Genomic DNA, 57,191 nt, shown 5'->3' with positions numbered 1-57,191 from the left:
AGGCCTATCAGGTCGACTGCGCTATTCTGCTTTGCCTGGCTGGTGGGTGGCCCGCGTCAGCAGAGTGCGCACATGCTCGTTCCGTGTTCATCCGCCGAATTACGCCTTGGCCAATTGAGCCGCCATTGCAGATATGGCGGTGTCCTATGGGCGCTTCAATGAGTGGTCTATTGCAAAGCACGGCCCCAAGAGTCTGGGAAGCCAGCAACCAATCAAGCCAGACGCTTGGCCAAGTCATTCTGGCTCAGATGGTCGAAGGTGGTGCCTACATCGACATCAGTGGCTTGGAATTCGATTTCGTGCGCTCAATCCGTGTCTGGGATGTTCGCCATTACAGTCATCGCGAACGTGGCAGCGACGATGATTGTTCAGAAAACTACAATATGCGCCTTGGGACCTACGGCACGCAGGGCAAATTTAGCTGGAAACGCACGACACCCGCAGCAGCCCCGAAATGGGTGTTGCCGTCACGGCGCTGTTTGCCATCGAATTGGCGGCGCGGTGTCGGTGTTGAATGGGAAGATTATGAAGGCAACCACGGATATGAGTGGGTGGCTTATTGAAGACAAAGAATTTGAATAGGGAAAATTACAGGTGCTAATCAGTCTATACTAGTCGATTGCGTATAGATCTCGGGTGAATACCTTGTCCTTCACGTCGCGCACCTCGCCGGTGAGGCGGTTTGCGACTATAACATCTGCCTCGGCTTTGAACGCGTCTAGATCAGCGATGACACGCGAGCCGAAGAAGGTGTCCGCCTCCATCACCGGCTCGTAGACGATGACCTCGATGCCCTTGGCCTTGACGCGTTTCATGATGCCTTGGATCGACGACTGTCGGAAATTGTCGGAGCCCGCTTTCATCACCAAACGGTAGACACCAACAGTCTTGGGTTTGCGTGCAATGATTTGATCTGCAAGGAAATCTTTGCGGGTGCGGTTGGCGTCGACGATGGCGCGGATAAGGTTTTGCGGCACCTCAGAATAATTCGCGAGAAGCTGTTTGGTGTCTTTGGGCAGGCAGTAGCCGCCATAGCCAAAGGACGGATTGTTGTAGTGGCCGCCGATGCGCGGATCGAGGGAAACCCCGTCGATAATCTGGCGCGTGTCCATGCCGCCGGCCATGGCATAGCTGTCGAGTTCGTTGAAAAACGCGACGCGCATGGCGAGGTAGGTGTTGGCGAAGAGCTTGATCGCCTCGGCCTCATTGGCGTCAGTGAACAAAACCTCGACGTCGGTTTTAATCGCGCCTTGCAACAGCAGATCGGCAAAGGTGCGGGCGCGCTCAGATTGTTCGCCAACGATGATCCGAGAGGGGTACAGGTTGTCGTAAAGCGCGCGGCCCTCGCGCAAAAACTCTGGGCTAAAGATCACTTGATCGGTGTTCATCTGCGCGTTCAAATTGGCGGTATAGCCTACGGGAATGGTCGATTTGACCACGATCGTTGCGCGCGCATTGACCGCCAAAACATCGCGGATCACGGCCTCGACGCTAGACGTGTCGAAGTAGTTGGACTGCGCGTCATAGTTTGTGGGCGTGGCAACAATTACGATGTCGGCGTGAGTAAATGCGGCGGCGGAATCTGTGGTCGCGGTTAGATTGAGCGGCTTGTTGGTCAGGAAATCTTGTAGCTCATCATCAACGATCGGAGCGCGTCTGGCGTTTAGCATGCCGACGCGCTCCCCAGAGATATCAACGGCGACAACCTCATTGTGTTGCGCCAAAAGGACTGCATTGGACAGTCCCACATACCCGATACCTGCAACCACAATTTTCATACTCGCCCAACTTCTAATTCTCAAACTGACACTCATGTGCGATCTATATTTGTGTGATCGTTTTGTCAAAGAAGTGCTAAATAGGGTCGTGAGGTAGTTTGGGGTTGCCGTGCTATGGAGCGTGACATGTGATCGCTTCTAACCGTCAGGGCGATCTAAGTCGCGTCCACGCGAAAGCTGACGGAAGTCCAAGACGTGTTCCGCCGAACAATTGTGGTGGAAGCAAAACAGCGGGGCATTCGAGCGCGCGGCTAGCTGGCGTCCGATAGCTACAAGGTCTAGTACTGAAAACCAGCAGAGTTCTTCTGCTTCGATATGACTAGCCAAGTCCACACATCTGATGAGTGGCTGACCGCCTCGTTGAAGCAGAGCGAAACGCTGGGGAATGCTCGGACTGAATATCGTAGCGGCTATTTCTAGGGAGTCGTCAAAGCTGGCTCGCAATTTTTCAACTTCATTTCGGGACCCTCGAAACTCGCAGGCCCCGTCGCATGAAGTTGCGGCGAAGAATAACAACTCGGAAATCAAGTCCACTGCCATACCGAAAGAGTCCTTGGGCGCGACGCCCAATGTCGACATGCCGTAAAGCAAGCTTATCAGTCCCAACTCTTCGGCGTCATGGCGACTCCATTTCCCAGCATCACTCTTGGGCAGGTAGTCTCGGCTCCGCCAGAGACGCAACAAAGCTTGCGGTATGCCCGTGATCTGACTGACTTCGGCTGCGCCGAACGTTCGGTAGGTAAGATGCCAGCCGGGACCGCAAAACGCGCTAACATCTCGCTCCATTGACCGCCCCTCCAGAAACAAATCGTTGACACCATAAAGCGTATCACTGATACGCTACTTGTGCAAGAAGAGCTCTTGTCATTTGAATGGAGGGGTAAGCGTGAACAGGCTGGGGCGCGAAACTAGGGTGCAAATTTTGCAGTCTCTGACCGAAGGAATGTCACAGCGCTCAACCGAGCGCATTTTCAAGGTTAGTAACAAGACTGTAGCGAAGTTGGCGCGTGATGCGGGCGACATGGCGATCAGACATATCCACAACCTCGGCGGGCTGAGCGTGCGGTAAGTGCAAGCCGACGAGATATGGTCGTTCGTGAAGGCCAAACAAAAAAATGTGCCCAAACTCAAGAAGCCGCAGGTCGGTGCGGGTACGATTTGGGCTTACCTTGCGCTGTGTTCTGACAGCAAGTTCATCATGACCTATGAGCTGGGCGATCGTCGGTTCCCCAATGCCAGGTCGTTCATGCAGTCGGTGAAATCCAAACTGGCAGTTGATGAAAATGGCCGGTTGCTGCAGCGACCGCAAATCATCACCGACGGCTTCAAGGCGTACGACGAGGCGGGCGAAATCGCCTTCGGGGAAGACGCGGACCGAGCAATGCTCATCAAGCAGTACAGCAACAACGATGATGGCGGTGATCCCACACCAGCTAGCAGATATGTCGGGTCGGAAAGAAAAGTCCTCGCTGGTGAAGCTTCCCTCGCCGAGATCAACACCAGCTACGTCGAGCGCGCCAACTTGACGCTCCGAATGGGGAACAAAAGGTACACACGTAAAACGAACGCCTTCTCCAAGACGTTGGGGAACCACGAGCGGCAACTCGCACTTTGGATCATGTACTACAATTTCTGCCTGATGCCATCGCCACAGCGGTGCACCGATCCCAATACAGGCGAAACCAAATGGACGAAGCGCCTAACACCCGCCATGGAAATTGGAGTTGCTGACCGCGTCTGGGATGTCTCAGATCTGGTCGACATGACAGATGCCCACCTTGCCGAAGTCGCCGCGCAACAACTGTCGACTGCTCGTGATCTCGTTCCGCGCGATGAAAGCCCAGACCAATATGTCTACTGGGTATATGCTAGCGAGCAACACCACGTCGCCAAGGTTCACAAGGCAACCTGCTACAACTGCAATCATGGGGAGGGCCGGAAAGGAGGAAAGGCCAAGTATGGAGGCTGGACCGGCTTCATAACACTGGAAGATGCACTTAGCTTCGCTGCCAGCGCCCATCCCGACAATCACGCCATATGCAAGATGTGCCTCGGGTCTTATCGGAAGGGTGGCTACAGAGGCCCACAAACGATGTCGATGCGAAGCGCTTCTCGCAAACTTCTGAACTAGGGGCGCTTCGAGGTTCCCGATATCTGACGCCCGACGGAAGGTGCTAAACTCTTCAATGCCCCCTACAGATTGCAGAGCATGTCTGTTCAGACACTACAAATTGCCTCGTGCAACTCCAAAGGGTAGGATCAGCGAAACTTTGCACATTGGAGGTTCGAGTGAGTGATTCGGTGCAGCAGGTTGCCAAGATCAAGTTGAAAGTTGGCTCGATGGAGCTGGAGTACGAGGGCGACCCCGAATTCCTGACAGGTGGCATTGAAGCGCTGTTGGAAACGATGGGAGGCTTGGCTGCTAAGGTGCCCGCCGAAGAACTGCCTCCCGCACCAGTTATTGTAGCCGCGCCCACAAGTGGAGACAGCAATCAACAATTCACCGGGGCATATGCTTTCTCTACTAACACCATAGCAGCGCACTTAAACGCTAAAACTGGTCCGGAATTAGTGATCTGTGCGATGGCTCAGCTTGAACTGGTTCAGGGGAAGCCCTCTTCTTCCAGAGCGGAAATTCTGGCTGAGATGAAAAACGCGACCACTTACTTCACCGAGAACATGCGTAAAAACTTGTCCAATTCGTTGATCGGCCTGAGCAGGAAGAAGCGGATAAATCAAAATGCGAAAGACGCCTATGCGTTGAGCGGACCTGAGAAGAAGGTTGAGGCCAAGGTTGCTGAAATCGAATGAGCTAAAAAGCTGGCTGCACAAAGACCTCGGAAGGCTCGATAAGGTCTTGCTCGTCTTGGCAACTCAGGACCAGCCTGTCGCGGTCGCCAAGATTAATGAACTGGCAGATGCCGCTGGTTTTCGCGCCATGCGAAAGTGGAACCTTTCCGCCGTCCTGAGCGCATCCAAGGGTAAGGCGATCCGCACGACTGGATGGGAATTGACCGAAGCTGGCAAGATATACCTGCGCGACTTGGGCGTTTCGACGATTAGTCCCGCAGCAAAGCAGGTTGCAGTCGATCTTCGAAACCATCTTGCCAAGGTCAGCGACCCTCAAACCCGCGACTTCGTCGAAGAGGCCATCAAATGCCATGAAGCAGAGCTGTATCGTGCAACAATTGTTATGTCATGGCTGGGGGCCGTAGACGTATTGCAGAAACACGTTCACCAACACCATCTCGTCGCGTTCAATGCTGAAGCCAAGCGGGTCAACGGTAAGTGGAAACCGGCCAAGTCACAAGACGACATAGGCAAGATGGGCGAGGGTGACTTTCTCGACCGGGTTGAAGCCCTTTCGATTATCGGCAAGAACGTCAAGGCTCAACTCAAGGCCTGCCTTGACCTCCGCAATGGCTGCGGTCACCCGAACAGCTTGAAGGTGTCGGTGAACAAGTCGGCAGCTCACATAGAAACGCTTTTACAAAACGTGTTCGAGAAGTTTTGAGGCTGATTGTCACGATGTCGGACACCGATGTCCGCTAGTATGGAAAGCACTCCGTCATCGAGATGCTTTTAGCCATCGCCCCTGACACTCCAGATTCCATAGCACGGCAACCCCAAACTACCTCACGACCCTAAATAGACTGAAGCTCTACTCGCTGATTGCCTTAATTTTGTAGATCTGAGTGTCAGAACTTCAAGTCTGGTTTTATCTTCAACAATGGGCAGAAATTTGATCGCCAGTTGAGAGATCATTCTCACGATCGAAAGTAAAACTAGCCGTGGCCACAGTAAAAGTATTTTGCAACTACTATTTACAAGCGCTTATGGATACAGTCTATGCAAACCAATTCAGTACGGTCAATGAGTGGAATTTGATGAAGATAGTAATAACAGGTGCATCAGGTTTCTTAGCGAGTGAGTTGATACCATTTTTTCGCAACAATGGTCATGATCTCGTCCTCGTAAGTGGGAGAAAAAAGTTACTGTCCGAAAGTTACCCTGATTTGACTTGCGTGGATTACACGGATTTGGACAACAATCTCGTGGATGCAACATGCGTGTTGCATTTGGCCGCGCGAAATAATGATCGTCAGGGCGATCTTTCTGCTTTTCGAGAGATCAATGTCGAGCAGACGCTTGCGGTCTTGATGGCGGCTAAGTCTGCTGAAGTAGGAAAATTCATTTTCGCATCTAGCCTACATACACTTGGTCTAAACGGACCGGCGAGCGATTATGCCCGCTCAAAGTTGGAGGCAGAAACGCTTGTGTTGAAGGAGACTGGCATAGATGTTTCAGTACTACACATGGCGGCGATCTACGGCAGCACATTTCGCGGAAAACTAGCTGTCTTAAATAAACTCCCGACAATCCTTCGGAAGCCTGCACTAGTGTGCCTCGGTGCGCTTCGACCAACGGTGCATGTTGCTAAGGTCGCGCAGCGTATTGAAGAGATTATAAATGACGGCCGTGATGGTCCTCACTACTTACATGATAATGCGCAAGATAACCAAGTATTCGCATGGTCCAAGAGAGCAATAGATTTATCGTTTGCTCTCTTTGTATTTGTATTTCTAGGCTGGCTGATGGCGCTCGTATGGGTCGCCATTAAGTTGGACAGTCGAGGTCCGGGTCTCTTTGTCCAGGAACGCGTTGGCCGCAACGGGAGGACATTCAATTGTTACAAGTTCCGAACTATGGCTCAGGGCACAACTCAGGCTGGAACGCATGAGGTTTCGGCTGCTTCTATCACGAAAATTGGAAAGCTTTTGCGCGGAACCAAAATCGATGAGTTGCCTCAAATTGTTAATATTGTGCGCAATGAAATCAGTCTGATCGGTCCACGACCTTGCCTACCTTCGCAGAGCGTTTTGGTGGAGAAGCGTCGACAGCTAGGCGTTCTTGATATTAAGCCCGGTATTAGTGGGCTGGCACAAATTCAAGACATTGATATGAGCACGCCTGAACGTTTGGCAAAAGAGGACGCTCTTTACATCGCACTCCAATGCATACCTTTGGATATTGAGATAGCGATTGCGACGGCAACGGGGTCGGGGCAGGGCGATAAAGTGGTGAAGGGCTGACGTAGCTTGTCTGATTTCGCTTATTGCCGTGCCCGCCTGATCTGGTTGTCATAGATATCGAGGTGAGCGCACTGCACTTGGCGGATATCAAAATGCTGTTCAGCATGCGCACGCGCCGCCTCTCCCATTTTAGCCAGTCGTTCTCTATCACGAATTAATTCTTGAATAGATTTTTGTAAGCTTTCGGTTGAACGGGCCTTACACAAAATACCGGTTGTCCCATCAGCAATGGCATCACGGCACCCTGGAACGTCTGTTGTGACCGATGCACGCCCTGCAGCGGCTGCGTCAATGAGTGTCTTAGGGAAGCCTTCTCGATAAGAGGGCAGAACGACTAAGTGGCATTGTGCAAGAGCGCTGTCTATGTCCGATGTGTGAGGCAACCATTCAATGAAGCCTTCGTTGGCGAGCTGTTCAAGCTCATCTTTGGTGAGGCTAGTTGGGTTGTTTGCATCCGGATCTCCGAGGAGACGAAATATCGCATCGCATCCATTGGCCTTGAGGCACCGCGCTGCTTCTACAAACTCCAATACCCCCTTATCGCGCAACATACGGCAAGGCATCAGGATAACTGACGGGCCATCTGGAAGGGGTTTGGGCGAGATCTTCGAAAGATCTGTGCCGCTTCCGCCAATGAGGCTAGTCGTGGCTCGAGACACGAACCCATTATCGCTAGCAATTTTCAAATCATCACGGTTTTGGAAAACGACGTGGTTCAATGGTGAATTGAGCGCGGTCCGATATAGGATCGTGAGACACTTTCTAAGAAGATTGGCCTTAAGTGTCGTGTGCGTGAAAGCGTAGCCCATCCCTGTAAGCGCAGCTAAAGTGGGGATTTTTAAGATACGCGCTGCAATTCCACCGTAAAAGATAGGTTTCGCGGTTACCAAATGGACGATATCCGGGCGCCTTGTGCGTAACAGGACGTAGATGCTCCACAGGCTCCGTAATTCTAGCCATGGATTTTTGCTTGCGCGGTTTAGATTGATTTTGGCTACCTCAAAATTGTAGGCCTCTAATTGGCTAAAATCTGATCCTGATGGCGCCGCGATAACCACGTGGTAACCCGCCTCAAGCGCTGCGAGTCCCAGCGCAAGTCGGTGCGAGAGGAAAAACGGGATATCAGAAATCACATACATCAAAAGTGGTTTTTGATACCCAAGCGGTCTGTCAATCATTATCTATTTTCCATCTGTGATAGAGGTGGTTCTTTGTTTTCAACCAATTTGCATCCCATTTTAGGTGGATCAGGATTTCATTCAGGCTGTGACCTGCTCCCCGCTGGACCTTCATTCTCCCCGCTGGTCCTCCGTTTTTACAGAGATTCTGTAGGTCACCTATTTAACTCGATCCCGGTGTTTTATGGAGTTCTCTTTAAACTGCATTTCCAACCTGTCCGAGGTCTTTGTTCGACCTACTGCGTAAAGGAATGCAATTGGTAACAGCAGCTTGTTTCGATGTCTGGCCGATGTCCCCGAGTTTGCGGAAACGAAGGCAAAGATGACCGTGAGAAACAGTATTCCGAAGTATAAACGCCTAAATCTAGCTTCTGGTGGAGTTCGAAATATCAAATGATAAAAAAGATAAGCAAATATGAGCCCGTCAATGACCAGAATAATATGTGAAGTCTTTGAAATTTCGAATAAAAATGGGGAAAATAGAAAGTAGATCAACTTAATAGGAAGTAGAAGAACTGCCTGAAAACCGCTGCCAACCAGCCAACTTGGATAATTCAGCGAGGACGGTGAATCGCTTGCAACGCGGTAAATAATTTCTCCCATTTGCGTCGCGACCAGCACTTTCTCCGGAAATGCTGCAAGGATTATGAGCAAGAAAGCAAAGTTTAAAAGGAACGCAGTCCTGAGGTTGTTCATGACGATATAGGTCATCGAGAAATACAAAAAGCACATATAGGCCGAAAAAAAACTACCTACTCTGTGTAGAAGGCCCGATAGAATAGTCAGGACAAGAAATGCTGGTATCGTGAATATCCAGTTCTTCTTGCTAATTTGAATAGTGACCAGAAAAAGCAAGAAAAACAAAGTAGAAAACAAACTTTCTCTTAAAGGAATTGATCCATACAAAAGTGACAATGGTGACAAAACGATAATTAACAATGCACCCCGGTGGGAATTGCATTGCGATCGTTTGAGAAACCAAAGGTTAAAAAGAGTGAGGCCCGTGAGAGAAATCAAATAATTTAATAGACTTGTAGTAAAGGTTGTTATGCCAAATGGTGCTAGTGTTAAGTAGAAGAATGCTGAAATTATTCGAGAACTGAAAATTGTAGTTGTGCAGAAAAAGCAAACTTCTCCTTTGGCAATGTCTTGTCCTATTTCGACATAGTAGATCGCATCTCCATCGGCCTCAGGCAGCGTAAACACGAACGAATTGATACATATGATCGAGAGTCCAAGAACGATGTCTAAAAGTATGATGTCTCTGTTCTTGGTATTCAAAATTAATAATATGGCAATGCCGCCAACGGCTAGCGTGAAAAATAGCCACTGTCCAACTAACGATTCATGCATTTAAGAACTTCACGAAATCATTTTGAATATTGTCATAGTTAAGGTGCATTTCAGCAAAACGGTACGAGAGCTCTTTCATTTCCTGAAGTTGATCTTCTCTATCCAGAAAGAACTGAATTCCGTTGCTGATCGAGTTCACTTTGAAATCAACAAGGTGTCCAGATTGGCTTTGTTCAACAATTTCTTTTTGGAACTCAACCCCATCTGATGCAAGCACGGCAACACCTGCAGACATGTACTCTGCAAGTTTGGTCGGAGACATCTCATAATTAATTTCTGTAGCGGGTACCAAGCTTAAGCCAATATCAGAGCGGCTTATGGCATCAAAAACATCTTTTCTGTCCAAACACCCACCAAAAGAAATTTCCATTGGCAGTTCACTGAGCTCTAGGCCGCTCAATTGAACGATTGTTTGCCATTGTTCATTATCCCCACCGTACAGGGTTAGCTTCAGCCTGTTAGGGCAGGCTTTTGCTGCCTCAGCGAAACCCCGGAGCACTATGTCAAGCCGACGTTCCGCCGCAAAAGTGCCTACGTAAATGAAGTTCAAAACTTTGGGATTTTTTCTAACAGTCGGACTTTTGAATTCATCAGCCAGCAATGGAATGACAAGTGAATTTGGGGTCTTAAAGTAAGTGGCTGTTCGCTCTAATCCTGCACGACTCACTGCAGTTATTCCATCCACCTTCGAGTCAGAAAGCCGGAATAGACATCTTGCAATTATCCCTTTGACTTTAGGGGGCATTTTTTCGTGCGGAAAACTACTTTGAAATATCAGTTTGCTCTTAGATATTCTCTTTCGCATCGCGCAACCCAGTAAGGTTGAGGGATCATTTCTAACGAATACAACAAACCTGCATTGCGGGTATCTTTTTTCGAAGCACGCTAAAATGAAAAAAGTAATAAGTATATTGTAGAACCTTGAAAAGCCAGTACGTCTTAGCAGAACGTTCAATACGATCGAGCGATGAAAACGCTTCGCAAATCTTTCACTGCCGCGAGCCTGGCTAGTAATTAGGAAGACGCGATCAAATGATGAATTTCTTTTAGCAAGAAGCCCTTCCACAAAAAGGTGATTAGGAAAATCTTCTTTGTCAAGAAAGCACAAGAGAACTTTATTCTGTTTCAAAAATCTAACCTTTCGGAGAACTTCTGAAAGCCACTCAGGGTCATATGATCAGTATCACTCCAATAGATCTCGTCGCAATTTCCAAAGTCGACTGATAGATCAAGTTGAAGCATATCATTAAGCGAAACGAATTTGGAGCCAAGTAGGTCATCCAGTTTTGTATCAAGAGATATATACGCCCGCTCGGTATGTGCAGAGTATTCGTATTGTCGTTGACAACCATTTCCTATAGCGATCCTGCGCGAAATAAACGGATCCATCCATGGACCCACCCATGTCACGTTGTCAAAGGAACCTGCTACCGCTTCCAGATTTTTAGCAGTCGTTTCAATAGTACCGATGTCTAATTCTATCCCTGACATAATTTTCTCATTGTCGACAGTGAACAGCGTTCGGCCTCCATTGTAAATTCCTGATTTCATTAAGTAAAATCCAGCTTGATGGTAGTATACCTGATCAATATTGGCCGCATTTTGACCAATGAACTTAGCCAAGTCGCTGAAAAAGCAACTTTCAAATACATTTAAGCGACAACCACCTGAAAAGATCCCCATCACAAATGGGTTTTCTTCCCGAAATTTATTGTTTTCATACATCAAGAAGAATAGACCTTCGGAATGGCTATCGCCGAAGACAATCTTGGGCGGTCCGTAAACGTTCAAGCATGTAGAGAAGTCGTCTTGAAATTTGTCAGAGACCTTCCTGTGTGCTGACCAGCAATCCGTATCAAGTTTTGTAAACTCATCTACAATGTTCGATCTTTTTTCTACTTCGGACGCATAAAGATCATTCATTCTGATTTTCGCCACCTGAGCGTTCGCTCTAAAAAGTTGATCATTTAAAACTTTGATATTGTCGGAAGCGAGAAACAGCATTGAACTTGCAATAACGGAGGACGCAAAAACGAAAACACGCTGTTTTAAAGTTGAAGAGTAAAGAAATTTCCTCGCGGGTTGATCAAATTTAAGGAATGCAAACGCTGTCAATATCGCGAATGAGAACATTCCAAAATACTTAAGTACCTCGTTGGAAACACTACTTTCTTTAACAAACAGGAACACAGGGTAATGGGTAAGATACAACGGATAGGTAAGAGCCCCCAAAAAGCTAACAAAGCGATGCCAAACCCGTTCTTGTTCAATTAACACATGACGGGTGAATAATATCAAAACCGCCGTCGCCGTAACCACCATGATATTTAGATGCACGCCGGGTAGAGAGCCTTTTAAGGCGATTGAAACACCAAAGAAATAAACAAAATAACATCCAGTGGTTAGGTTGCGGACTTTTTTCGGGTTTGGCGATCTTATTGCCTCCTCCGTTCCCCTCTGGTGGAAAATAAGTAACGCAACAATGCAGCCTACTGCAAACTCCCATGCTCTTGTCGGTAGAAGATAGAAAACCGCACTAGGATGGTCACCTATCATTGTTGCGTACAGATATGTTGAGAAACAAATAACTGCTAAAACCAACAAAATTTGGAGCTTAGCGGGTAATTTAACGACTACCACAAAAATCAATGCGAATATGATGTAGAATTGAAACTCAATGCTAAGAGACCATGTATGCAAAAGTGGATCGAGTTTTTGCTCCAAGTTGAAATAACCACTTCCTTTCCAAAATGCGATATTGGAAAGAAAAAACGGCGCGGCCTTTGCGGCTTCTAAATAATCATCAAAATAAAAAGGTGGGGCCGTAAACAGCACGAAGATAAATGATATTGCAACCGTCAGAAGTAACAGCGGAAACAAGCGGGCCCATCGACGCCACAAAAACTCCAAGACACTGAACTTTTTCCTTTGACTGAGGGAAATACTCATCATCAGATATCCTGAGATGACAAAAAAGACATCAACACCCAGGTAGCCGTTAGGGAGCCAATATGGATTTGCGTGAAACACTAGTACAGCAACAACCGCAAATATCCTAAGGAGTTCTAAAGATAAGACCATATTTCTATCCAACTAGGAGCTTAAGGTAGCTCTTTTTGACACTAGGCATACTGTATCGATTTGAGTGTTCTTGGTCTGGGATAGGCGAATTTAAAGCACAACAGTCTATCATAGCTTGTGTGAACGCATCTTCGTCTTCAGCCTCAATGAGGGTACCATAACTGTAGTCACTTAGAATCTCTGATGGACCTACGGGACAGTCCACTGCCACAATTCGTTTGGAGCAACAAACTGCTTCTATCAACGCGTTTGCCCCGCCTTCCCATCTCGAAGTCATGCAAAACACGTCGCAAAGTTGAAGATAGTCATCAACATTTTCCACAAATCCGGGCAGACTTACGCTATTGGAAAGCCCCAATTTTTCAATTTCTTCCTCAAGAGCTACCCTCTCCGGACCTTCTCCCAATATTATGAGGCGGCAATTCTTCCGTAATTCGATATCGATCATTGAGAAGCATCTAATTAAGAAAGAAAAATTCTTTTGAAAACTTAGCCGTCCAATAGCCAGAAATACTCTCGTTTCAGATGCTTCTGCAGCGAGAGATTCATATTTTTTCGAAGTTTCAAAATTTCTAACTGGGTTAGGGATGAAGACAACTTCGTTCTTCCCATTATACCTTTGGTGCCAGTAGTCACGTACTCGATCGGTTTCTGTGATGATCACATCGTAATAGCGGTAGGCAAAGTTGCAGAGGTCTTGCTGTATATAGTTTTTAAAAAAACTCTTTTTTTTAACCTTACTGCCAAAGGGGTTGAGACCCGTTCGAACCACATATCTATTCCGACGATCAAATGTCATCAGCCGAAGAGCAATTAGGTAAAGGCTTTGTTTGGTGCCAAAGGCAAAAAATGTGTTTTTACGCGTTCGGTCTGCCCTTGAAAATTTGATCAAGAGTTTGACTAGTTGTAGGAAGCCGAATACCGAGTGTACGTTGTGTCTTTCAGAAGCATCAACCGCATTTTTCCCATATATTATTAAATGGGCTTCGCACTCTTGCTCAAGAGCACCAAAAAGCCGTCTACATACTTTGGATGGACCACCCATGTATTCGTCATTTGTTAAAAATATTGCGCGATCAATCATTTAAGTAGCTCAAGATATTTTTGCACCACGGTCTCTGCTTCAAATTGTGCCAAGTGTGAATGAGGAATTGTGGGTTTCGTTTCTTTTGTTAGCGCTTCTGTAATGGCGTCATGCATTTTTGTTGCATCTCTGACAGGTACGATAGTTCCGAAGCGTCCGCCTTCCAAAATTTCGTGTGGGCCCGTTGGACAGTCCGTAGCAACAATATTCACACCACAGATCAACGCCTCGATCAAGATACCGGGCAGGCCTTCGAAATCAGAGGAAAGAACAAAACAGTTACATTCCTTTATGATTGAAAGAGGGTTTTCAACATAGCCAGGCAATTTGATCCGATCTTCCAATCCCAAAGATTTTATTTTTTCTTCGAGAGCTGATCTTTCATCGCCTTCACCTAAAATTATGAGCTTACAATCCTTATTGCTCGCTGAAGTTAATGCAAACGCATCAATGAGTAAGGAGAAGTTTTTCTGAGGCAACAGTGAACCTGCACCAACCACACACGCATCGTTACCAACCCACTGTTTGAACCAATTTGGCGGATTTTCTTGCGCCATTTCGTATTGTTTATGCGTTAGTGCCGGAGTGTAAATTTTCTTAGCTTTATGATTATATTTATCCCTAAACTCGGCCACTTCATGCTCTGAGATGCCAATGATCCAGTCCAAGTCTTTATAAAAAAAGTCACCTAAGGTCGGGATAATGTACTTTCCAGCAAAAGTGGTTGCGCCTGCTTTAGCGTCTCGATGCGATTTTCCTTCCCAAATTATGATGTTGGGCCTTTTTCCGCGCATTCCTATCCTACTAAGAAAATATACTGAGGCAGCATTCCGTCCGAATAAAATTATGTTGTCGTATTCATTCTTCAAAGCCGATCTTAGTTTGAAGAGTGAAAAAATTGACCGCTTGCTAGAAAAATTTATTGTGTGATCCATACAGTCCTTTTTAAAACTGTTGTCTTTGGGGGCGCGCAAATAGCAAACAGTTAGGTCGACCCCATATCCGATCAGTGTATCTGATAGTTGCGATGCAATTCGCGAAGCTCCGCCACTTCCATGCCTAGGCACAATCATTAGAGTTCGCTTCATCAGAAAGCTTCCTGATCGGGTGAGGAGTTTGATTTTTCGTACTGAACAGTCCCTTCGTCGACCCATAGTACTTCGTCGAAAAGTTCAATCAAATCATGGTTGTGAGATATCATGATAATGCCCGCTCTGCTTTTGAGCAATTTATTTAGAAGGCGAATTTCGAGATCCTTATTTAGAGCGGCAGTCGCTTCATCTAAAAATAAGAAAGGAGTTTTCGTAACATAAGCTCGCGCTATAGCAACTCTTTGCAATTGGCCCCCTGACAACTCCAAATTCTGTGGGTGAATTTCCGTTGTGTAGATGTTCTCAAAATCACCAACGAAAGACTCCAACTCACAAATGCTATACACTTCTTGAAGGACTTTACGATCATGATCGTTATTGGGAGAGACATAATCTTTTAAAAGTATGTTCTCTGAAATTGTCGCCGAAAACATTGTCGATGCTTGCGGCACAACCGCACCGAAGTCCGTGACTTCAGGTTTTCGTTCAATTGTACCGGAGGTCGGTTCAAGTAGCCCTGAAAGCATTTTTAATAGTGTGCTTTTTCCAGAACCTGAGTTTCCCACAATTAGCGTATTCGATTTATTTGTGAAGCTGTGGGAAAGACTTTTAATGACATCAGTTCCACCATCATTATATCGGAACGAAACATCAGCTAATTCAATGCTAAGTTTTTTACTTGGGCTCAAACTATGGGCGTCTGGCTTGGCTTCAATAACTTTCGCTGCGGGAAGGTTCGAAGATTCTTGAATTTTATTAAATATGGTCCGACCGTACCGTAAGTTCGATAGACCCTGATAGATAATGAGGGCGGCAGGTTGTATCTTATACGCAGCTAATCCAAACAGCGCGAGTGCCGAAATTGCTTGGTTCAATTGACTCCCGTCATCCAAGCGCATGTAGGAGAAGAGCGCTACAACAATTAGCAGTGAGAATGCTATGAACTCTACTAAATAGCGTGGAATTGCATTTACAGTGCAATAAGCTACTTGAGATTTGCAAAACTCGTCTTGAGACTGATTGAAAGCAGATACAGCGATGCTCTCCTTTCGAGCTAGCCGTAAAACTTCAAACAAATTGATTAGTGCTAATACTGATTGAAATCTTCCTTCGTTGGCTTTTGTCAGCATGTTTCCGTGCCGGCCAAGTGCCTCGCGTACGAAGCGAAAGACGAAAAGATAGAGAAACCCAAAAGTGACAAAGACTGCCATCGCTGCAAAAGGGTGAAAAAATAGAAGAATGCCGCCCAAGAAGAACAAAATAAACGCGTTTGTCATGCCGAAAAAGAGAGGCCGAATTACTTGTTGGATCAGTTGATCGACATCAGAAATAGTGAGTGCTTGAAGGTTGTTTTGCTTGTTGAACCTTTCAGCAGCTAGAAACTCACTTTTTGAGAAGCTGGATAGTATTGATTCTGTTAGTAGGAACCGAATTCTCTCGATAAACTGATGGATCGAATACACTGCAAAAATTCTAAATGCGGCACCAAAAAACAGTAATGAGACGCCGAAACACCCAACAATTATCAAATTATATAGTTTTGGTTCTGAAGCGTAACTATCCTGGCCAAAAAAATATTGTGCTACCTTTTCGACTAGTGATTCCAAAAACACATTGGATTGTTGTCCAGTTTCTGAAACTAGAGCTTCAATAAACGGCAAAATTGAAAGTGTAGAAATCGTCTCAATAATGCCAAGAGCAACTCCTACGGAGAGGACTTGAGCGAATCTTTTCCGACCCTGAGACAAAAAGAGGTAAACAAGGAATTCGCGCATTTCTAAACGACACTCACTTTAATGGGTTCACAAAGGATCTTGAAACCAATTGACGGGGCAAACAGTTAACCTAGCATGTCAATGGTTAGAGCAATCTAAGTCATTGGGGTCCAGCGCCGCGACCAGATCATTGCCGGTCTCTCGAATGGTGGTCATGTGGCGGGGAGCGATGTAGCCAGCGGCCCCATTGAGTGCTAAGCGTTTCATGTCCGATCTTCGTCTTACAACCGCAAATCGCTTTGATCAGCGGGCAGGGTATATTTCAAATCGTAGAGAACATGGTCTCCACGTCCAAGCTTGCGGACGCCTTTGGCTCCTAGGTCGGTGAACTCTTGGTGTGCTACAGCCAAGATCACGCCATCATATGCGCCATTTTCTGGTTCGCTGATCGGAGTAATACCGTATTCATGTTGCGCCTCCGTTGCATCAACCCAAGGATCGTAGACATCAACGTCGATGCCATAGTCCTGTAACTCGGCGATTACATCGACGACGCGGGTGTTTCGAAGATCGGGGCAGTTCTCTTTGAATGTCAGCCCCATTAGCAAAACCCGCGCGCCTTTGACGTGGATGCGGCGTTTGAGCATCTCTTTGACCAGTTGCCCAGCAACGTAAGCGCCCATGCCATCATTGAGCCGGCGGCCTGCTAGAATGATCTGTGGATGGTATCCCGTCGCCTCTGCTTTGTGGGTTAAGTAGTAGGGGTCAACGCCAATGCAGTGACCGCCAACCAAACCAGGGCGGAATGGGAGGAAGTTCCATTTGGTGCCTGCGGCCTGAAGAACGGCTTCGGTGTCGATGCCCATGCGATTAAAGATAACTGCCAACTCGTTAATCAGTGCGATGTTCAAGTCCCGTTGGGTGTTTTCAATGACCTTTGCGGCCTCTGCGACGCGGATCGATGGTGCTTTGTGTGTGCCTGCCGTAACGATCGATGCATAGAGGTCGTTGACGAAATCGGCTACTTCGGGAGTCGACCCAGAAGTGACCTTCATAATTGTCGTTAATCGGTGCGTCTTGTCACCGGGATTGATCCGTTCAGGGCTATAGCCCGCGAAGAAGTCTTCGTTGAACTTCAAACCCGAACAACGCTCAAGCACAGGCACACAATCTTCCTCAGTTGCTCCAGGATAGACTGTGGACTCGTAGATAACCAAATCGCCGCGCTTCAGTACTTTGCCGATGGTTTCCGAAGCTTTGATAAGCGGGATAAGATCAGGACGTTTGTGCGCGTCAATCGGGGTTGGAACCGTCACGATATATACATTGCAGTCTTCGATATCTTTTAGATCATTTGTGAATGAAAGGAGCGAGGCAGATTTCAATTCCTCGTCATCAACTTCAAGTGTTGTGTCATGGCCGGAACGCAGCGCGTCAATGCGGCTTGTGTTTATATCAAAGCCCACAACTGGGCAAGATTTACCAAATTCTACAGCAAGGGGCAGGCCAACATAGCCAAGTCCGATCACGGCGAGCTTGATATTTTCCAGAGACAGCATATTCATTTTAACCTCAGACATCGTAATATTCACGATACCAGTCGACAAAGCGGGCTATGCCGTCGCGGTAATGGGTTTGCGGCTGATAGCCTGTTAATTTCTTTAGCAAGTCTGCATTGGCCCATGTCGCGGGCACATCACCCATTTGCATAGGCATGTAGTTGCGGATCGCCTTCTTGCCCAAGACATCTTCAATCGCATCAATGAAGTCCAAAAGGCGGACTTTCTCAGAGTTGCCGATGTTTACCACACGATATGGTGCGACGGGCGAGAGGCTATCGCCTTCTTCAATCTCATCACGAGAGGCGGGTCGCTCAGGGACGGTGTCGATGAGCAGGCGGATGCCGCGCACGAGATCGTCGACATAGGTAAAGTCGCGGTACATGTCGCCATGGTTGTAGATGTCGATGGGGCGGTTATCGAGGATGGCATCGACGAATTTGAATAGGGCCAAATCGGGGCGACCGTAGGTGCCGTAGACCGTGAAGAAGCGGAACATGGTCGTGGGCAGGTTCCATAGGTGCGCATAGGAATGCGCCATGCACTCGTTGGCTTTTTTGGTGGCCGCATAGAACGTCAGAGGCGTGTCGCACTTCTCGGTCTCGTCGAACGGCATCTCCTCGTTTGCGCCATACACAGACGATGTTGAAGCCATGAGGAGATGGTCGACCTTCAATTCGCGAGCGGATTCCATCACGTTGAAGGTGCCGACGATGTTGGAATCTAGGTATGCCTTGGGGTTTTCGAGGCTGTAGCGAACACCAGCTTGCGCCGCCAAATGCACGATGACGTCTGGCTGGAAGTCATTCGCTACCTTCGCAAATGCCCCTTCATTCTCCAGGCGATCTTGTGTGGCTGCGAAATTTGGCGACTGAAGCAGCATCTGATGCCGCCGTTTTTTGAGATTCACGTCATAGTAATCGGTCATGGCGTCAAAGCCATGTACTTGGAACCCTTCAGCGATGAGAAGTTTTGCAAGATGGAAGCCGATGAAGCCAGCTGTTCCGGTGACGAGCACTTTTCTTTGGGTCACGTCTTTATCCTTGATCCTGATCAATTGCGTTGTAGGGGAGTTCTGAACTCAACGTGTCAATCTCCTCGCGGAGCGCCTCATACTCAGCCACCTTCCGCGCCAAGAAGGAGCGTGTCAGCGCGGCGCGCTTTGCGATCCCTTGCGGTGTCAGCACATAGGCGTATCGCCGTTTGTCCTTCGCCGCTGTGAAGTTGCTGAGCTTCACGAGCCCTTTGTCGACGAGCGCATTGAGCGCGTAGTTCATTCGCCCCACGCTCACGCCTACGGCTTTTGCAAGATCGCGTTGCGACATTTCAGGGTTTTCCTGAAGAAGCCGAAGGATGCGAAAATGCATATCTTCCTGAAGTTGGGAGCGTGTCATATGGCTGTGATCTTGGCAGGCTACCGCACTAGAGCTGCCTGTGCGGCGCTCCGTGAAAGATTAGCTAGCGTGACAAATAGATATTCCATCGTTCAAGTTTGAGCGGTAGCGAAAGGTTAACGAGCAGGCAATAGTAAAAATCGCGGTTTAGGACTAAGGTGCGATGTCGTCGATGTTGCAATTGTTCGAAATTGAACGATATATGGCGTCGTGATTGTTAAGGGGTGTGGAATGACACAGAATGTCGTTGATAAAGAGATGAGTTGGTTCTTGGCTCAGTTGAAGTCAAACAGTTCGCAGATTGCAAAACGCAATCTTGAGCGGCAGGGGTTTGAGACGTTTCTGCCTCTTGAGGAAACCACACAGTAACGATCTGGCAGGTTTGTGACTGCGCGGCGTCCCCTCTTCCCGGGCTATATTTTTGTTGCGTTCAATGCGGTGCAGGGGTGTTGGCGGACGATCAATTCAACGCAAGGCATCACACGGTTGGTGAGCTTTGGTCGCGCGCCCGCGCCAGTGCCAGGCGGGCTGGTGGATGAATTTAAGGCGCGGTGCGACAGTATGGGCAAACTGGTCGCGGCGTCCGCTCTCGCGACGGGGGACGCGGTGACGTTTGCCAAAGGTCCGTTCTCCGATTTTGTCGGAGAGGTCGAGAAAATCGACGTGGATCGCCGTGTTTGGGTTTTGATGGACCTCATGGGCGGACAGACGCGTGTGAAAGCGGAAGAAGCGCAGTTGCGGGCGGTTTAGTGTGCCGTTTCGCTGCCCTGCGCTACCTTTGCCAACCTCATTGACATAAAGCCAAGCGTCATTATCGCGCCAGACAAGATGAGGAGCAGGAGGCCTGACACTGCCGTTCCGAGGATCTGGAGCGTGTCGAGCCACTTGTAGTTTTGGCCTGTTTCGGCAAGTATGTTGAGGCGTGCAAACCCTGCGCTATAGAGCAAAACTGTCGCGACGAAGAGCGTGGTAACTGGCCGCATAGGGTCGATCACTTGACGGCGTGTTCGGTCCAGAGTTGCGCGCCTAATCTGCTGCCATTGTTTGCTTGGTTGATTCACACTCTTACTCCCTTACCAATTCAATCCATGTGTGCACGTCGTCGTCGGAGACTTCACGGCCTTCGACATGCAACTGATACCAACGGGCGACGATCGCGCCGCGTTTTTCGCTTTTGATTTTTATGCCTTCTGATGTGAGGTGCTGATCGAGCTCGGTTTCGATTCGCTTAAGGGCGTCGAAGTCATGCGCCGTGCGGATGGCTTTGGTGCCCATAAGCACCCATGCAATGTCGACATCAAAGCTGTCGCCTAAGGCAACAAGAGCTTCAACCGGTAATCCGCGCTGGCCCTTTTCGTAGCTGTGATAAGCGCGGTGCGACACACCGAGAGCATCGGCAAGCGCAGTTTGGGTAAGGCCAATTTCGTTGCGCACGATCGCCAGCCGAGCGCCCATAGCAACAAACACACTTTTAGAATCTCGTGACATGCACGGTTTCCTGTTGACGGGACTGTATTTGCGCGCGAGGCTGCACAAAATGACAGTATTTTACATTCTATGCCATCTGATCACGTCAAATGGTGCGGGGCAAGCGATTCCATGCGGAACGCGGATCTAGGTTTAACGAGGAAAGGCGGTTTATAATGGCTGAAGTTGAAGCACCAGAAGGCTCCCAGATCCTTGCGTTGGGCAAGACGCCGACGCAGTGGGTTGAGGTCATGGCGGGCATGGGCATTGATGTTTCCGAGCGCACGTTGCGTGAGCGCGCCAATGCCACGGGGGCTTTTTATCGCCTCGGGCGCACCATGCTCATCACGCCTGCGCAGATCGATGCCATTTTCGAAGGAGGTCCGTCATGCCACTCGAAATCTACCAACGTGGGAATTATTTCTGGGCGAAAGGTTGGGTCGAATACAACGGCAGGCCAATCGCCGGTCCATACCGGCGCAGCACTAAGGCATCTACAGAAGCAGGCGCACGGGACTGGATAACGCGCGAGACCGAGTTTCAAATCCGGCGGTATCTCATTGGTGACGAGGTCAATATGACCTTCGCGGACACGATCATGTTCTACAAGGCATCGCCATCTACCGCGAAACAATTGATCGCCATCTTTAAAGAGATCGGACATCTGTCGTTGGGTGCGATTACAGGAGCGCGGCTCTAAAAGCCTTGGCCCCAAGCTGAGGTCTAAGGCTTGCACAAATACGTGGTGGCGCAAGACCGTGACGCCTGCGTGTACGGTCATCAATAACGCGCATGAGTATGAGGGCACGCCGCTTATTCGTGTGAAAAATTACGACAAGTTTGAACGGATTGCGCAGGACAAGTTTCGAGGCAAACCAAGCCGTGTCGAACGCATGCCATCGGATAACAACTGGGTGGAGGCGTTTTGCGCTGCCGCTGATCCCTACAATACAGCTTTGTTGCGGTTCATGTTCGAGACCGGCGCACGTATCGATCAGGTGACCTCGCTTGAGCCTGATGATCTACGCCCCTTTAAAAATAGGTGCGGCTCACAGCGCAGAAAGGGCATCCCGATGAGTGGATCACTGTCTCCCCACAGATGATGCACGAAATGTGCGTGCTCAGGCCCAAGCAGCCAAAGAACCGCAAGATTGGAAAGTTCATGAAAGCGCGGGTGTTCGGCTATGGCTGTCCGACTGGATATTCGAAGCGCTGGCGGACGATCTGCAAGCGCGCGGGCATTTCCTATCTGTCAGCGCTCCGCGCGGGGTGGCATGGGTTCTTTACCGAGCTTGTGGTGCGCCAAGGCATTGATCCCGTGACCGCAGCCAAAGCGGGCCGTTGGTCGGACCCGAATTTGCCGATGCGGATCTATGCCCATGCCGAGACGGACGAGTCTGATGTACGAGCGCTATTCAGAACGCGTACGGTACAAAATGACCACTAAAATGCACTCAACTCTTCGAAGAACCGAAAGGACAATCGCAATGAAATACACCCTCCTAAAGGGCAGGTTGCAGGTTCGAATCCTGCCGGGGTCGCCAGACTGTCTCGGGTGGTAAGGTTTGTAAGCGGGAGAGTTGTGCGCGGGCACGCCTCTATTTGGCGAACCAAGCTCGGGAGTATCAGTGTAACTCCTGCGTATGTGTATTAACTCCTTAGCCATTTTGCATAGCTTTAGGTCTGTTGATGCTGGTGCGCCTAGTTAGGAGATTGGACTTCGACGCGCTCATTGACGCTGTCGCGATGTCTGTTTTTTGAGGTCGCCGCATACATTTGCGTTCGGGCGTAGTTGCTTAAACTCTTGACGCCGACCCGCAAACTTATAGCCTTAGATCGCTTTGATCGGCGGGGAGTGTGTATTTCAAGTCGTATAGGACATGATCTGCGCGGCCAAATTTCCGTATGCCCACAGACCCTAAGTTGTTGAATTCGTTATGCGCTACGGCCAGCACTATTCCGTCACAGGCGTCAGTTTCGGGCTTTGCAACTGGCGTGATCGCATATTCACGCTCAGCTTCCGCCGCATTTACCCATGGATCGTAGACATCGACTTTCACGCCGTAGTCTTTCAACTCTGCGATTACATCGACAACGTGCGTGTTTCGTAGGTCCGGGCAGTTCTCTTTGAAGGTCAACCCCATCACCAGCACGCGCGCGCCCTGAACATGGATACGTTTGCGCAACAATGCTTTTACCAGTTGCCCTGCGACGTAGGCGCCCATGCCATCGTTAAGACGCCGACCGGCGAGGATGATCTGGGGGTGGTAACCCGTCGCTTCTGCTGCATGGGTCAAATAGTACGGGTCTACGCCAATGCAGTGACCTCCGACCAAGCCCGGCCGGAAGGGTAAAAAGTTCCATTTTGTGCCCGCAGCCTGAAGCACTGCCTCGGTATCGATATCCATACGGTTGAAGATTACCGCCAACTCGTTGATCAGCGCGATATTCAAATCCCGCTGTGTGTTCTCGATCACTTTCGCGGCTTCGGCGACGCGGATTGAAGGAGCCTTGTGCGTACCGGCGGTTACGATCGAGGCGTAGAGGTCGTCAACGAAGTCAGCAATCTCTGGTGTCGAGCCCGAGGTTACCTTAGTGATCGTGGTCAAGCGGTGGGTCTTGTCCCCTGGATTAATCCGCTCGGGGCTATAGCCCGCAAAAAAATCTTTGTTGAATTTCAGACCTGACACCCCTTCAAGCACAGGTACGCAGTCCTCCTCGGTTGCGCCGGGGTAGACGGTCGACTCGTAAATTACCAAGTCGCCGCGCTTCAGCACTTTGCCTATAGTTTCAGAAGCTTTGATCAGAGGTGTCAGATCTGGGCGCTTGTGCGCGTCAATCGGGGTCGGGACTGTCACTATGTAAACATTGCAGTTGGCGATGTCGTCGAGGTTGTTTGAAAACGAAAGGTGCGTGGCAGACTTCAATTCATCGTCGTCAACCTCAAGGGTTGAGTCGGTCCCCGCGCGCAGGGCCCCTATGCGGCTCATATTGATGTCAAAGCCCACAACCGACCGCGTTTTGCCAAACTCGACAGCGAGCGGAAGGCCAACATACCCAAGGCCGATTACCGCAAGCTTGATTGTTTCCAAAGACAACTTATTCATTTCAACCTCAGACATTGTAATATTCACGGTACCATTCGACAAAACGCGTGATGCCATCGCGGTAATGGGTTTGGGGTCGATAGCCGGTAAGCTTCTTCAGTAGGTCCGCATCCGCCCATGTCGCGGGCACATCGCCCATTTGCATCGGCATGTAGTTGCGGATCGCTTTTTTGCCCAGGACGTCTTCAATCGCGTCGATGAAGTCCAACAGGCGAACCTTTTCAGAGTTGCCGATGTTGACCACGCGATACGGCGCGACGGGGGACAGGCTGTCGCCTTCGTCGATGTCGGCGCGCGACGTTGGGCGCTCGGGGGCTGCGTCGATCAGCAGGCGAATGCCCCGCACGAGGTCATCGACATAGGTAAAGTCGCGATACATGTCGCCATTGTTGTAGATATCGATGGGACGGTCATCGAGGATCGCGTCGACAAATTTGAATAGCGCCAGATCGGGGCGACCATAGGTGCCATAGACAGTGAAAAAGCGGAACATGGTTGTGGGCAAGTCCCATAAATGCGCATAGGAGTGCGCCATGCTCTCGTTGGCCTTCTTGGTCGCCGCATAGAAGGTTAGGGGCGTGTCACATTTCTCGGTTTCGCTGAACGGCATCTCTTCGTTCGCGCCGTATACCGACGAGGTCGAGGCCATAAGCAGGTGATCAATCTTCAGCTCACGTGCGGCCTCCATCACGTTGAAAGTGCCGACGATATTTGAATCCAGATATGCCCGCGGGTTTTCGAGGCTGTAGCGCACACCGGCTTGTGCCGCCAAATGCACGATCACTTCCGGTTTGAAGTCATCGGCCACTTTCGCGAAAGCATCGCCGTTTTCCAACCTGTCCTCTGTCGTTGTGAAGTTGGGAGACTGCAGCAGCATCTGGTGGCGACGTTTCTTGAGGTTCACGTCGTAATAGTCGGTCATGGCGTCGAAACCATGCACCTGGAAACCTTCGGCGAGCAGGAGCTTCGCAAGGTGGAAACCGATGAAACCTGCGGTTCCGGTGACTAGAACTTTTCTTTGGGTCACGCTCTGTCCTTAGTTCTGATCAATCGCGGGGTGGGGAAACCGATGCGTCGATCGCCTCGTGAAGAGTTCCGTACCTAGTCATTTTTCGCGCCAGAGGGAGGGTGTTGGCGGTGCATTTCTCAAAAAATCCTGTGGCTCTGTAGTTCGATACCGCATTTCGGGCTTTCGTGGCTTCAAATTCGCCCGCAGTCCTAGTCCCTATGTCAAATCGCATGTTGTCTATGCTGCAGATAGAATTCGCGGCAACGCGTCCTGACATTTAAAATTTTTCGGGGATGGACGCCAAGTATGAAGGTCCAATTCGGAAGATCCCTCCAACACCTCCCCCGCCCCATCAGACACTCCGGTTGTGCCCGACCCGACAACCGCGATAGACACTGCGGTGAAGCACGAAATCGGTGAAATGGGCGCTGACCTTGTCGCAAGGGCAGGTGACGTGCCCAACGGCATGGATGACATCTAGCCGTCGAATGCGGGCATATTGGCCGAACATGCGTTATGCTTGGTCATGGTCGTGCGGGTCCGGCCCGCGAAACTGACGAATGAAATTACAGGGGACATTGAAGAAAATGGCAGACAATACCGACATAGACGAGAGTACGGGCATACCTGCCCCCGAGGGCGCGTCCGACGTCATCGACACCGATTACGAGATCGGTCAGGACAATATCGAGGCGCAGATCGGGCGCTTTGGCATGGACATCCACAACCCTGTTTTCCTGATTTCGGGCCTCAGCGTTGTGGCTTTTGTTATTTATGCGCTGCTGGCACCGCAGCAGGCGGCGGATTTCTTTGGTTGGTTGCGTCCGGCGCTGACGTCGACTTTTGACGGGTTCTTCCTGTCGGCGGCGAACATCTTTGTGCTGTTCTGTCTTGCGCTGATCGTGCTGCCTTTGGGCTCGGTTCGGTTGGGCGGCGCGGATGCCACGCCGGATTACGGATATCTGGGATGGTTCTCGATGCTGTTTGCCGCGGGCATGGGCATCGGGTTGATGTTCTTTGGCGTTCTGGAACCGGCTTATTACTTCGGCACACCTTGGGGGGACGAACCCTTGGGTGCGGTACGCCCGTTCACCGAAGACGGCGTTCTGATCCCCGAGAACGTGGCCGAGGCCAAGCGTATGGCGCTGGCCGCGACCTCGTTCCACTGGGCGCTGCACCCGTGGGCGATCTATGCGGTTGTGGCACTGGCACTGGCATTGTTCAGCTATAACAAGGGTCTGCCGCTTTCGATCCGTTCTGCCTTTTACCCGATCCTTGGCGAACGTGTCTGGGGCTGGTGGGGCCACGTGATCGACATCACGGCCGTGTTTGCAACGCTGTTCGGTCTGGCCACATCGCTAGGTCTGGGCGCGCAACAAGCCAATGCGGGGCTTGAGTTTGTCTATGGCATCCCAAGCTCAGTCACGGTTCAGGTCATACTGATCATCGGGATTACTGCCATTGCGTTGGTATCGGTCCTTCGCGGACTGGACGGCGGGGTCAAAGTCCTGTCCGAGATCAACATGGTCGTCGCGATTGCGTTGCTGTTGTTCGTGCTGTTCACCGCAGGGGCCATCGGCATTCTGACCGATTTCGGCAGCACGCTGGTTGCTTACGCCCAAGAGGTGGTGCCACTGTCCAACCCGTTCGGTCGCACCGATGACGGCTACCGAGAAGGCTGGACCGCGTTCTATTGGGCGTGGTGGATTTCTTGGTCGCCATTCGTGGGCATGTTTATCGCCCGCGTTTCGCGTGGCCGTACAGTGCGCGAATTCCTGACATGCGTTCTGATCATTCCATCGGTGGTCTGCATTTTCTGGATGGCCGTGTTTGGCGGGACAGCGATTGACGATATGGTCGCAAACCTTGCGGACAGCGCGGTCAAGGCCACGGTGATCGATGCCTACGTGCCGGAACTGTCGCTGTTTGCGATGCTGGAAAGCCTGCCATTGCCGGCGATCACATCGACCATCGGTATCGTGCTGGTCATCGTGTTCTTTGTCACCTCGTCGGATTCCGGCTCGCTGGTGATCGACACGATCACTGCAGGGGGCAAAATCGACGCGCCCGTGCCGCAGCGTGTGTTCTGGTGCACCTTCGAGGGGTTGGTGGCCATCGTGCTGCTGATCGGCGGCGGTCTCAGCTCTTTGCAGGCGATGGTCATCTCGACCGGCTTGCCCTTCACGGTCGTGCTACTGCTGATGTGCTGGTGTATCTTTAAAGGTCTCCAGCAAGAGCGTGCGCTGACCTGACCAAAAATTACTGAACGGGCGCGCATCTGCTGCGCCCGTTCTTTTCCACCGCCGTGTCGTAAGGGCCAGCAGGTGGCATGCAAACTCTTTGGGCTAGCCCAATGGCCGCCTTCAGCTTTGCAATGCTTTCAGAAAATTCAGCCTGTCAATTTGCGCGCCGCCGCGTCTCGCTCAGGTCGTTTCGATGCAGTGGCGGCGGAAGGCGCGCTTCAGCATATCCAACTCGGCGCGCAGCAACTCGACTTCGCTGCGGATGTCATCGCCAAGGACTTCGCCCGCGATCAGGGTGAACTGGCCCAGCGTTTCGTCATCGGTCGCATCCGCAATGACAAAAACCTGAACCCCTTCGGAAATCGCGGTGATCGGAATGGGAATCTGGACCAGCCACTGGCCCTCGGTCTTGGTTTCGTGCACCTCGACATCGTCCAGCGGGGTGCCCAGATGCGTGACCTTGATCTGCGGAACGCCCGTGCCGGACTGTTCGACAGTGCCCTGCCAGATGCCTTGCCGCATCTTGGTCGGCGTCAGTTTCAACGTGCTCATCGAGGCGTCTCCTTGGTCACAGCGCCGCGCGCGGGCGCCGGAAAAATGTGAGGTCGCGCAGGGTCACCTGATTCATCTCGGGCCCTTCAAAGATCAGGTCGATCCACGCCCGTTCGATCCGCTTTTCGTTCAGTTTGGAATAAGCTAGATCGAATTCGACGGTCACGTCTTTTTCGTTCAGCGGCAATTCCCGCACGATCTGTTCGCTGTTGGGCCCATGCCGGATGTTCAGCCGCGCAAAGATTTCCAGCGGTTTTTCCATTTCGACAATCGCGTTCATGCCCAGCAGATGCGTTTTGCGCATGCCCTTTACGGCGTCCTGCGGCAGATCGACAACCAGCGACAGAAACGAGCCGTCGAATTTGAAAACGTCCAAGCGCAACCCGTAGGGCGCGAGGTCTTCCTCACGCTGGTTGCGCAACTGGCGCAGGGTCAGTTCGCTGAACTCACAGTCGTGAAACAGCGTGACTTCGTTGCCCAGCATCGACTTTGTTTCGACCGAGGACAGGCCGGGAATGGGCAGTGGGCCGCGCCACATTTCAGGCCGCCACGCCCAGTCGGCATTGTGCGGGCGCGGAAAGGCGGTCGACCCAAGGGCGGGCAGGGCAAGGCGTTCGTCGGCGGTGTGGATCAGCCGGTCAAGATGCGAACGCAGCAACCGTGCCGCACCGCGCTGACGGCGCAGTTCGCTCAGCTTTGTTTCCGCCGCATTGCGCGCTGCACGCGCCCAACGGCGCATCGCACGCTTATGCGCCAGCTTTTCGATCATATTGATGGTTTTGCCTGCCATATGCCCTGTGCTGTTCTGGCTGCCCCTGTGTCGCGGGCTTGCTTATCTATGCCAAAGATTGCGGTAATATAAACCGGCCCGTGCTTAGTTTGTCACGGGTTTTGCGCCTGCCGTTGCAGAATTGTTTTGTGCGGTTTTGCGGGCGGCGTTCGAACTGTCCTGCGTCTGGCGCACGGTTTGCGACAGCATGTCCGGCGCGCGTTCGCCCAGTTCGGCCCCGCCTGTGGGTTCATATAGGGCCAGACCGATCACCTGTTCACCTACCGTGCCAACAGCGCGCCAATACACTTTGCGCAAATCGGCGCTGGGCGGGCGGCCTTCCAGTTGGAAAACGGAATGGGTGTCGTAGGTCCGTTCCTGTAACACAACCTCGCCCGCGTCGCCGCGCCGGTCCGCGTCATGTTTGGCCTGCGGCACAATCGCGGCGGTGATCAGCGCGACGGGCGTGCCGAATTCGGTGGCTCCGCCCAGAATGTCACAGCGCGCCATCAGCGCGAATTCCTTGCGCAGCGTGCGTTTGTCGATACAGAACCCCGTTGGTGGCACAAGGGTCACTGCGCCGCCGCCAAGGTTGGCAAAGCGCAAAGCGTTGTTTGCCGTGGCGGGTTTTTGGCCGGACGGGGCGCCCGCCAACCCGCCCGCAATGTCGTCGCAGCCTGCGAGGGCCACCAGTGCGGCCCCCGCAATCAGACCTTTACAGGTCCATGTAGTCATGACGCTCGGCCTTCGCTCCGGGGTGGGTGACCGCACCCTTATAGGCACCGCCTACAAGCTGGGCGTATTTCCACAATGCGCCCGACCCGTACAGCGTTTCGCGCGGCCCTGCCCACGCGGCTTTACGCTCGGCCAGTTCCTCGTCCGTGAGGTCGACGTTCAGCGTGCCTTCGATGGCGTTCAGGGTGATCACATCACCGTCTTTCAGAAGGGCAATGGGGCCACCATGGGCGGCCTCGGGGCCAACGTGTCCCACACAGAACCCGCGTGTCGCGCCAGAGAAACGGCCGTCGGTGATCAAGGCCACCTTCTTGCCCATGCCTTGACCCGACAGGGCTGCCGTGGTGGCCAGCATCTCGCGCATACCAGGACCGCCTGCGGGGCCCTCGTTACGAATCACGAACACGTCGCCTTCTTCATAGGTGCGGTTCTGCACCGCCTCAAAAGCGTCCTGTTCGCATTCAAACACGCGCGCAGGGCCGGTAAAGATCTGGTGCTGGGCTTCCATGCCTGCGACCTTCACGATGGCGCCTTCGGGGGCCACGTTGCCTTTCAGGCCGACTACGCCGCCGGTTTTGGTGATTGGTGTTTCCACCGGATAGATGACCTTGCCGTCCGCTTCGAGCGTGTTCTTGTCCAGTTCCTCGCCGATGGAGTAGCCTGTGGCGGTGATGCAATCCTCGTGGATCAGGCCCGCTTTGCGCAGTTCCTTCATTACGACGGGCACGCCGCCAACTTCGTAAAGGTCTTTGGCCACGTACTGACCGCCTGGCTTCAGGTCGACAAAGTAGGGCGTGTCGCGGAAAATTTCGCAGACATCTTCGAGGAAGAAGTCGATACCGGCCTCATGCGCCATGGCAGGCAGGTGCAGACCGGCATTGGTCGAACCACCTGTACAGGCCACGATGCGCGCCGCGTTTTCCAGCGATTTGCGCGTGACGATATCGCGGGCGCGGATGTTCTTTTCGATCAGGTTCATCACAGCCGCGCCAGAGGCTTTGGCATATTCGTCGCGCGACTCGTAAGGAGCGGGCGCGCCTGATGAGTTTGGCAGTGCAAGGCCGATCGCTTCGGAGACGCAGGCCATGGTGTTGGCGGTGAACTGGCCACCGCAGGCACCGGCGGACGGGCAGGCGACGCGTTCGAGGATCTCAAGCTCGGCCTCGGTCATGGTGCCGTTCTGCTGCTGGCCGACAGCTTCGAACATGTCCTGAACGGTCAGGTCACGATCCAGATAGGCGGAAGGCACGGATGCACCCGCAGCCACACGACCCGGCAGGATCGACCCGCCATACAGGAACACGGACGGTACATTCAGACGGATCATCGCCATCATCATCCCCGGCAGGGATTTGTCACAGCCCGCAAGGCCGACAATCGCGTCATAGCAGTGACCGCGCATGGTCAGCTCGACCGTGTCGGCAATCGCCTCGCGGCTGGCCAGCGAAGACCGCATGCCTTCGTGGCCCATCGCGATCCCGTCGGTGACGGTAATGGTGGTGAACTCGCGCGGGGTTCCGTCGGCGGCCTTGACGCCCAGCTTGACCGCTTGGGCCTGACGGTTCAGCGCGATGTTGCACGGGGCCGCTTCGTTCCAGCAGGTTGCCACGCCAACCAGTGGCTGGTGGATTTCCTCTTCGGTCATGCCCATCGCATAGTAATATGACCGGTGCGGCGCACGGGCGGGCCCCTCGGTTACGTGGCGGCTGGGCAGTTTCGATTTGTCAAAGCGGGGCGTGGTAGTCATCAATCTCTTCCCTAGGCTGGCGTTTCCAGTGTCGTAGGCGAGCGCGCGGGCGCTGGCAAGTCTGGGCGCACCTGCGATTGCACCTGTCACCCCTTTGCAAATGCTTGTTTGGCGCGTCACCTGCGCGGTTGTAAAAAAGGGGGTACAGCATTAATTAATTTGGACAGTTCGTGCTGGGGTGTGGGTCTATCACTCGGAATGGGTGCGTTGGATCAGGGCAGGTTGCATGGACAAAAGCCTTTTCGCTTTCATCTGGAAGCATTCGAAAAGAGACCAGCTTTTGCTGCTTGCGCTCACGCTGGTGACGTTTCCGTTTCTCTACGCCACGCTGGAACTGCCCAAGCGGATCATCAACGACGCGATCGGTGCCAATTCCGATGCGATTGATGTGTTCGGTTTCGAACTGACCCAAATCCAGTTCCTGCTGGCGCTTTGTCTTGGCTATCTTGGGGCGGTCATTGCGCACGGGCTGCTGAAAATGCGCCTGAACACGATGAAAGGCGTCACTGCCGAGCGGTTGTTGCGGCGGTTCCGCTATTCCCTCATTGCACGCATGTTGCGGTTTCCGCGCAGCTATTTCCGTTCGACCAGTCAGGGCGAACTGGTCAGCATGGTAACTTCAGAGGCCGAGCCGATGGGCGGGCTGATGGGCGATATGGTGGCCCAGCCGGTGTTTCAGGCCGGTCAGATGCTTATCATTCTGGTGTTCCTGTTCATCCAGTCGTTCTGGTTCGGGCTGGCCGGTGTTGCGCTGATCCCCTTGCAGGCGTGGCTGATCCCGATGCTGCAACGCCGGATCAATCTGCTGAACAAAGAGCGGATCAAGGAGATGCGCGCCTTTAGTTCGGAAATCGGCGAAAGTGCCGCGGGCATTTCCGACCTGCGCACCAATGGCGGCCTGCGCTATCGGCTGGCACAGTTCACCGACCGTTTGGGTCGGTTGTTCCTGATCCGCTTCCAGATCTATCAGAAAAAGTTCTTTATGAAGTTTCTTAATAACTTCATCACGCAACTGACGCCGTTCTTTTTCTATCTGGTGGGCGGCTATCTGGCCATTCGCGGCGACATCACAGTGGGCGCCTTGGTGGCGGCGCTGGCAGCCTACAAAGATCTTTCCAGCCCGTGGAAAGAACTGTTGATGTATTACAACCAGACACAGGACATGGCCGTGCGCTGGGATGTGGTGACTGAACGTTTTGGCCCCAGCGATATGATCGACGCGTCCCTGTTTGATGGCGAACCCGAAGAAACCCCGCATTTGCGCGGCGACATCGTGCTAAGCAAGGCAACCGTGCGCAATGCGGACAACAATGTGGTGCTCGACAATATCGACCTGGCCATTCCCAAAGGCGCGCGTGTGGCCATTCAGGCCCGCAACCAGACCGAGCGCACCGCTTTTGCCGAACTCTTGACCCGAGAGGTGCTGCCCGCACGCGGTAAGGTCGAGATCGCGGGATATGATCTGTCCGAACTGCATCAGGCGGTGATCGCTGCGCGTATCGGTTTTGCCCATTCGCGCCCCTACCTGTTTGACGGCACGCTGGGGTCCAACCTGTTGATGCCGCTGATGACCAGCCCGAAAACGGTCCCATGGAACGTGACGGGGCGCGACAAGATTCAGACCGAGGCCGCGCGCGCCGGTAACAGCAGTGACCGCATTGACGCCGATTGGGTCGACCCCGAACTGGCGGGACTGACCAGCATCGACGACATCCGCAAATGGTGGTTCGAACTGGTGCAGGCGATGGGCATTGATGAATTCATGTTCCGCCGCATGCTGACCAGCCGTATGGACCCCGAACAGCATCCCGAACTGGCCAAGGCCATCGTCGCCCTGCGCCCCAAAGTCGAAGAACGCCTTCGCGAAAATGATGTGCTGGATTCGGTTTACCGGTTTGACCCCGAAGAATTTAACCCCGCCGTGCCGCTGGGGGGGAACCTTCTGTTCGCCACGCCCAAACAGATGATCAGTCAGGAAGGGCTCGCCGCCAACGCGGCCTTCATGGACATGATCTTTGACAACGGGTTGGCGGAAAAGGGCATCGCGATCTCGCAAACCCTGATCGAAACCCTGCACCAGACCTTTGGCATGGACGGCACGGGCCATCCGCTGTTCACCGCGCTGAACATCAAGGAAGATCTCTACGAACGGCTGGTGGACATCTCGAACCGCCGCCGCGACAGCGGGGACATTGCCCTTACGGACGAGGAATTCGCGCTGCTGCTGACGGTGCCTTTTGCCTTTACCGCAGAACAGATTGGCCCCGCCTTTCCCGACAGTTTCAAAGAGGAAATCGTCAACATCCGCAAAACCCGTGGCGAAACGCTGCGCGAACAGACCAAGGAATTCTTCATCCCCGTCGATCCCGACCGGTACCTGCCGCGCCTAAGCCTGCTGGAAAACGCGCTTTATGGTCGGGTGTCCATGGTGGCGGGCATCAAGGGTGATTTGATCGAGGATATCGTCGCCGACCTTATGACCGAGGAAGGCCTGCGCCGCCTTGTGGCCGAAACGGTGTTCGATATCCCGACGGGGCTGGGTGGCACGAACCTGCCCACCATCTTCCACGAACGCGCGGCTTTTTCGCGGGCGGCGATCAAGCGGCCCGATATCCTTGTGCTCGACTGTGCGCTTGCCAGCCACGACGCCGAGGCGCGCCGTAAGACCCGCGATGCGCTGCGCGACCTGCTGCCCGATGCGACGCTGATCTTCCTCGAAGAGGACTTCCAGAACCCCGACGCCTATGACCTGTTCGTCGAGTTGAAAGACGGGCGCATCGACGGTGTGCAATCGGTCGAGGAAGAGGACGAGGGCGGCGACCTCAGCCGCAAGCTGCGCGTGATTTCCCGCACCGACCTGTTTGCCAAGATCAGCACACGCAACCAGCGCCTGCTTGCCTTTGCCGCGCAATGGTACACCGCCACCGAGGGGCAGCGCATATTCTCCATGAACGAAAAGCCGGACGCGGCCTATCTGTGCGTATCGGGCACTGCGGTTCTCAGCTATGATGGCGAGGACGGTAAGGATCGTGTGGTGACGACGGTTGAGCCGGGTCGGTTGATCGGCGATCTGGCTATCATCCTTGATGATCCGCGTTCGATGAACCTGACGGCCACCTCTGACGCTAAATTCCTGCGCATCGGGGCGAATGAATTCCGCTCGGTCCTCGAAAATGACAGCACCGTCCTGATGGGCCTGCTGCAAACCGTGGCCACCCACCTGACCGGCGCGGCAGAGATTATGCGCAGGGCCAACATCTCTATCCCGCAGGACGAGGGGCCGCCAGCCCCACCCATCGACGAATGAGTGTTTGGTCCTTTGACTACCGCCCCCATGCGGCGTTCTTTGCGCCCGCGTTGGCGGCGCGGCAAATCTGGCGGCTATGCCTTGGGATGGTGCTGGGTGCAGCGCTGTTTCTGGCCCTCGGGCAATTGGTGTTCGGCAGCCTGTTCCAGATCCTCGACCCGTCGCTGGTAAGCGCGATTGTCGCGGATGGCAACGCAGGCCAGACGGCGGCAGGCATGTTCGTCATCCTGTTCCAGTTGGGCTTGCTGAGTGTTGCAGCCGCACTTGTGGTGATGATGGTGCACAAACGCGCGCCATGGACCCTGATCGGGGATCCGGCCCTTGCGCTGCGCCAGTTCACCCGCGTCGCGGTGGCCACGGTTGCCCTGACGGCGGTGATCTGGGCGCTGCCGCCTTATGACATGGGCGCGCCCTTGCGCCAGAACATGGGCGTCGGGCGGTGGCTGTTCCTGTTGCCCTTTGCGTTGGTGGCAGTGCTGGTGCAGACCAGCGCCGAAGAGATTTTCTTTCGCGGCTACATCCAGCAGCAGCTTGCCGCGCGGTTCAATTCGCCGCTGGTGTGGATGCTGGCCCCTGCGGCCCTGTTCGGCATCGGCCATTATCTGCCGGAAAGCGCGGGCAGCAATGCGTGGACGATCACCTTGTGGGCGACGCTGTTCGGCGTGCTGATGGCGGACCTTACAGCGCGGTCCGGCACGCTTGGCCCTGCGATGGCGGTGCATTTCGTCAACAACCTGTCGGCCATGGTCCTGACCAGCGTACCGGATGAAATGTCGGGCCTTGCGCTGTACCTGCTGCCGTTCGGCCTTCAGGACGAGGCGCAGATGGCGGCGTGGTTGCCGGTGGACTTCGGTTTCATGCTGGTCAGCTGGCTTGTGGCGCGGCTTGCCATCAGGGCCTGATTGCAATTGCAGGTTCACAGGATTATCTGGGGATAAACGCCCCAGCAGGAAGACCCCATGAACTGGATCAGCAATTACGTCCGCCCGCGCATCAATTCGATCTTCTCGCGCCGCGAGACGCCTGACAATCTTTGGACCAAGTGCGACGAATGCGGAACCATGCTGTTCCACCGCGAACTCAGCGACAACCTGAACGTCTGCACGAACTGCAACCACCACATGGCGATCACTCCGCGGGACCGTTTCAAGGCCTTGTTTGACGGCGGTATCTTTACCGAAGTGGCAGTGCCTGCGCCTGTTGCCGACCCGCTGCATTTCCGCGACCAGAAGAAATATCCCGACCGGATGCGCGCCGCGCAAAAGGCGACCGGAGAGGCCGAGGCGATGCTGGTCGCCGCCGGTGAAATCGGGCGCACGCCGATCATCGCTGCGGGTCAGGATTTCAGCTTTATGGCCGGATCCATGGGCATGTATGTCGGCAACGCGATTATCGCCGCCGCGCAAGAGGCGGTAAAGCTCAAGCGCCCGCTGGTGCTGTTCTCGGCTGCTGGTGGTGCGCGGATGCAAGAAGGTATCCTGAGCCTGATGCAAATGCCGCGGTCGACCGTGGCCATCGAAATGCTGAAAGAGGCGGGGCTGCCCTATATCGTGGTTCTGACCCACCCGACCACGGGCGGTGTCACGGCCAGCTATGCCATGTTGGGCGATGTGCATATTGCCGAACCCAATGCGCTGATCTGCTTTGCCGGACCGCGTGTGATCGAACAGACGATCCGCGAAAAGCTGCCCGAAGGGTTCCAGCGCGCCGAATACCTGCTGGATCACGGGATGCTGGACCGCGTGACCAACCGCACCAAGATGCGCGAAGAGTTGATCACCATCACGCGTATGCTAATGGGCCTGCCTCCTGCGGTTTCCGGTGACCTTCCTGCGCCGACGGCGGATCAGGAAACACCCGCCGGTGCCACAGGTGACGACGCCCCCAAACCATGACAACCCAGACATCCGACGCCATCCTCGCACGGATGATGGCGCTGCATCCCAAGGTCATCGACCTGACGCTGGACCGTATGTGGCGCTTGCTTAATGCGTTGGGCAATCCGCAGAACGACCTGCCGCCCGTGATCCATATCGCGGGCACCAACGGCAAGGGATCGACACAGGCCATGATCCGCGCGGGGCTAGAGGCCGAAGGCCACCGCGTACACGCCTATACCTCGCCCCATCTGGCGCGATTCCACGAACGTATCCGGCTGGCGGGCACCTTGGTCACCGAACCGGACCTCATGGCGCTGCTGGACGAATGTTACGAGGCGAATGGCGGCGCCGACATCACCTATTTCGAGATTACGACCTGCGCGGCCCTGTTGGGCTTTGCCCGCACCCCAGCCGATTACACTTTGCTTGAGGTGGGTCTTGGCGGGCGTCTGGATGCGACCAATGTGGTGGATCACCCCGCGTTGACGGTCATCACGCCAGTGTCGATGGATCACGAGGCGTTCCTTGGCAACACGCTGGCCGCCATCGCGGGCGAAAAGGCGGGGATCATCAAGCGCGGCGTGCCTGTGATCGTTGGTCCGCAGGCGGACGATGGGTTGGACGTGATTGAGGCGCAGGCCGCCCGCCTTGGTGCGCCCGTGCTGGCCTATGGGCAGCATTGGCATGCCGCGCCCGAACGCGACGGCATGATCTATCAGGACGAGACCGGATTGCTGGACCTCCCACGCCCCGTCCTGCCCGGGGTTCACCAGATACAGAACGCGGGCATGGCGCTGGCCGCGCTGCGCCATCTGGGCTGCGGCGAGGATGCCTGTACCGCGGCTGTCACCAAGGCTTCGTGGCCCGCCCGTATGCAGCGTTTGCGCAGCGGCCCGCTTGTCGACATCGCGGACGCCTCTGGTGCTGAGCTGTGGCTGGACGGCGGGCACAATCCCGCGGCGGGGCAGGCTTTGGCCTCGGTCCTGCGCAGTCTGCCTGAACGACCGACGTACCTGATCTGTGGCATGTTGAACACCAAGGACGTGCGCGGCTACCTCGCGCCCCTTGCCGACGTGGCGGCGGGTCTGACAGCGGTGTCCATTCCGGGCGAGGCGAATACGCTAAGCTCCGATGACACTGCCCAAGCAGCGCAGGACGTAGGGTTCGCGGCGCAAACGGCGCAGGACACAGAATCGGCGCTGGCCGGTATTCTCGAAACCACGCCACATGCGCGGGTTCTCATCTGCGGATCGCTGTATCTTGCAGGCTCAGTGTTGCGCAAAAACGCCTGATCGCGAAAACCACACCCGTTCCACCCCTAGGTTCAGCCACATCATGTTGACGCTGAGAAATTCGCGTTGCTACATATAGGTGTATTTTAAGACCTGCGGTGAAATTTAAGTGCGCGGGGGACGTGTGGGGGCACAGTATGGTTTCAGGCAAAAGTGACTGGCATATGCCGGACGATATGCGCGCGGTCTCGAACCGGCGCGGCACATCCAACATCACAATCCTGCTTATCGCCTCGGCGCTGTTACTGGTCGCCATCGGTGTAATCGCCATGCTGCCCGAGGCGCGACAGGCCGATCCTGCCGACCTTGCCACCACTGCGCCTGCCCAGAACGAAGAGGCCGTGACGCGGGTTGATACGACCTTGCTGAATCTCAACGAAGTGTCGGCATCCCAAGCGGTCAGCCAGCAGTTGCGCCAGCCGATCCGCCTTACCGATTCCAATGCCAACCGCAGCGACCTGCGCAAGCTGACTGCCGCTGTCCTGTCGGATTTCGGGCATCAATCCCCTCCGGGGGACCGCTTGCTACACTTGCTGGTCCAAGCGTTGAGCGAAGGCCAATCCAATGCCTATATCGACGCGCTTTTGAACACTGCTGCCGCGCGCGGTGACTTTACTGCGCCGCGCCAGTTGCTGACCGCGTCGGGGCGCCTGGACACGGAAACGCTGCTGACGGCTTTGGTGCGGCAGGCGCAGATCTAGGCCTGCGCCGTCGCGGCCCAATCGTCGCTTTGCATCTCGCGCAGGCGCGAGGCGGTGCGTTCGAATTCGAACGTGCCTTCCCCTTCAAGGTACAGTGATTCAGGCAAGGCCGCCGCCGAACAGATCAGCCGCACCCGCGCTTCGTAAAGCGCGTCGATCAGGGTGACAAAGCGCTTGGCTTCGTTGAAATTACTGCGCGACAGGCACGGGATGTCATCCAGCATCAGCACGCGGCACGCCTCGGCCACGGCAAGGAAATCACCTGGCCCCAGCGGTTTGGCGCAAAAGTCGTAAAAGCTGGCGCGCCCGATGCCGTTGCGGAATTTCGGGATGGTGACGGTGCGGCCGGTGACCGGAATGTTCAGCGGTTCGGCATCGCCGCCTGACAGATCGTTCCAGATCGCGTCCATCTGTTCGCGCGCCTTCGCCCCGAGGGGGGTGAAATAGGTCGGACTGCCCGACAGCCTGTCTTGACGGTAATCGGTTGGTGAGGCGAGTTCCCGCACCACCATCTTTTCTTTCAGCAACTCGATGAAGGGGACAAAAATCTCGCGGTTCAGCCCGTTTTTGTACAGATCGTCCGGTATCCGGTTCGACGTGGTCACCACCACGACGCCGGCGGCAAACAGCGCCTCGAACAGTCGCCCCACGATCATCGCGTCGGTGATGTCGCTGATCTGCATCTCGTCAAAGGCCAGCAACCGAACCGAGGCCGCAACATCCGCGGCAACGGGCGCGATGGCATCATCGACGCCGCTTTTACGGGCGATGTGCATGGCGGCGTGGATTTCCTGCATGAAGGCGTGGAAGTGGACGCGGCGGGCGGGCACCTCGACATGAGAGACGAAGAAATCCATCAGCATGGATTTCCCCCGCCCGACACCGCCCCACAGGTACAACCCCTTGGGCGGTTCGGGCGCGCGCCGGAACAAGCCGCGTTTCACAGGCACGGCCAGGGCCGCCCTGATCCGTTCGAATTCGGGCAGCACGGCCTCTTGCGCGTCGTCGCGTTTCAGCGTGCCGGACGCCACCAGTGCGTCATATGCCTGTATCAAGTCTGTCATACATACTGTCCTATCGCGCCCGCGATTGCGTGAAAAGCGCCTGATCCATTCCAAAACGTGGACCATGGGCAAAAAATGATGATTTGATCGCGTGACGGCGCTGGCGCATACCTTCCGCCAATTGACCGGAGATCACATATGCCCACCCGCACGTCCATTTTTACGCCCGTCCTGATCGTGGGTTGCGTCATCATCATGGTCAGCTTTGCCGTGCGCGCATCGTTCGGGGTTTTCCAGATTCCGGTGGCCGAAGAATTCGGCTGGCTGCGGTCGGAATTCTCGCTGGCGATTGCGATCCAGAACCTTGCTTGGGGCGTCGGCCAGCCGATTTTTGGCGCGATTGCCGAAAAGATTGGTGACCGCAAAGCGATTGTTATGGGCGCGCTGGTCTATGCGGCGGGCATGGTGCTGTCGGCCTATTCTACCACGCCGCTGGAACATCAGGCCTATGCATGGCTGGTGGGTTTCGGCATTGCGGGCACGGGGTTCGGCGTCATTCTGGCCGTGGTGGGGCGTGCGTCAAGCGACGACAACCGCTCGATGAGCCTTGCGATTGCCACTGCCGCAGGGTCCGCAGGGCAGGTGTTCGGCGCGCCGGTGGCCGAGTTCCTGCTAACGATGACCAGTTGGCAGAACGTGTTTCTGATTTTTGCGGGCGTGATCCTTGCGCTGATCCTGACGCTGCCCCTGATGCGCGCACCTGCCACCGCTTCCAAGGCCGAGCTTGAGGAATCCCTCGGCGCGATCTTGATCAAAGCGGCGCGCGATCCGTCCTTTTCGCTGATCTTTCTGGGGTTCTTTTCCTGCGGCTATCAACTGGCCTTTGTCACCGCGCATTTCCCCGCCTTCGTGACCGAGGTTTGCGGCCCCATCCTGCCGGGCGGGGCGCTGTACAACATCGGCATCACCACCACCTCGGCTTTGGGCGCGGTGTCGATTGCGTTGATCGGGCTGGCCAATATCGCGGGCACCTTGCTGGCCGGTTGGGCGGGCAAGCGGTATTCCAAGAAGTACCTGCTGGCGGGCATTTACACGGGTCGTACCATCATCGCTGCGCTGTTCATCATGTTCCCCATGACGCCCGCGACGGTCATCATCTTCTCTATCGCGATGGGGGCGCTGTGGCTGGCCACGGTGCCACTGACCAGCGGGCTGGTCGCGCATATCTACGGGCTGCGTTACATGGGTACGCTCTACGGGATCGTGTTCTTTTCCCACCAGTTGGGGTCGTTCCTTGGCGTATGGCTGGGTGGGCGGATGTATGACCTTTATGGCTCGTACGAACAGGTCTGGTGGCTTGGCGTCGCCATTGGTGCATTCAGCGCGGTGGTGCATCTGCCGATCCGCGAACGCCCGCTGCCGCGCCCCGTATCGGCCTAGTCCAGCGCGCCACGAATGGCGGCCAGCACTTCGTCGGTATGTGTGTAGGGCAGTCCATGTCCGGCCCCCGCAATGACCGCATGTTGCGCTTGCGGGTTCCAATGCGTCAGCCGGTCCATGCACGCCACGGGAATGACATCATCTGCGTCCCCCCACACGGCCAGCACAGGCACCTGCGCGGCGGCAATCACCTTATGCTGCGCGCCCGTCCGTTTGCGCAGCACGCCGCGCAGACTGGACAGGATCGCGGGGAAATAGCCGCGCCTGTCGGTCTCGGCCTGTTGCAGGGAATTGATTCCCTCGACATGTGTGTGCAGCCCCGCCTCGGCGGCGATTCCTCGGCGCAGGATGAACGGATAGACCAGCAGAAACAGCCAATCGCCGATGACGGGCCAGTCCCGCGCAATGGCAAGCCGCCCGCCTGACAGGTCATGCATTCCGGCAGGGGCCAGCAGGATCAACTGTTTGACCCTGCTTGGGCTGACGGCCGCAAAATGCGCCGCAATCGCCCCGCCCATGGAATAGCCCATGACCACCAGCGGCCCGTCAACACCTTCGTGCACCAACAGATCATCAATCTGGCGCAGAAAGAATTTGGCATCCTGCCGCCCCGCCGCCGTGTCCGACAACCCGCGCCCGTAATGGTCATAGACCAGCACGCGATACCCCATCAGGGCCAGCCCGCCCGCAATACCGCGCCAGACATAGGATGCCGTGGACAGCCCGTGGATACACAGGACGACAGGTCCGTCCTTGGGGCCCATCCATTGATAGTGCGTCCGCCCTTGGGACAGCAGGGCGAACTTGCCGGACGCGTTGCGGCGTGCTTTGTCGGTAATGCCTTTGCGCGTTGCCTCAATGGCCAGCGGAATTGCCACCACGGCCAGTAAAACAAGCGCAGCCCACATCACGCCGCGTCCCACCGATCAAGGATATAGCGGCTGGTCATCAGGTCCAGATGCGCGCCGCCCCCGTTCTTGAACAGCGTGATGTCGTCCTCGGACCGGCGGAATGCGCCAAGGTCATAGTAATCCGCCAACAGGTGATCGCGGGTGATTGTGCCCTGCTCAAGCGGTATCTTCACCTCGCCGATATGGCCCACGGTGGTGTCAAAACTGTCAACAAAGACGCGCGCGGCCAGAAGGGCGGCATCGTCGACCTCGCGCATGTCGGGGCGGTAGGCACCGATCAGGTCGATATGCTGGCCCGCATGCAACCATTCGCCCTTGATCAACGGCTCTGTCGACATGGTGGCGCTGGTGACGATGTCCGCGGCGCGCACGGCACTCTCCAGATCCTCGGCCACTTCTAACCCCGGACAGTCGGCCACCATGGCCTGCGCATTCGGCGCGGTCCGGTTCCATACGCTAAACCGCGCGTCGGGGAAGGCCGCGCTATAGGCCGCGAACAGGGACCGGCCCACAGTGCCGGCACCGACAATCAGGATGTTGCGGCTGTCGGGACGGGCAAGGCGGCGTGCCGCCAGCAGGCTATCACCGGCGGTCTTCCATTTGGTCACCAGATGGAAGTCGATGATCGCCTCAAGCGTGCCGTCGCCATCGGCATACAGGTTGACCCCGCCGTTCACCATCGGCTTGTCCCGCTGCGGGTTGTCGGGAAAGATGGTGGCGGTTTTGACGGCGATGCCCATGCCGTCAATCCATGCGGATCGCGACAGAAGGGTGTCGGGGCTGCGGTACAGGAACGTATCCCCGATCTCGGCCTTGGGCAGGGTGTGGCCCTTGGCCAGCGCATCGGTCAGCCCGATCCAGTCCAGCCGCGCTTCACCTTCCGCAAAGGGAATAACTGGAATGCTCATACTGCTTGCTCCTTGCTTAACAGGCCCTCGGCGACAAGCCGGTCGGCCCATCCCTGCGGGCCTTCGAATAGATGTGTCTTCCAGCCGCGCGCTTCGGCAGCGGCGATGTTGTCGGCGCGATCATCGGTAAAGATCAGGTCGGCCCCAGACAGCCCGCTGGCCTCTTCCACCATGCGATAGATTTTCTCGGCAGGTTTGATAACGCCCATATGCCCCGAGATGAAATCGCGATCAAACTGGCGCAGGAACGGGTAATGTGTCGCGGCGAAATCATAGCTTTGGATGCCAAAATTCGTCAGCGAGAATACGGGCACCCCGTTGCCCTGCAAGGCGGCCATCAGGCGCACCGAATGGTCGATCACAGGGGCCGCCATCTCGATCCAGCGGTCATGCCACATAAGGATTTCGTCGCGCCAGTCGGGGTAGGCCTCGGCGCAGGCATAGATGGTGTCGGTGAAATGTTCGCCCATGTCGACCTTGTCGTTCATGGCGTGCAGGTCCACGGCGGCAAACATCTCGCGGCGGCGCTGTTCGCCGATCACACTGTCGTAAAACCGTTCGGGTTGCCATTCAATCAGCACATTGCCGATGTCGAAAATCACTGCCTTGATGCTCATCTTTGTGCTGCCCTTAGTTCACGTTCCAATGCTTCGAGGAAACGCGATCTGTCCGCCTTGGTAAAGCCTTTGCCGCCGCCCTGACGGAACGGGTCCGCCGCGCGCAGATCGGCCATCAGATCGCGGGTGGCCAGTACGTTGCCGATATTGGCTGCCGTCAACGCCTCGCCATTATGTTTGAGGACACGCGCACCGGCGGCAACGCATTTTGCGGCCAACGGGATGTCGCCGGTAATCACCACATCCCCCTGTCCTGCGCGGACCGCGATCCACATATCCGCCACATCGGGGCCTGCATCCACGATCACGTTCTCGACCAGCGGATTGGCCGACGGACGCAGCCCGCCGTTGCTGACGACCTTCATTGCGATCTTGTGGCGCGTGGCGACCTTTTCCGCCTCGGCTTTGACCGGACAGGCATCCGCATCAATGTACAGCGTCGTCATTGCCACAGCGCTTCGGCATGGAATGTCACGTGATCTTCCATGAAGGTCGAGATGAAGAAATAGGAATGGTCATACCCCGGCTGCATGCGGAACGTGATCTGCTGACGACGCGCCGCTGCCGCTTCGGCCAGTGCCTCTGGCCGCAACAGGTCAAGGAACTGATCCGACGTGCCCGTGTCGATCAGAACGGGGCCCTCAAAACCTTTGTCGCGCATCAGATGGGTGGCATCATGGGCGGACCACAATTCTTCATTGTTCCCCAAATATGCACTGAACTGCTTGCGCCCCCAGTCACTGGCGCACGGGTTTGCGATCGGCGCAAAGGCCGACACCGACCGGAACCGGCTCGGCGCGGACATCGCTATGGTCAGCGCCCCGTGCCCGCCCATCGAATGCCCCGTGATCGACTGGCGCTCCATATCCAGCGCGAAATTCTCGCCCAGCAGGGCGGGCAGTTCGTCCATCACATAATCCCACATGCGGAAATGCGGTGCCCACGGCTTTTCGGTCGCGTTGACATAGAACCCCGCGCCCTTGCCCAGATCATAGGCGTCGTCATCGGCAACATCGTCACCGCGCGGCGAGGTGTCGGGAAAGACCACGGCGATCCCCTGTTGTGCCGCCCATGCCTGCGCGCCGGCCTTGGTCATTGCGTTCTCGTGGGTGCAGGTCAGGCCCGACAGGAACCACAACAGTGGCACGGGGCCGTCCTTGGCTTCGGCAGGCAGGAACAGGCCAAAGGTCATGTCGCATCCGCAAGCGGTGGAGGCGTGGGTGTATACCCCTTGGGTGCCGCCAAAACAGGCGTTCTCGGATTTGGTTTCCATCGGCTTGGTTCCTTTTCTGCTGCTGTGGCAAGCGGTTCTTGTGGCGGGCGCGACGGGTATCTTGCGCGGTCGGCCTACCCTTTGGGCAGGTTTATGCGGCGGGACGGGCGGGGGATCAACTGATCCACGCGATTACAGCGGTAAGGGTTACGACACTCAGCGCGGTCGACACCAGAATGGCCGCCGACACCCGTTGCGGCGCGACGCCGTAGTGCTGCGCCAGCATATAGATGTTTCCGGCCACCGGCATGGCCGCGCTGGCAATAATCATGGACGCTCCGAACGCCTCGACCCGAAAGACGACCAGCGCATAGATCGCGACCGAGATCGGGTGCAACACCAGCTTGCAAAAGCTCAACCAGCCCGCGATCTCGATCCGCTCGGCGGACTTTGCGGCCAGCGATGCGCCGATGGCAAAAAGGGCACCCGGCGTGGCCGCGCCGCCCAGAATGGCGAGGAAATCGTTCACAGGGGCAGGAATCGGGATTTGCAGCCCCGACCATGCGAGCCCCAGTGTCATCGCCACGATCATCGGGTTCTCGACCAGCCCCTTGGCGATGGTGCGCAGGATCGACAGCGACATGCGCCCGTCCCGACCCACAGAAATCAGGATCACGATCAGGCTGGAAAACACGATCAAGTCGGTGGCAAGGACCAGCATGACCGGTCCGATGGCCTGCGGCCCAAACAGCAGCGCCAGCATCGGCAGGCCCAGAAATCCTGCATTGCCGATCACCGCGCATTGCGCCTCGATTGCGCCGGTCTGGATGTCGAGGCCGCGGATACGCGCCACCGCCGTTGCGATCAGGTACACGACCATGGTGCCGCACAGATAGGCCGCCACCAGCTTGCCATCCCAGACCTCGGCCAGTTCCAGATTGGCGGCAAAACGGAAGATCATGGCCGACAGGGCAAAGTAGAACACGAATTTGGTCAGGTAGGCCGTTGCCTCTTGAGTGAAGAAGCGTGTGCGACCCGCCCAGTAACCAAGGCCGATAAGCGCGAAAAAGGGGAGTGTCTTGAACAGGATCGCCAGCATGGCTCAAGCCTTACCGCGCACGCGCGCCGCTATCCACTGCCGATCAGCACTCCGGCGGCAAAAACCAGTGCGCCGCCCACCACGACCTGCAATGTTGCCCGCCAAAACGGCGTGTCCATGTATTTGTTCTGGATCCACGCAATCGCCCACAACTCCACAAAGACCACAAAGATCGCTGTGATCGTCGCGGTCCAGAAGTCGGTGATGAGGTAAGGCAGCGCATGGCCCAACCCGCCCACGGTGGTCATGATACCAGAGGCAAAGCCGCGTTTCGTGGGCGATCCACGACCCGACAATTGTCCGTCATCCGAGGCCGCCTCGGTAAAGCCCATGGAAATGCCTGCCCCGACCGACGCGGCCAGCCCCACCAGAAAGGTGGTCCACGTGTCCTGCGTGGCAAAGGCAACGGCAAAGATGGGTGCAAGCGTTGATACCGACCCGTCCATCAACCCCGCCAAGCCGGGTTGGACATAAGTCAGAATGAACTGGCGGCGGTTCTGGTCGTCCTCGCTTGCGCGGGTGTCGGGGTCAAGATGCGCATCTTCAAGCGCGGTGGCGCGGCGTTCGTGCCCAGCCTCCGCAGCCGCCAGATCACCCAGCAGCGCACGCGTGGCTGCGTCCGTGGAGCGGGCCGCGGCAGCGGTGTAAAAGCGTTCTGCGTCCCGCTCCATCGCTTCGGCCTCGGCGCGGATACGGTCTAGGCCAAGGTTTTCCACCAACCAGACGGGACGGCGCGCATAATAGCCTGAAACATGCTCGCGCCGGATCAGCGGGATTACGTCGCCGAAACGGGTGCGGTAAAGGTCGATCAGGCGCTTGCGGTGCCCGTCTTCCTCGGCAGCCATATCGTCAAAGATCGCCGCACTCGCCGGATAATCGGTGCGCAGGTATTCGCCGTAGGTACGGTAGATGCGGGCGTCGTCCTCCTCGGACGAGATGGCCAGCGCCAGAACCTGTTGTTCCGTCAGATCGTCAAACCGTTTGCGTTGGGTCGTGAACCGCATGGTGTCTTGTCCAGTTTAGAACCGTTCCAAACTATCATGGCGCGCTTTTGTGCAGATGCAAGGGCTGGGTTTGATTTTACTGTCGAAAGTGAACGGATCGGTTTATGTTGGTGCTTCGTGAAGACAGGGGAAATGATGAACGATAGTGCTGCCGTTATACGCAAGGGCCGGAAATTTGATCAGGTCGTGGAAGGCGCGCGTGCGGTTTTCATGGTGGACGGGTTTGAAGGTGCAAGCGTGGACGACATCGCCAAACAGGCGGGCGTCAGCAAGGCAACGTTGTACAGCTATTTCCCCGACAAGCGGCTGCTGTTCATGGAAGTCGCCAATCAGGAATGTGCGCGCCAAAGTCAAGCGGCGGTCGATACAATTGACCTTGATGCGTCGGCCAGGGACGTGTTGCGTCAAACAGGCAGGCATTTCCTGCGGTTCCTGACGTCGAAATTCGGGCAGCAGGTTTTTCGCATCTGTGTGGCCGAGGCGGATCGTTTCCCCGAAATCGGGCGCGCGTTCTACCAATCCGGTCCTGCGCGGATGCGGTCGGTGATCGGGTCGTATTTTCTGGGCTCCATCGCGCGGGGTGAATTGAAGATCGATGACGTGAACCTAGCCGCCGACCAGTTCTGCGAGTTGTGCAAGGCCGACATCTGGCCGCGTCTGATTTTTGGTGTTCTGACATCAGTTTCCGACAGCGACATCGACCGCGTGGTGGATGGTGCAGTGGAAACATTCATGGCGCGCTACGGCGTCTAGCGCCTTATTTTGCATATTTAGAGAACAATGATGGGATGACTCGACTCTGCCATGGGTCGTGGCATATTTGAGACGGGAACAAAGTGTGAACATTTTGATATGTCCGACCGTCGCATCCTGTCTTTGTGGTTTCCCCGATTGGGGGCCGAACGTCTGATCCGCCGCCAGCCGGTTCTGGGGGATCAGCCCTTGGCCGTGGTTGAAGAGCAGCAGAATACGCAGGTCATTACCTCGGTGAATGCGGTGGCGCAGGGGTTGGGGGCGCAGGTCGGGCAGGCGGTTCGGGATGCCCATGCGATGTGTCCGGGGCTGTTGACCCATCGGCGCAGCGCGGCCGGAGAGGCGCGGTTTCTGGAGGCGTTGCAGCGGTGGGCGGGCAAGTTCAGCCCTTGGGTCGCGCCCGAGGACAATGATGCGTTGGTAGTGGATTTGACGGGCTGCGCGCATCTGTTCGGGGGCGAGGCGCAGTTGATGCAGGTGGTGGAGGATGACTGCGTTGATCTGGGCCTGACGGTTCTGATGGGGCTGGCGGATACGCGCGGGGCTGCGTGGGCGCTGGCCCGATATGCAGGGCGTGCGGCGGGATCGACACGCAGCGGGGATGCGATTGACCAAGAGGCCCGCGCCACGCGGTCGCGGGCGGGCAAGCGGCGGCATTGGACGAAGGGGGGCGTGGCCCCTGCGGTGCGCCCCCGCAGTGGCAGCACCGGACGTATCGCGCCGTCAGGGCAGAGCTATGGCGCGCTGAGCCCATTGCCGGTCGCGGCCTTACGTCTTGAGCCCGACGTGACCGCGCAACTGGGGCGGCTGGGGTTGCGCCGTGTGGGGGATTTGCTGGGCCAACCGCGGGCCGCGCTGGCGCGGCGTTTCGGACGCGGGTTGGTCATGCGGCTGGATCAGGCGATGGGCAGCGCGCCCGAGCCTGTGTCCCCCGCCAAGCCGCCGGATCATTTCGCGGTGCGCATGACCCTGCCGGACCCGATTGGTCTGGCCGAGGATGTGATGGCGGGGATCGACCGTTTGCTGCCCGGCCTGTGCAGCGCGCTGGAGGCCAAGGGCAAAGGCGCGCGTCGTGTCGCCTTGCAGGCCTATCGCAGCGATCACGGTGTCGAGGTGGTTGAGGTCGGTCTGGCGCGCCCCAGCTTTGATCCTGCCCGTATCCGCCCGCTGCTGGAGATGAAGGTTGACGGAATCGATGCGGGCTTTGGCATCGACATGTTGCGTCTGGTCGCTTGCGAGGTGGAGCCGCTGCATCAGGCAGTTGTGGTGGGGCATTTGCAGGCGGGCGATGCGGTACAGTCGCGGCTGAGCAAGACGCATGCGCTGGATGATCTGGTGGGGCGGCTGGGCGCGCGTGTGGGGCTGGACGCGATCCGCCGGATACATCCCGCAGACAGCCATATTCCGGAAAAGTCCCACAGCATTCTGGCCGCGGCGTGGTGCGCGCCCTATGACAAGCCGTGGCCTGCGCCAAGCAATCCGCGCCCCTTGCTGCTGTGGCAACCCGAGCCAGTGCACGCGCCTGCCACCCCGTACATGCCCGAAGCCTTTCGCTGGCGCGGGCGTAGCCTGACCCGTTTGCGTGCGGTCGGGCCGGAGCGGATGGCGCCGGAATGGTGGCTGGATGACCCCAACTGGCGCACCGGCACGCGCGATTACTGGGTGACGGACACCGCCTGTGGCCAGCGGTTGTGGCTGTTTTATGCCCATGGCGGTGCGATGTCGGCGGGGTGGTTCTGTCATGGCAGCTTTGCCTGATGGGGCGGGGGCCGGATGTGGCGCGGGGGAGGCGTACAAATAAAATGTAAAAAATCTGCGCGCGGCTGAAACTTTCCGCGAAGGCACTCGTGTATCCAGTCAAGCCGGTCCCGAACCGGCACCCAAAACACAGAGGATTATTATGCTTATTCGCACTCTTTCGCTTGCTTCTGCTGCCGCTGCACTGACCGTCGGAACCGCCTATGCGGACGGTCACGCCAACCTGAGCGGCTATGCTTTGGCCGGTAACGGGTCCACCCTTGTTACAATGGAGAGCCTTGCAGCACCGGGTGAAGTCGCGACTTACGAGCTGTCCGCGCCGCTGAATGCCATTGCATATCGTCCCGTGACCGGAGACCTTCTGGGCTTTTCCAGTGCCGGCATGATCTATTCGATCAATGCCATGACGGGTGAATTGACCGACCTTGAGGCCAAGTTCGACGACGGTGCGATGATTGGTGAAGGGGCTGTGGCCTTTGACTTCAACAACGCCATCGACGCGGTACGTGCGGTCGGGTCCGACGGTGCAAACCTTGTGTATTTCCCCGGCGATTTCGGTGACGAACGCGCCGGTACCGTCAAACGCTTTACCGATGCATTTTATGCCGAAGGCGACGTGAACGCAGGGGCCGAGCCGCTTATCTATGCCAACGCCTATACCAATGCGATTGCAGGGGCCAAGGCAGGCAGTACGTTCCAATATGCGCTTGACGCCCGCACCAACGCGCTGGTCAGCCTTGCCAACAACGCGGGTGAGTTGAAGACAATCGGCACCGTGATGATTGACGGCGAAGCGGCAGATCTTGTGTCCGCCGGTGGTCTGGACATCGTATCGCCAAGCGAAGGCACCGACATGGCCTATGCCGTGTTGCAACTGGATGGTGCGCAAACCTCGGGTCTTTACAGCATCGACCTTGAGACAGCGAACGCGACACTTGTGGCAGACCTTGGCATGACAGGCATCAGCGGTTTTGCCGTGTCGATGGGTGGCATGTAAGCCAGTTACTGACGGCTGAACATCGCGGCGCGTCCCATTGAGTTGGGGCGCGCCGTTTTCTTTTGCTTGTCTGCGGTGATTGCATTTTGGGCGGTCAGGCTTGGGTCGGACAGGTCGATCATGGCCCTGCCGCACGGCGCACTTGAAAAGTTTGCACGGGCGCGCAACTGTAAACTTATGACGCTACACACGCCGCCCCCGTCGAACCTGCGCGAGATGCCTGCATTGCAGGTTGCGTTTCACCGCACTGAACTGGCGGTGATCCTATCGCTTTATGGTCGCATGGTGGCCGCCGGAGAGTGGCGCGATTACGGCATTTCCTGTCTGCGCGAAGTGGCGGTATTCTCGGTCTTTCGGCGCACGGCAGAAAATCCGCTGTATCGGATCGAGAAACGGCCCAAGCTGCGCGACAAGCAGGGCATGTATGCGGTGATCGGGATGGATGGTCAGGTGCTGCGGCGCGGGCGCGATCTGAAAACGGTGCTGCGCGTGCTGGAGCGTAAACTGATCCGTGCGGTCGAGTGACCCGAATGTCCGCTGACGCGGGCGCGATTTTGTTTTGTGAATGAGGGGGCTGTCCGCCCCCTCAAACTCCCCCGACAGTATTTTTAGCCAAAAGAAGGGTCAGAGCCGTTTGTGGCTTGTGACCTCTCCGCCGCCGCTTTGCGCGATACGGGTGAGGGCGGGGAGGATGGGTTCTTCGACCACGGACATGTGGTGGGCATTGGCGTGGATCATGTGGGTCGGGCTGGTGACCAGTGCCACGTGGCCTTTCCAGAACAGCAAATCGCCAGCTTGGTAATCGCCTTGCGCGGGGACGGCGTGGCCGGTTTCAGCCTCTTGCATATCGCTGTCGCCGGGGCAGGGGTGGCCAGCCGTGTGCAATGCGATCTGGACCAGTCCCGAACAGTCGATGCCTGCGCGGGTGTTGCCGCCCCAAAGGTAGGGTGTGCCGAGGAACAGACGGGCGGTGTCGATTGCATCGCCGTGGGGCGCGGGCAGGGGGGTAAGTTGCGCAAGCGGGACGTGGCCCAGTTCGGTTTCGATGAAGCCGTCACTTTCGCGTCGCGCTGTCAGTGTCGCGCCAAAGCTAAGGGCGGCGGCCTCGGGCGCCTTGATCGATGCCCGCCGGTACGCATGTGCGCCCGGTGTGGTGACGCGGTGGGTCGAAGTTTGCGCAGCGCCGATGCTGCGGGAAGGGACAAAGCCGATATAGCCGTCCGCACTGGCGCGGATATAGGCGTATGTGTCGTCTTCGCCCAGTACGGTGACGTCGGCACCTGCAAGAAGCTGCCGGTCGCGGGCGCCGGACGGGGTGCGGCACAGATCCACGTGGGGCCAGATCACCCGCCCTGCGCGGTCAACGCCCAAATAGTCGGGATTGGGGGTGCGCCGCGGGTCGCTCATAGGTTCAGCATGCGCGGCAGGGCCGCCAGCAGCGCGCGGGTGCCTTGGGCTACGCCGCCTTTGGGGCGGGCGGGCGCATCGGTTGGCTGCCAGCCGTAAATGTCGAAATGCATATATCTGGGCGTTTGCGTCACAAAGCGGCGCAGGAACAGCGCGGCGGTGATGGTCCCTGCGAAGCCACCTTTGGGCGCGTTGTCGAGGTCGGCAATTCCGGGTTCGATCATCGATTCATAGGGTGTGTGGAACGGCAGGCGCCAGACCGGATCGGCGGTGTTTGTCGCGCTGTTTTCCAGGGCCGCGACACAGCCGTCGTCGTCGGTGAAATAGGGCGCGATGTCCGGCCCGACCGCCACCCGCGCAGCACCTGTCAGGGTCGCCATGGAGATGATCAGATCGGGGGACTCCTCGTCCGCAAGCGCCAGCGCGTCAGCCAGAACCAGACGCCCTTCGGCGTCGGTATTGTTGATCTCGACCGTGAGGCCCTTGCGCGAGGTCAGGATGTCCTGCGGGCGGAACGCATTGCCGCTGACGCTGTTTTCGACCGCAGGGATCAGGACGCGCAGGCGGATCGGCATACCTGTAGCCATGATCATCTGCGCCAGACCTAGCACGGCGGCGCTGCCGCCCATGTCCTTTTTCATCAGGCCCATCGATGCCCCGGGTTTCAGGTTCAACCCGCCTGTGTCAAAGCACACGCCCTTGCCCACCAGCGTCAGGCGCGGACCTTCGGTGCCCCACGACATGTCGATCAGCCGTGGCGCGCGATCCGCTGCGCGCCCCACAGCGTGGATCATTGGAAAGTTGGCGTCGAGCAGGTCGTCGCCGGTTGTGACAGAAATTTGCGCGCCGAACTGCTCTGCCACGGCGCGCGCTGCCGCTTCGAGGTCGGGTGGTCCCATGTCGGAGGCGGGTGTGTTGATCAGGGTGCGGCTGAGTGCTTCGCCATTGGCGATGGCCGTGACGCGGTCTGCGTCGATCCCGTCTGGCGCGACAAGATGCGCGGACATCTTCGGCTGGTCCTTGTAGCGGTCGAACCGGTAGGCGGCCAACAGCCAGCCGAGCGCTTCGACTTCTTGAGTTTGCGGATCAAGCGTGGTGTGCAGTTTGTATGTGCCCGCAGGCAGTCGCGCCGCACCTGCAGCAAGGTGAAAGCGGCCGCGCGCGCGCGATGCGGGCGTGCCATAGCCGACGATGGCCTGTGCGACGCCCTTTGGCCCCGCAAAGGTTAGCGCCTGACCAAGTGCACCGGTGAAACCGTGTGCCTTTGCCCACGCCTGTGTCTGGTCGTCCTGTTCATCCAGCCACGGCTGTGCCGCGTTCTCGTCCAGCAGGAACAGAGGGATGGCATCGGGATCGTGTGCTGCGAAGGCAAGCGTCATAGTTGGCACCTATTGATAAGACGCCTGTGACCCTAACTGCTTTGCCCGCCGCTGCAAGGGCGGTTGGCCCCAGTCAGATGGTGATGTCCTGCAAATCCCAGATCGCGGTCAATGACCCCTCGCCAGTGCGCAACAAACGGCCCACCGTGGCGGACAGGGCGGTCACGTCGCCGATTGCCGCACAGTGCGAAACGTCGCGAGCCACCTGTGCCATCACATTCATGCCAATCTGTTCGGCAATGGCGATCAGCGATCTGCTTGCCTTGTGCAGACCATCATAGTCCTTGGCGCGGAACAGGCGTTCGCAATGCGCCATGCGCAGGGCCAACTCCTCCATCGCGCGGCACACCACGTCTTCTGCGTTGATCGGATCCATCTCGGCATAAAGCGCGTCGAGGCGGTCAACATTGACCTTCACCTGTTCGGCAAGCCGGATGTGCGTAATATTGCCCATTTTATCACCTTTTATTCACCATTGCGGTGCGCCCCCACGGCTGAGCGCACTTGTGCTATATGAACCTTCTCAAATCGTTATTGCGGGGCCGTCTTTTCCCTCGAATTTGCCGACAATTCGGGGTAACGACAGCCTCAGCCGAAATTTCTGGAAGGATGAGACCTGCGCCATGCACAGTATAAAACCGCTGCCGTCGTTTCTTTTGCAACGCTATCACGGTTGGAAGGCCACGACCTATGCCGAGAACAGCGCGTGGTACCGGCGACTGGCCACCGAAGGGCAGCGCCCGCGTGCAATGGTAATTTCGTGCTGTGACAGCCGCGTGCATGTGACGTCGATCTTCGGCGCGGATCAGGGCGAATTTTTCATACACCGCAACATCGCCAACCTTGTGCCGCCGTTCGAGCCCGATGGCGATCACCACGGCACATCCGCCGCTGTGGAATATGCGGTCACTGTTCTGAAAGTTGCCCATGTTGTCGTTCTGGGCCATTCGCGCTGTGGCGGGGTGCAGGGCTGTATCGACATGTGCGAAGGCCGTGCGCCCGAGCTTGAGGAAAAGACCAGTTTTGTCGGTCGCTGGATGGACATCCTGCGCCCCAAATTCGAACAGGTTGCCGATCTGAGCACGGGCGAGGACAAGGCCAAGCGGCTTGAGCAACTGGCCGTTGTGACCTCGCTTGAGAACCTGCTGACCTTCCCCTTTGTCAAAGAGCGGGTCGAGGAAGGATCGCTGAGCCTGCACGGTTTGTGGACCGACATTGCCGAAGGCAGCATGAGCCAGTTCATTGGCGAGTCGGAAGATTTCCAACTGGTCTGACCTGGTGCGATACGGCCCCTTGAAGTGAACCGCGCCGGATCGCGGGGAGGGGCGCGAGATATAAAGAAGGGCGGCGGGCCATATCCGGCCTGCCACCCTTCGAAACGGATACCCATCCATTGATCAGAACGCATCGCTGCGTTCATCCGGCACACAGCACGCTGTCAGATGCCGCGCCCCAAACAGCCACCAGACGTGACGCCCGTAAAAGCGGCCTGCATTTGAATGGCTAGGGCGTTAAGCCTGCGCATCCGTGCACGTTTCAGACATGTTCGGGACGGCGTCCTGCCATCGGTTGACGCAGGTTCTTGCGTCGATGTGCTGTGCGCTTTTGCAGCACAGGCTTTGCCAATTCGTCGGAAAACAGATCCGACAGTTCGCGGCGCGACAGGGGCGGCATCTGCCCTTCGCCATGACCCACAGCACCACTCGCGGGTCCAACGACCCGTTCGGCAATCCACTTCAACATCCCACTCACCTCATCTAGGTTTCCCAGCCCCCCGGCTGGTCGTGACAACCGATCCCCCGACCGGCTGCTAAGTTGGTTATGGGGTGTAACAATTACTAATTTATTGCCGTCTTCGATGGCTTTGTTCATACCTTTGTTGAGGTCTCATACATCCAGCATTTTCAGAGGCTTATAAGCCAAAAAGACATCAGTAAAAATCGAACGACCCACGCTGGCCCCGCTTGCGAGACCCGCGTGGGCGGATTTGTTAACTGAACAGTAAGGACGATTGCTGCTTTATGTTAGCGCAGGACCATGCCTTCGGGCCATTGCAGCGCGGTTTCCAGTGCGATGGTCGTCGATTCGCCCGATTCTACCGTGAACTGCCATTCCAGAATGCCGCGTTGATCATCAACGGCAGTGACGTCCGGCATCGGGGTCGCATCCCATTCGATTTCCAGATCTTCCTGTTCGGAATAGGGCACCGCATCTCGCAGGCTGACATCCCATGCCCGCGCGGTGAGGTTCTCCACCTCTATCCGCACGGCCTCACGCTGCTGGTTCGAGCGTGTGATGATCCCACGATCTCCTTCGTTGCGGTCCAGCACCACACGTTTCAGGCGCAGTCCTTCGATGGGGCCAAAGAAAATATCGGCATCGGCGTTCGGCGGCAGCGTGTCGATATGGGTTTCCCCGATCAACTGGCCGTCAACATAAAGTACCGCCTGACCGGGCAGCAGGATTTCCTCGCCCGTATTCTCGAACGCGACCATCCGGTAGGCGGTATCGTCGCGCATCGGTACTGCGCGCGCGGTCAGGGTGGCGTCGAAGGTCATTTCGTCCAGTGCGATACGCACGACGTCTTCGTTCGTGCGGACCGTGACCTTGCGCGGCAAGGTGTAGGACACGCCGATGCCCGACAGGTCCGCCGCGGCGACAACGCTTTCCTCGGCCATCACCGGCTCGGGCATCGGGGCCGCACCCGCAAAATCGGATTGCGCCCGCATGGTAGAGAGCGATTCCTTGGCCGCACGCGGTTCTTCGATCCGGCGCAGCATGGGCCACAGCGGGCCAGGTTCGGACCCTGCAAAGGGCGACAGGGTGGACAGGGTCAGGTCCACATCAACCCAATCCTCGTTCGAATACTGCGCGACCATGGCCCCACGTGCCACGCGCAGGGTCGCGTCATCCTCAAGAAACAGATTGTAGACGGGCGCCCACTGCACCTGTTGCGTGGGATAGCGCAGGGTCAGCGTTGCAGGGCCCGCTTGGGTTGCTGTCACGTCGAGGTTCAGCGCGGCGGGGGATTCATTCGGGGGCGTCACGGCCTCAAGCGCGGCAGTCGCGACCTGCACATCATAGGCAAGGTCGTCGCGACCCTGCCGAAGGCGGCGGGCCTCGGCCTCAGCTGCGCGCATGGCGGCGCGGGCGGCGGTGCCGTCGCTGGCGATCAGCTGGCCGATGGCGCGCAAAGAATCCACGTCGCCGTCAAACCCTTCGGGCAGGGCCAGTCCGGTCAGAAATCCGATCTGGTCCTCTGCCGCCTTGGCCGAGGCCATGGCGAGCGCAATCGCGTCATCCCGCTGGGCCAATGCTTCGGTCGCGGCGTCCAGCGCGGCCTTGGCCTCAAGCCACTCGGCGGTGCGGGGCGCACGGTAGGGGCCTGCGCCGTCGCGGTCCCAGCTACGCGCGGCGATGCTGGCGCCCTCAAGGGTGATGTCGATCATCGCCGCGTTCACATCGGGGTCCATGTCGGCAATGCGCAGGACGTGATCGCCTGCGGGCATGTCAAATTGCACTGTGCGCGTGATCATCGCGCCGCTGGCATAGGCCGTGACCGCCACAGGGGGCGCATTCAGCGGCAATATGTCTGCAACACAAGGAAGGGGCGATAACAGGGCAACAAGGGCGAGGGTACGCATCGGGAAACCTTTCTGGTTGGGACGGGTGCAGTGTGCACCCGCGCGCGCAAAAGAAAAGGGGCCAAATGGCCCCTTAATTCCCGCTTGCCCTGTCCGGCGAAATCTTGCTTCGCCCGTTCGGATTAGCCTTTTTTCAGAACGCGGTTGCCCAGCAGTTCGGCAATCTGCACGGCGTTCAGGGCGGCACCCTTGCGCAGGTTGTCCGACACACACCAGAAGTTCAGACCGTTTTCAATGGTCGAATCCTGACGGATGCGGCTGATGAACGTCGCATAGTCGCCAACGCATTCGACGGGCGACACATATGCACCGTCTTCACGCTTGTCGATCACCATGATGCCTGGCGCTTCGCGCAGGATATCGCGAGCTTCGTCTTCATCGAGGAAATCCTCGAACTCGACGTTGATCGCTTCGGAGTGGCCGACAAAGACCGGCACGCGCACACAGGTGGCCGTCACCTTGATCTTGGGATCGACGATCTTCTTGGTCTCGACGACCATCTTCCACTCTTCCTTGGTCGAACCGTCTTCCATGAAGACGTCGATCTGCGGAATCACGTTGAACGCGATTTGCTTCTGGAACTTGCTGGGCGGCACTTCTGAGGTCGGGTTGTAGACCGCTTTGGTCTGGTCCCACAGCTCGTCCATGCCTTCCTTGCCCGCACCGGAAACGGATTGGTAGGTCGACACCACGACGCGCTTGATCGTGGCGCGGTCATGCAGCGGCTTCAGCGCGACAACCATCTGCGCGGTCGAGCAGTTGGGGTTCGCGATGATGTTCTTCTTGGAATAATCCATGATCGCATCGGCGTTCACTTCGGGCACGATCAGCGGCACGTCGGGGTCATAGCGATAGAGCGACGAGTTATCGATGACCACGCAGCCGGACTTGGCCGCGATGGGCGCGTATTTCTTGGTCGCGT

Annotated in this window: 50 protein-coding genes and 1 pseudogene (1 of these 51 cut by a window edge); 20 read left to right on the top strand and 31 right to left on the bottom strand. The window is 56.0% G+C overall.

Translation table 11 applies throughout. The features are described 5' to 3' along the window. Window positions 1-158: 158 nt before the first annotated feature. Complete coding sequence (locus tag AC6GQJ_RS09700; protein ID WP_500767672.1) at window positions 159-563, top strand: hypothetical protein; 405 nt, start codon at window positions 159-161, stop codon at window positions 561-563. Between the two features lie 48 nt (window positions 564-611). On the opposite strand, the gene AC6GQJ_RS09695 is transcribed toward AC6GQJ_RS09700, so the two are convergent. Beyond that, window positions 612-1,778, bottom strand: coding sequence for a nucleotide sugar dehydrogenase (locus tag AC6GQJ_RS09695; protein WP_500767671.1), 1,167 nt, complete (start codon window positions 1,776-1,778; stop codon window positions 612-614). Window positions 1,779-2,847: 1,069 nt separating this feature from the next. On the opposite strand from AC6GQJ_RS09695, the gene AC6GQJ_RS09690 reads away from it, so the two are divergent. The 4 genes from AC6GQJ_RS09690 (at window position 2,848) to AC6GQJ_RS09675 (ending at window position 6,871) form a co-directional block, all read left to right on the top strand. Then, the gene (locus AC6GQJ_RS09690; protein WP_500767670.1) at window positions 2,848-3,909 is read left to right on the top strand and encodes a hypothetical protein; all 1,062 of its coding nucleotides are present in this window, start codon (window positions 2,848-2,850) and stop codon (window positions 3,907-3,909) included. A 158-nt stretch (window positions 3,910-4,067) separates the two neighbouring features. Further along, window positions 4,068-4,589, top strand: a complete 522-nt coding sequence (locus AC6GQJ_RS09685; RefSeq protein ID WP_500767669.1) for a hypothetical protein — start codon at window positions 4,068-4,070, stop codon at window positions 4,587-4,589. Beyond that, entirely contained in the window at window positions 4,573-5,292 is a 720-nt protein-coding gene (locus AC6GQJ_RS09680; protein ID WP_500767668.1) for a hypothetical protein, read from the top strand. The genes AC6GQJ_RS09685 and AC6GQJ_RS09680 overlap by 17 nt, the downstream gene beginning before the upstream one ends. Before the next feature lie 277 nt (window positions 5,293-5,569). Next, window positions 5,570-6,871 carry a sugar transferase gene (locus AC6GQJ_RS09675; protein ID WP_500767667.1) on the top strand — a complete coding sequence of 434 codons (1,302 nt, stop codon included), beginning with the start codon at window positions 5,570-5,572 and terminating at the stop codon, window positions 6,869-6,871. A gap of 20 nt (window positions 6,872-6,891) precedes the next feature. On the opposite strand, the gene AC6GQJ_RS09670 is transcribed toward AC6GQJ_RS09675, so the two are convergent. The 9 genes from AC6GQJ_RS09670 to AC6GQJ_RS09630 form a co-directional block, all read right to left on the bottom strand. Continuing rightward, on the bottom strand, window positions 6,892-8,049 hold the full coding sequence (locus AC6GQJ_RS09670; RefSeq protein ID WP_500767666.1) for a glycosyltransferase family 4 protein: 1,158 nt from the start codon (window positions 8,047-8,049) through the stop codon (window positions 6,892-6,894). A 1,345-nt stretch (window positions 8,050-9,394) separates the two neighbouring features. Then, on the bottom strand, window positions 9,395-10,531 hold the full coding sequence (locus tag AC6GQJ_RS09665) for a glycosyltransferase (protein ID WP_500767665.1): 1,137 nt from the start codon (window positions 10,529-10,531) through the stop codon (window positions 9,395-9,397). Continuing rightward, window positions 10,528-12,483, bottom strand: coding sequence for an acyltransferase family protein (locus tag AC6GQJ_RS09660; RefSeq protein WP_500773877.1), 1,956 nt, complete (start codon window positions 12,481-12,483; stop codon window positions 10,528-10,530). Before AC6GQJ_RS09660 ends, AC6GQJ_RS09665 begins: the two co-directional genes overlap by 4 nt. 4 nt (window positions 12,484-12,487) lie before the next feature. Beyond that, window positions 12,488-13,528 (bottom strand): glycosyltransferase, encoded by a 1,041-nt coding sequence (locus AC6GQJ_RS09655; protein ID WP_500767664.1) that lies wholly within the window; start codon window positions 13,526-13,528, stop codon window positions 12,488-12,490. Between the two features lie 35 nt (window positions 13,529-13,563). Continuing rightward, entirely contained in the window at window positions 13,564-14,655 is a 1,092-nt protein-coding gene (locus AC6GQJ_RS09650) for a glycosyltransferase (protein ID WP_500767663.1), read from the bottom strand. Beyond that, window positions 14,655-16,433 (bottom strand): ATP-binding cassette domain-containing protein, encoded by a 1,779-nt coding sequence (locus tag AC6GQJ_RS09645; RefSeq protein ID WP_500767662.1) that lies wholly within the window; start codon window positions 16,431-16,433, stop codon window positions 14,655-14,657. The genes AC6GQJ_RS09650 and AC6GQJ_RS09645 overlap by 1 nt, the downstream gene beginning before the upstream one ends. A 221-nt stretch (window positions 16,434-16,654) precedes the next feature. Then, window positions 16,655-17,953: a Vi polysaccharide biosynthesis UDP-N-acetylglucosamine C-6 dehydrogenase TviB gene (gene tviB, locus AC6GQJ_RS09640; RefSeq protein ID WP_500767661.1), complete on the bottom strand. Its 1,299-nt coding sequence runs from the start codon at window positions 17,951-17,953 to the stop codon at window positions 16,655-16,657. Continuing rightward, window positions 17,946-18,965, bottom strand: coding sequence for an NAD-dependent epimerase/dehydratase family protein (locus AC6GQJ_RS09635; RefSeq protein ID WP_500767660.1), 1,020 nt, complete (start codon window positions 18,963-18,965; stop codon window positions 17,946-17,948). The genes tviB (AC6GQJ_RS09640) and AC6GQJ_RS09635 overlap by 8 nt, the downstream gene beginning before the upstream one ends. Before the next feature lie 4 nt (window positions 18,966-18,969). Beyond that, complete coding sequence (locus tag AC6GQJ_RS09630) at window positions 18,970-19,326, bottom strand: MarR family EPS-associated transcriptional regulator (protein WP_500767659.1); 357 nt, start codon at window positions 19,324-19,326, stop codon at window positions 18,970-18,972. A 231-nt stretch (window positions 19,327-19,557) separates the two neighbouring features. On the opposite strand from AC6GQJ_RS09630, the pseudogene nusG reads away from it, so the two are divergent. After that, window positions 19,558-20,076: pseudogene (gene nusG / locus AC6GQJ_RS09625) on the top strand (transcription termination/antitermination protein NusG). A 315-nt stretch (window positions 20,077-20,391) separates the two neighbouring features. Here the strand turns inward: nusG and AC6GQJ_RS09620 are convergent. Next, complete coding sequence (locus AC6GQJ_RS09620; protein WP_500767658.1) at window positions 20,392-20,814, bottom strand: helix-turn-helix domain-containing protein; 423 nt, start codon at window positions 20,812-20,814, stop codon at window positions 20,392-20,394. A 367-nt stretch (window positions 20,815-21,181) separates the two neighbouring features. Between AC6GQJ_RS09620 and AC6GQJ_RS09615 the strand changes: the two genes are divergently transcribed. Further along, window positions 21,182-21,493 carry a hypothetical protein gene (locus AC6GQJ_RS09615; protein ID WP_500767657.1) on the top strand — a complete coding sequence of 104 codons (312 nt, stop codon included), beginning with the start codon at window positions 21,182-21,184 and terminating at the stop codon, window positions 21,491-21,493. Window positions 21,494-21,955: 462 nt separating this feature from the next. Continuing rightward, complete coding sequence (locus tag AC6GQJ_RS09610) at window positions 21,956-22,240, top strand: site-specific integrase (RefSeq protein ID WP_500767656.1); 285 nt, start codon at window positions 21,956-21,958, stop codon at window positions 22,238-22,240. 376 nt (window positions 22,241-22,616) lie between these two features. On the opposite strand, the gene tviB (AC6GQJ_RS09605) is transcribed toward AC6GQJ_RS09610, so the two are convergent. Both tviB (AC6GQJ_RS09605) and AC6GQJ_RS09600 read right to left on the bottom strand, forming a co-directional pair. After that, complete coding sequence (tviB, locus tag AC6GQJ_RS09605) at window positions 22,617-23,915, bottom strand: Vi polysaccharide biosynthesis UDP-N-acetylglucosamine C-6 dehydrogenase TviB (RefSeq protein ID WP_500767655.1); 1,299 nt, start codon at window positions 23,913-23,915, stop codon at window positions 22,617-22,619. Continuing rightward, window positions 23,908-24,927 carry an NAD-dependent epimerase/dehydratase family protein gene (locus AC6GQJ_RS09600; RefSeq protein ID WP_500767654.1) on the bottom strand — a complete coding sequence of 340 codons (1,020 nt, stop codon included), beginning with the start codon at window positions 24,925-24,927 and terminating at the stop codon, window positions 23,908-23,910. Before AC6GQJ_RS09600 ends, tviB (AC6GQJ_RS09605) begins: the two co-directional genes overlap by 8 nt. 569 nt (window positions 24,928-25,496) lie before the next feature. On the opposite strand from AC6GQJ_RS09600, the gene AC6GQJ_RS09595 reads away from it, so the two are divergent. Next, entirely contained in the window at window positions 25,497-27,161 is a 1,665-nt protein-coding gene (locus AC6GQJ_RS09595) for a BCCT family transporter (protein ID WP_500767653.1), read from the top strand. 171 nt (window positions 27,162-27,332) lie between these two features. Here AC6GQJ_RS09595 and AC6GQJ_RS09590 read toward each other — a convergent pair whose 3' ends face one another. From AC6GQJ_RS09590 to ilvD, 4 genes are all read right to left on the bottom strand, one after another. Then, window positions 27,333-27,704 (bottom strand): hypothetical protein, encoded by a 372-nt coding sequence (locus AC6GQJ_RS09590; protein WP_500767652.1) that lies wholly within the window; start codon window positions 27,702-27,704, stop codon window positions 27,333-27,335. A 16-nt stretch (window positions 27,705-27,720) separates the two neighbouring features. Further along, a complete protein-coding gene (locus tag AC6GQJ_RS09585; RefSeq protein ID WP_500767651.1) occupies window positions 27,721-28,494 on the bottom strand; it encodes a DUF6478 family protein in 774 nt (257 codons plus the stop codon). An 84-nt stretch (window positions 28,495-28,578) separates the two neighbouring features. Next, complete coding sequence (locus tag AC6GQJ_RS09580; RefSeq protein ID WP_500767650.1) at window positions 28,579-29,208, bottom strand: hypothetical protein; 630 nt, start codon at window positions 29,206-29,208, stop codon at window positions 28,579-28,581. Beyond that, complete coding sequence (gene ilvD, locus AC6GQJ_RS09575) at window positions 29,189-30,955, bottom strand: dihydroxy-acid dehydratase (RefSeq protein ID WP_500767649.1); 1,767 nt, start codon at window positions 30,953-30,955, stop codon at window positions 29,189-29,191. Before ilvD ends, AC6GQJ_RS09580 begins: the two co-directional genes overlap by 20 nt. A gap of 226 nt (window positions 30,956-31,181) precedes the next feature. Between ilvD and AC6GQJ_RS09570 the strand changes: the two genes are divergently transcribed. The 5 genes from AC6GQJ_RS09570 to AC6GQJ_RS09550 all read left to right on the top strand — a co-directional run bounded on the left by AC6GQJ_RS09570 (window position 31,182) and on the right by AC6GQJ_RS09550 (window position 38,135). Then, window positions 31,182-34,262, top strand: coding sequence for an ABC transporter transmembrane domain-containing protein (locus AC6GQJ_RS09570; protein WP_500767648.1), 3,081 nt, complete (start codon window positions 31,182-31,184; stop codon window positions 34,260-34,262). Next, window positions 34,259-35,164, top strand: coding sequence for a CPBP family intramembrane glutamic endopeptidase (locus AC6GQJ_RS09565; RefSeq protein ID WP_500767647.1), 906 nt, complete (start codon window positions 34,259-34,261; stop codon window positions 35,162-35,164). The genes AC6GQJ_RS09570 and AC6GQJ_RS09565 overlap by 4 nt, the downstream gene beginning before the upstream one ends. Before the next feature lie 57 nt (window positions 35,165-35,221). Continuing rightward, window positions 35,222-36,157 carry an acetyl-CoA carboxylase, carboxyltransferase subunit beta gene (gene accD, locus AC6GQJ_RS09560; RefSeq protein WP_500767646.1) on the top strand — a complete coding sequence of 312 codons (936 nt, stop codon included), beginning with the start codon at window positions 35,222-35,224 and terminating at the stop codon, window positions 36,155-36,157. Further along, window positions 36,154-37,434: a bifunctional folylpolyglutamate synthase/dihydrofolate synthase gene (locus AC6GQJ_RS09555; RefSeq protein ID WP_500767645.1), complete on the top strand. Its 1,281-nt coding sequence runs from the start codon at window positions 36,154-36,156 to the stop codon at window positions 37,432-37,434. Before accD ends, AC6GQJ_RS09555 begins: the two co-directional genes overlap by 4 nt. A 164-nt stretch (window positions 37,435-37,598) precedes the next feature. Then, window positions 37,599-38,135, top strand: a complete 537-nt coding sequence (locus AC6GQJ_RS09550; protein ID WP_500767644.1) for a hypothetical protein — start codon at window positions 37,599-37,601, stop codon at window positions 38,133-38,135. Here the strand turns inward: AC6GQJ_RS09550 and zapE are convergent. Further along, a complete protein-coding gene (gene zapE / locus AC6GQJ_RS09545) occupies window positions 38,132-39,199 on the bottom strand; it encodes a cell division protein ZapE (protein ID WP_500767643.1) in 1,068 nt (355 codons plus the stop codon). The genes AC6GQJ_RS09550 and zapE overlap by 4 nt on opposite strands. Window positions 39,200-39,337: 138 nt before the next feature. Between zapE and AC6GQJ_RS09540 the strand changes: the two genes are divergently transcribed. Beyond that, the gene (locus AC6GQJ_RS09540; protein ID WP_500767642.1) at window positions 39,338-40,579 is read left to right on the top strand and encodes an MFS transporter; all 1,242 of its coding nucleotides are present in this window, start codon (window positions 39,338-39,340) and stop codon (window positions 40,577-40,579) included. Here the strand turns inward: AC6GQJ_RS09540 and AC6GQJ_RS09535 are convergent. The 7 genes from AC6GQJ_RS09535 to mbfA form a co-directional block, all read right to left on the bottom strand. Further along, window positions 40,576-41,487, bottom strand: coding sequence for an alpha/beta fold hydrolase (locus tag AC6GQJ_RS09535; protein ID WP_500767641.1), 912 nt, complete (start codon window positions 41,485-41,487; stop codon window positions 40,576-40,578). The two genes, AC6GQJ_RS09540 and AC6GQJ_RS09535, sit on opposite strands and share 4 nt — an antisense overlap. Beyond that, a complete protein-coding gene (locus tag AC6GQJ_RS09530; RefSeq protein ID WP_500767640.1) occupies window positions 41,487-42,398 on the bottom strand; it encodes an ornithine cyclodeaminase family protein in 912 nt (303 codons plus the stop codon). Before AC6GQJ_RS09530 ends, AC6GQJ_RS09535 begins: the two co-directional genes overlap by 1 nt. Beyond that, window positions 42,395-43,015 carry an HAD family hydrolase gene (locus AC6GQJ_RS09525; protein ID WP_500767639.1) on the bottom strand — a complete coding sequence of 207 codons (621 nt, stop codon included), beginning with the start codon at window positions 43,013-43,015 and terminating at the stop codon, window positions 42,395-42,397. The genes AC6GQJ_RS09530 and AC6GQJ_RS09525 overlap by 4 nt, the downstream gene beginning before the upstream one ends. After that, a complete protein-coding gene (locus AC6GQJ_RS09520; protein WP_500767638.1) occupies window positions 43,012-43,461 on the bottom strand; it encodes a YaiI/YqxD family protein in 450 nt (149 codons plus the stop codon). The genes AC6GQJ_RS09525 and AC6GQJ_RS09520 overlap by 4 nt, the downstream gene beginning before the upstream one ends. Continuing rightward, window positions 43,458-44,288 (bottom strand): S-formylglutathione hydrolase, encoded by an 831-nt coding sequence (gene fghA / locus AC6GQJ_RS09515; protein ID WP_500767637.1) that lies wholly within the window; start codon window positions 44,286-44,288, stop codon window positions 43,458-43,460. The genes AC6GQJ_RS09520 and fghA overlap by 4 nt, the downstream gene beginning before the upstream one ends. A 115-nt stretch (window positions 44,289-44,403) precedes the next feature. Further along, entirely contained in the window at window positions 44,404-45,327 is a 924-nt protein-coding gene (locus tag AC6GQJ_RS09510) for an AEC family transporter (protein ID WP_500767636.1), read from the bottom strand. A gap of 29 nt (window positions 45,328-45,356) precedes the next feature. Then, entirely contained in the window at window positions 45,357-46,331 is a 975-nt protein-coding gene (mbfA, locus tag AC6GQJ_RS09505) for an iron exporter MbfA (RefSeq protein WP_500767635.1), read from the bottom strand. Window positions 46,332-46,466: 135 nt separating this feature from the next. Here mbfA and AC6GQJ_RS09500 point away from each other — a divergent pair, with 135 nt between their 5' ends. The 4 genes from AC6GQJ_RS09500 (at window position 46,467) to AC6GQJ_RS09485 (ending at window position 50,364) form a co-directional block, all read left to right on the top strand. Further along, the gene (locus AC6GQJ_RS09500; protein WP_500773875.1) at window positions 46,467-47,084 is read left to right on the top strand and encodes a TetR/AcrR family transcriptional regulator; all 618 of its coding nucleotides are present in this window, start codon (window positions 46,467-46,469) and stop codon (window positions 47,082-47,084) included. A gap of 99 nt (window positions 47,085-47,183) precedes the next feature. Continuing rightward, window positions 47,184-48,842, top strand: coding sequence for a Y-family DNA polymerase (locus AC6GQJ_RS09495; protein WP_500767634.1), 1,659 nt, complete (start codon window positions 47,184-47,186; stop codon window positions 48,840-48,842). 142 nt (window positions 48,843-48,984) lie between these two features. Then, on the top strand, window positions 48,985-49,839 hold the full coding sequence (locus AC6GQJ_RS09490; protein WP_500767633.1) for a DUF4394 domain-containing protein: 855 nt from the start codon (window positions 48,985-48,987) through the stop codon (window positions 49,837-49,839). A 177-nt stretch (window positions 49,840-50,016) separates the two neighbouring features. Beyond that, entirely contained in the window at window positions 50,017-50,364 is a 348-nt protein-coding gene (locus tag AC6GQJ_RS09485) for a DUF2794 domain-containing protein (protein ID WP_500773873.1), read from the top strand. Between the two features lie 99 nt (window positions 50,365-50,463). Here AC6GQJ_RS09485 and AC6GQJ_RS09480 read toward each other — a convergent pair whose 3' ends face one another. The 3 genes from AC6GQJ_RS09480 to AC6GQJ_RS09470 all read right to left on the bottom strand — a co-directional run bounded on the left by AC6GQJ_RS09480 (window position 50,464) and on the right by AC6GQJ_RS09470 (window position 53,079). After that, window positions 50,464-51,246: a C40 family peptidase gene (locus AC6GQJ_RS09480; protein WP_500767632.1), complete on the bottom strand. Its 783-nt coding sequence runs from the start codon at window positions 51,244-51,246 to the stop codon at window positions 50,464-50,466. Continuing rightward, window positions 51,243-52,625 carry a leucyl aminopeptidase family protein gene (locus tag AC6GQJ_RS09475; RefSeq protein WP_500767631.1) on the bottom strand — a complete coding sequence of 461 codons (1,383 nt, stop codon included), beginning with the start codon at window positions 52,623-52,625 and terminating at the stop codon, window positions 51,243-51,245. Before AC6GQJ_RS09475 ends, AC6GQJ_RS09480 begins: the two co-directional genes overlap by 4 nt. A gap of 73 nt (window positions 52,626-52,698) precedes the next feature. Then, window positions 52,699-53,079 carry a hypothetical protein gene (locus tag AC6GQJ_RS09470; RefSeq protein ID WP_500767630.1) on the bottom strand — a complete coding sequence of 127 codons (381 nt, stop codon included), beginning with the start codon at window positions 53,077-53,079 and terminating at the stop codon, window positions 52,699-52,701. A 169-nt stretch (window positions 53,080-53,248) separates the two neighbouring features. On the opposite strand from AC6GQJ_RS09470, the gene AC6GQJ_RS09465 reads away from it, so the two are divergent. Continuing rightward, on the top strand, window positions 53,249-53,899 hold the full coding sequence (locus AC6GQJ_RS09465) for a carbonic anhydrase (RefSeq protein WP_500767629.1): 651 nt from the start codon (window positions 53,249-53,251) through the stop codon (window positions 53,897-53,899). Window positions 53,900-54,161: 262 nt separating this feature from the next. Here AC6GQJ_RS09465 and AC6GQJ_RS09460 read toward each other — a convergent pair whose 3' ends face one another. The 3 genes from AC6GQJ_RS09460 to AC6GQJ_RS09450 form a co-directional block, all read right to left on the bottom strand. Further along, a complete protein-coding gene (locus tag AC6GQJ_RS09460; RefSeq protein WP_500767628.1) occupies window positions 54,162-54,368 on the bottom strand; it encodes a hypothetical protein in 207 nt (68 codons plus the stop codon). A gap of 281 nt (window positions 54,369-54,649) precedes the next feature. Beyond that, on the bottom strand, window positions 54,650-56,269 hold the full coding sequence (locus AC6GQJ_RS09455) for a mucoidy inhibitor MuiA family protein (RefSeq protein WP_500767627.1): 1,620 nt from the start codon (window positions 56,267-56,269) through the stop codon (window positions 54,650-54,652). 122 nt (window positions 56,270-56,391) lie between these two features. Next, window positions 56,392-57,191 carry the 3' portion of an aspartate-semialdehyde dehydrogenase gene (locus tag AC6GQJ_RS09450; protein ID WP_500767626.1) on the bottom strand. 223 nt of this gene lie beyond the right edge of the window, so the window shows 800 of its 1,023 coding nt (coding positions 224-1,023); its start codon lies off the right edge, out of view; its stop codon occupies window positions 56,392-56,394.

Source organism: Tateyamaria sp. 7Alg 36, assembly GCF_059882455.1.
This window is presented reverse-complemented; position numbering and strand designations above follow the sequence as displayed.

What these genes read in the sequence shown, in the direction of transcription:
- AC6GQJ_RS09500 (WP_500773875.1), top strand. Translation starts at nt 46,467, where the DNA reads ATGAACGATAGTGCTGCCGTTATACGCAAGGGCCGGAAATTTGATCAG.
- tviB (WP_500767655.1), bottom strand. Translation starts at nt 23,915, where the DNA reads ATGTCTGAGGTTGAAATGAATAAGTTGTCTTTGGAAACAATCAAGCTT.
- AC6GQJ_RS09645 (WP_500767662.1), bottom strand. Translation starts at nt 16,433, where the DNA reads ATGCGCGAATTCCTTGTTTACCTCTTTTTGTCTCAGGGTCGGAAAAGA.
- AC6GQJ_RS09595 (WP_500767653.1), top strand. Translation starts at nt 25,497, where the DNA reads ATGGCAGACAATACCGACATAGACGAGAGTACGGGCATACCTGCCCCC.
- AC6GQJ_RS09525 (WP_500767639.1), bottom strand. Translation starts at nt 43,015, where the DNA reads ATGAGCATCAAGGCAGTGATTTTCGACATCGGCAATGTGCTGATTGAA.
- tviB (WP_500767661.1), bottom strand. Translation starts at nt 17,953, where the DNA reads ATGTCTGAGGTTAAAATGAATATGCTGTCTCTGGAAAATATCAAGCTC.
- AC6GQJ_RS09455 (WP_500767627.1), bottom strand. Translation starts at nt 56,269, where the DNA reads ATGCGTACCCTCGCCCTTGTTGCCCTGTTATCGCCCCTTCCTTGTGTT.
- AC6GQJ_RS09490 (WP_500767633.1), top strand. Translation starts at nt 48,985, where the DNA reads ATGCTTATTCGCACTCTTTCGCTTGCTTCTGCTGCCGCTGCACTGACC.
- AC6GQJ_RS09580 (WP_500767650.1), bottom strand. Translation starts at nt 29,208, where the DNA reads ATGACTACATGGACCTGTAAAGGTCTGATTGCGGGGGCCGCACTGGTG.
- fghA (WP_500767637.1), bottom strand. Translation starts at nt 44,288, where the DNA reads ATGGAAACCAAATCCGAGAACGCCTGTTTTGGCGGCACCCAAGGGGTA.
- AC6GQJ_RS09550 (WP_500767644.1), top strand. Translation starts at nt 37,599, where the DNA reads ATGCCGGACGATATGCGCGCGGTCTCGAACCGGCGCGGCACATCCAAC.
- ilvD (WP_500767649.1), bottom strand. Translation starts at nt 30,955, where the DNA reads ATGACTACCACGCCCCGCTTTGACAAATCGAAACTGCCCAGCCGCCAC.
- AC6GQJ_RS09620 (WP_500767658.1), bottom strand. Translation starts at nt 20,814, where the DNA reads ATGTCACGAGATTCTAAAAGTGTGTTTGTTGCTATGGGCGCTCGGCTG.
- AC6GQJ_RS09630 (WP_500767659.1), bottom strand. Translation starts at nt 19,326, where the DNA reads ATGACACGCTCCCAACTTCAGGAAGATATGCATTTTCGCATCCTTCGG.
- AC6GQJ_RS09650 (WP_500767663.1), bottom strand. Translation starts at nt 14,655, where the DNA reads ATGAAGCGAACTCTAATGATTGTGCCTAGGCATGGAAGTGGCGGAGCT.
- AC6GQJ_RS09585 (WP_500767651.1), bottom strand. Translation starts at nt 28,494, where the DNA reads ATGGCAGGCAAAACCATCAATATGATCGAAAAGCTGGCGCATAAGCGT.
- AC6GQJ_RS09555 (WP_500767645.1), top strand. Translation starts at nt 36,154, where the DNA reads ATGACAACCCAGACATCCGACGCCATCCTCGCACGGATGATGGCGCTG.
- accD (WP_500767646.1), top strand. Translation starts at nt 35,222, where the DNA reads ATGAACTGGATCAGCAATTACGTCCGCCCGCGCATCAATTCGATCTTC.
- AC6GQJ_RS09670 (WP_500767666.1), bottom strand. Translation starts at nt 8,049, where the DNA reads ATGATTGACAGACCGCTTGGGTATCAAAAACCACTTTTGATGTATGTG.
- AC6GQJ_RS09480 (WP_500767632.1), bottom strand. Translation starts at nt 51,246, where the DNA reads ATGAGCGACCCGCGGCGCACCCCCAATCCCGACTATTTGGGCGTTGAC.
- AC6GQJ_RS09655 (WP_500767664.1), bottom strand. Translation starts at nt 13,528, where the DNA reads ATGGGTGGTCCATCCAAAGTATGTAGACGGCTTTTTGGTGCTCTTGAG.
- AC6GQJ_RS09615 (WP_500767657.1), top strand. Translation starts at nt 21,182, where the DNA reads ATGCCACTCGAAATCTACCAACGTGGGAATTATTTCTGGGCGAAAGGT.
- AC6GQJ_RS09590 (WP_500767652.1), bottom strand. Translation starts at nt 27,704, where the DNA reads ATGAGCACGTTGAAACTGACGCCGACCAAGATGCGGCAAGGCATCTGG.
- mbfA (WP_500767635.1), bottom strand. Translation starts at nt 46,331, where the DNA reads ATGCGGTTCACGACCCAACGCAAACGGTTTGACGATCTGACGGAACAA.
- AC6GQJ_RS09695 (WP_500767671.1), bottom strand. Translation starts at nt 1,778, where the DNA reads ATGAAAATTGTGGTTGCAGGTATCGGGTATGTGGGACTGTCCAATGCA.
- zapE (WP_500767643.1), bottom strand. Translation starts at nt 39,199, where the DNA reads ATGACAGACTTGATACAGGCATATGACGCACTGGTGGCGTCCGGCACG.
- AC6GQJ_RS09475 (WP_500767631.1), bottom strand. Translation starts at nt 52,625, where the DNA reads ATGACGCTTGCCTTCGCAGCACACGATCCCGATGCCATCCCTCTGTTC.
- AC6GQJ_RS09520 (WP_500767638.1), bottom strand. Translation starts at nt 43,461, where the DNA reads ATGACGACGCTGTACATTGATGCGGATGCCTGTCCGGTCAAAGCCGAG.
- AC6GQJ_RS09495 (WP_500767634.1), top strand. Translation starts at nt 47,184, where the DNA reads ATGTCCGACCGTCGCATCCTGTCTTTGTGGTTTCCCCGATTGGGGGCC.
- AC6GQJ_RS09465 (WP_500767629.1), top strand. Translation starts at nt 53,249, where the DNA reads ATGCACAGTATAAAACCGCTGCCGTCGTTTCTTTTGCAACGCTATCAC.
- AC6GQJ_RS09510 (WP_500767636.1), bottom strand. Translation starts at nt 45,327, where the DNA reads ATGCTGGCGATCCTGTTCAAGACACTCCCCTTTTTCGCGCTTATCGGC.
- AC6GQJ_RS09610 (WP_500767656.1), top strand. Translation starts at nt 21,956, where the DNA reads ATGAAAGCGCGGGTGTTCGGCTATGGCTGTCCGACTGGATATTCGAAG.
- AC6GQJ_RS09530 (WP_500767640.1), bottom strand. Translation starts at nt 42,398, where the DNA reads ATGAGCATTCCAGTTATTCCCTTTGCGGAAGGTGAAGCGCGGCTGGAC.
- AC6GQJ_RS09460 (WP_500767628.1), bottom strand. Translation starts at nt 54,368, where the DNA reads ATGTTGAAGTGGATTGCCGAACGGGTCGTTGGACCCGCGAGTGGTGCT.
- AC6GQJ_RS09470 (WP_500767630.1), bottom strand. Translation starts at nt 53,079, where the DNA reads ATGGGCAATATTACGCACATCCGGCTTGCCGAACAGGTGAAGGTCAAT.
- AC6GQJ_RS09570 (WP_500767648.1), top strand. Translation starts at nt 31,182, where the DNA reads ATGGACAAAAGCCTTTTCGCTTTCATCTGGAAGCATTCGAAAAGAGAC.
- AC6GQJ_RS09540 (WP_500767642.1), top strand. Translation starts at nt 39,338, where the DNA reads ATGCCCACCCGCACGTCCATTTTTACGCCCGTCCTGATCGTGGGTTGC.
- AC6GQJ_RS09535 (WP_500767641.1), bottom strand. Translation starts at nt 41,487, where the DNA reads ATGTGGGCTGCGCTTGTTTTACTGGCCGTGGTGGCAATTCCGCTGGCC.
- AC6GQJ_RS09700 (WP_500767672.1), top strand. Translation starts at nt 159, where the DNA reads ATGAGTGGTCTATTGCAAAGCACGGCCCCAAGAGTCTGGGAAGCCAGC.
- AC6GQJ_RS09660 (WP_500773877.1), bottom strand. Translation starts at nt 12,483, where the DNA reads ATGGTCTTATCTTTAGAACTCCTTAGGATATTTGCGGTTGTTGCTGTA.
- AC6GQJ_RS09565 (WP_500767647.1), top strand. Translation starts at nt 34,259, where the DNA reads ATGAGTGTTTGGTCCTTTGACTACCGCCCCCATGCGGCGTTCTTTGCG.
- AC6GQJ_RS09485 (WP_500773873.1), top strand. Translation starts at nt 50,017, where the DNA reads ATGACGCTACACACGCCGCCCCCGTCGAACCTGCGCGAGATGCCTGCA.